Genomic DNA, 57671 nt, shown 5'->3' on the forward strand with positions numbered 1-57671 from the left:
TCACAACCTCCCAAACAAACTTTTTTTGCACAAAAAGATCCGGACTTCCCAAACCTGGGAAATCCGGATCTTTTCAAATCTCTACCACTCAAATTTCTTCTCAAAGTACGCTTTGAGATCTTCAATTTTAATTCTTTCCTGCTGCATTGTATCACGGTCACGAACAGTAACTGCTCCGTCTTCTTCTGAATCGAAGTCATAAGTTACGCAGAACGGTGTTCCGATCTCATCCTGACGACGATATCTCTTACCGATATTTCCTCTATCATCAAATTCGCAGTTGTAGTATTTGCTAAGCATAGCATAAACCTTCTCAGCGCCCTCGTTCAGCTTCTTGGAGAGCGGAAGCACACCGATCTTAACCGGTGCAAGTTCCGGATGGAAATGCATCACAGTACGTGTAGAACCGTCTTCCAGTTCTTCCTCATCATATGCTGCGCAAAGGAACGCAAGTACCACACGGTCAGCACCAAGTGATGGCTCGATAACGTATGGAATGTATTTTTCATTGGTTTCATCATCAAAGTAAGTCAGATCCTGTCCTGATACATTCTGATGCTGTGTCAGGTCATAATCTGTTCTGTCTGCGATTCCCCACAGCTCGCCCCATCCAAATGGGAAGAGGAATTCTACGTCTGTTGTAGCCTTGCTGTAGAAAGAAAGCTCTTCTTTGTCATGATCTCTGTAACGGACTTCCTCATCCTTAAGTCCAAGAGAGAACAGCCAGTCAAGACAGAATTTCTTCCAGTAAGCAAACCATTCAAGGTCTGTATCCGGTTTGCAGAAGAATTCAAGTTCCATCTGTTCAAACTCACGGGTACGGAATGTAAAGTTACCTGGTGTAATCTCGTTACGGAATGATTTACCGATCTGACCAATACCAAATGGAAGCTTCTTTCTTGAAGTTCTCTGTACGTTCTTAAAGTTTACGAAGATTCCCTGCGCAGTCTCAGGACGAAGGTAAACAACGTTCTTTGCATCTTCTGTTACACCCTGGAAAGTCTTGAACATCAGGTTAAATTCACGGATCTCTGTGAAATTGTGCTTTCCACAAGTCGGACACGGAACTTCGTGTTCTTTTACAAATCCTTCCATCTCTTCATGTGACCATCCGTCAATGCTGTCCGGAATATCGATTCCATGCTCATGTGCATAATCTTCAATGATCTTATCTGCACGGAAACGTTCGTGACATTCCTTACAGTCCATCAGCGGATCACTGAATCCTCCCAGATGTCCGGAAGCGATCCATGTCTGCGGATTCATCAGGATCGCACAGTCAACACCTACGTTGTACGGATTCTCCTGAATAAATTTCTTCCACCATGCTCTCTTTACGTTGTTCTTAAGTTCAACACCCAGGTTACCATAATCCCATGTATTTGCAAGCCCACCGTAGATTTCAGACCCCGGATATACAAAGCCTCTTGATTTTGCCAAAGCTACAATTTTGTCCATTGTCTTTTCTACCATAACACTAATCCTCGCATTCTTTTTATTTTTCGTTAGAAGAACAACGCCACTTATCGCGATAACATTTATTCCTCTCTGATTCACCTATTATACCTATTGCATATAGGTTTTGCAAGCTTATCCTGCTAATTTTCGCCAAATTTGTCTTTATTTTCTAATCTAATATACAATTTTCCGGTTATTTCAGCCCTGTGAGCTGCTCCAGAATCTCAAGCGACTTGAATCTGTGAGCCACGTATACATCCAGATAACGCCCCATTAGCTTTCCCAGTTCCTTTAAAACTTCATCGCTTAAGGTAAAGGTATAGAGCTTTTCCACCGGTGTCCCGACAATGAACTGCATGGCATAAAGGGTAGACGTATTCAGCCGCATTCCGTCATAGACATTCTGACCGCATTCACTGCAGACCAAACCACCTTCCTTTACACTGAACACACAGGGACGTTCCCTGTTCCCGCATCTGACACACTGAAATACCTGCGGTCCTTCCCCACTGACACTGAGTGCCTTCAGTTCAAATATGTAGCGTACCAGCTCAAATGGAATGATCTTTTTCGTCAGCACGCGCATCGTCTGATAAAGAAGCTTCAGCATTTCCCGCTCGTCATTGGCTTCCCTTGTATAAAAATCTGCAAATTCGAGAAAATAAAATGCATAGTATGCCGCTTCCACATCCGTGCGGAGCTCTGCAAAATAATTTTCGATCTCTGCCGACTGGAGAGTATTGGAATTTCTTCCTTCATACAGCATGAATTTTCCGAAATTACAAGGTGTACAAGCCCCTGCAAGCGGACTGTTCGGTCGTCTCGCCCCTTTTGCAAACGCTGATATTTTTCCTTTTTCTTTTGTCAGGATCACGACTCTTTTATCATATTCACCAATCGGTGCTACCGACAGAATCATCCCTGTCATTGTTGTTAACTGATTCACTGCATTTGTCCCCGTATTTCTCCGTTTTCGCTTTGCAGACTTCCTTTTCCCGGTAGGAGAGATAATCCTCCACCCGTCCTGTTCTTGCAAACTGATCCCAGTATTCCTGATTCATCCTTCGGTCACCTCATCTTTTTCTTATGCCTTTTAAGATTAGGTTCTCCCATATTTTCAGATGCTATACTGCGTAATATCTGCCAACTGTTTTTCAGAGAAACACCTTGACATTTTTTACTCGTCTTCTCGGTATCCAAAGTTTTTGATTAGGAAATCACTGTCTCTCCAGTCTTTCTTTACTTTTACCCAAAGCTGGAGATTTACCTTACATTCGAGCATCTGCTCGATCTCATATCGCGCCGTACTGCCGATCTTTTTCAGCATGGATCCCTGCTTGCCAATGATGATTCCTTTATGTGAATCACGTTCACAGATGATCGTTGCCTCAATATCCATCACTTTTTTGCGTGCTTTCATCTTCTCGATTGATACCGCAATTCCATGTGGAATCTCCTCATTCAGGCAGTGCAGTGCTTTCTCACGGATCAGCTCTGCCACGATCTGCCTTTCCGGCTGGTCGGTAATGGTATCTTCATCATAAAACTGCGGTCCATACGGAAGATATTTCATGATGACCTTTAAAAGCTCGTCTGTATTTTCACCGGTTCTCGCAGATACCGGAACGATATCTGCAAACTGGTATACTTCATTGTATTTTGCGATACACGGAAGAATGTCTTCCTTCTTCACGGTATCTGCCTTGTTAATGACCAGCACGACAGGTGTTGTCACCTTTCCAAGCTGCTGCACAATGTGCTGCTCTCCGGCTCCGATAAAGGTACTTGGCTCAACCAGCCACAGTACCACATCAACTTCATTTAAGGTGCGCTCTGCCACATTTACCATGTAAGTCCCAAGCTTGTTCTTCGCCTTATGGATTCCCGGTGTATCGACAAATACAATCTGTCCTTCATCGGTCGTAAGTACCGTTTGGATCCGGTTTCTGGTAGTCTGTGGTTTATTCGATGTAATAGCTATCTTCTGACCGATCAGATAGTTCATAAGGGTGGATTTCCCCACATTAGGCCTGCCGATCAACGTTACAAATCCTGATTTAAAATCTGCTCTCATGCATTCTCCTTCTAAAATAAATTCTCAACTGTCATAAATAATTCTTTTTCTTCTTCTATCTTTGCTTCATTTCCGATCACACAGATCTGACTATTTGCAAGCACCGCACGTGCCACACCTGCAAGTGCGCGGATATCCTCCTGGTTTGCTGTAAGGATCTGTTCTCTTTCTTTTCTGATCATCTCTGCACTGACATGATTCATATAAAGGTTCATGGAACGGTCTCCCTTGGTTGCCGGAGTCATCGGCTGATCAATGTTGCTGATCGTTCCGATAATATATTTTGTCATATCGCGTTCGCTGACCGTGAAGTTCTCCAGATATTCCGGAACTCCGTCGTAGATTTCCAGGGTTCTTCCAAGATTCGGGTCACGGTAAGATACAAAATAGCCCTCACCAATGCGGTTGAAGTTACTCATGCAGCCATACGCACCACCTTTTACGCGGATATTGATCCAGAGGTATTCATAACTCATGATCACTTTCAGGATCTGCAGTGCCCCGTTATATTCCTCCCCTGCGTCGATAAAGTTGCCTGCCTTTGCCGCAAACTGTACTTTAGAAGAAGTTTTAAATCCTTCATTCTTCTTTTCACAGTGCAGGATGCATCGGCTCTCTGGCGTTCTCTCCGGATAAAGAGCTTCTTTTAAGCTTCCGATCTCCTCTTCCAAAACGGCAAGTCCCTCTCTTGAGGCTGTGTAACTGATCATCACATTGCCTTTTCTGAAAAGCAATTCCGACAAAGCCTTCAATCCGCTGATGATTTCTTCTTTCTTCTCATCAAAATGTTCTTCCATCTCACGGATGTTCTGGTAATATTCTATTCCATTCGTCGCATCTTTGAATTTTGAAATCGGTGACTTATAAGACATTGCCCGGAGTGCTGCTGCAGAATGTCCTGCAGACAGGAAACGATCCTGTAATCTGGTCTTTGTCATAGAAAGAATCTCTTTCAGACGTTTTTCATCATCCAGTTTCGATGCTGTCAGAATCTCTTTCATCATACGGATGGCAAATGGAATCTGTCCATAAAGTGCTTTCCCTTTGATTTCAAAAGTTGCCTTGAATTCTTTTTCTTTTACTTTCGTCACATCCGGGTAAAGCTCCAGTGAAGTTCCGATTCCTCCGGTGTGTCTGTTGATTTCATTAAAAAGTTCTCCATATTCATAATGCTCAGTGTCAATGATTCCGAGAACTGCCTGCAGAAGCCCCACCATCGGGAGATCCTTTTCCGGCACATCCGAAAGGTCAAACATCAGATCCAGATAACCGATCCCGTTCGTCTCAATCTCATGGAATACCGTCGGGATATCTGCAATCTTCATCTCTTCATTATAAATCGGTGCGATCTCGCGGGAAATATCCGCTCTTGTCAGCATCGGGATCTTCTCCAAATCCTCCTGACTTGACGGTTCTTCCTGATACTCCTGTAAATGCTTCGTATCTGCAACCAGCTTTTCGATTTCTCCCCTGCTAAGGCTTTCTTTATATACCTGCAGTTTTTCTTTTAATTCCGCATCCAGTCTGGCTGTACGTCCCGGTTCCGGCACGATCGTGACCAGTGCTCCATGCTGGTTATCCAAAAGATATGTCTGAATCAGCTTTTCAAAATACCCAGTATTGATCTGTTCTTTTAAGAACGCAAAGGTGTCCAGTGCCTCCACATGGATAAACGGCTTTGTCTCATCATAAAGCCAGCTGTCAAATATCTGCAGACCGTACATCAGTCCCTTTGGATAGCCTCCGAAGTCTGCTTCACGGTAACGGAATTCATGGTAATTGATTCCCGCTTCCAGTGCCTTTTTGTCCATTCCGTTTTCTACGATAGCCTTCAATGTATCTTCGATCACTTTTACAAATTCTGCTTTCTGCTCTTCATTGGCATTCTTTGCCACAATGGAGAAGATCGGCTGATAGGTGCTGCTGTCATACGCCCCGCTGATATCTTTTCCGATTCCTGCTTCCAGAAGTGCTTTTGTAATTGGTGCTCCCGGTGCAGAAAGCAGTGCATAATCCAGGATCTGGAATGCCAGATACAGCTTTTCATCCAGAGAAGTCCCAATGACCTTATTGTAGGAAAGATAGGTGTTATCTTCTGTCGATTCATTACTTGCGATCGAATACGGCTTTGTGATATCATGCATTTGCTCAAACGGCTTCTGCAGATGGATCTCAGAATCTACTTCTTTTCTATCGTAAGCAGACAGATATTCCTGATCCAGCCAATTTAATTTCTCTTCCATATCCATATTTCCATAGAGGTAAATATAGCTGTTGGACGGATGATAATAGGTTCTGTGGAAATTCAGATATTCTTCATAAGTCAGTTCCGGGATCACATCCGGATCTCCGCCGGACTCATTTGCATAGGTCGTATCCGGGAAAAGAGAATTCAGGATCATACGGTCCAGAACACCATCCGGTGAAGAAAAAGCTCCCTTCATCTCATTATAAACAACTCCGTTATAAGAAAGCTCCCCATCTGCTTCCTCCAGGTGATAATTCCAGCCCTCCTGCCGGAAGATCTCTTCGTGTTTATAAATATTCGGATGCAGAACTGCGTCCATATACACGTCCATCAGATTCTGAAAATCCTTTTCATTACAGCTTGCAACCGGATATACCGTCTTGTCCGGATAAGTCATCGCATTCAAAAAGGTGTTCAAAGATCCTTTTACCAGTTCCACAAACGGATCCTTGGTCGGAAACTTTTCCGAGCCACACAGAACAGTATGTTCCATGATATGTGGCACTCCGGTACTGTTCGTTGTCGGTGTGCGGAATCCGATATTAAATACTTTATTTTCATCATCATTGGAGATCAGAAGCACCCTCGCACCGCTCTTTTTATGTCTTAAAAGCGCTCCTTCCGATTTCAGATCCGGAAGAGGTCTGTGCTCAATGATCTCATATGCTGTAAGCTTTGTTAAATCCATATATGATTTCCTCCAAGTTCTGTAGTTAGTCTCATAAATAACATTGTACACATTTCTTTGATTTGATACAAGGTCTTGGTGGGAATTGTTTTTCATAATCCTCTGTACCTCCCCAGTTTTTTATGACTTTTCCACCAACTATGAGAAACACGCTCCGCGAGTTTCTCAAGTTATCGCGGCAGTCGCAAGGTCTCGTGCAAGCACGGACTTTGACTCGTTGCTCGCGTAAATAAAATAAGGAACAGCTACGAAAGCCATTCCTCATTTTCTCTGTTATGCTTCTTTCTTCTGTGAAAAAACAGCTGTCTGCTTTTTCTGTAAAAATTTCATGAATGTCACAAATACAAGCATCATGATGATTCCTGCCGGAAGCGCGATCCATGCACTCTGTACAAATCCGGCAATAATATAATTGATAAAAGAGATCACTGCGCAGCCTGCCGCATATGGGAGCTGTGTATTGACATGATTAATGTGATTGCACTGTGCACCGGCAGATGCCATGATCGTTGTATCCGAAATAGGTGAACAGTGGTCACCACAAACTGCTCCAGCCATACATGCGGAGATGGCAATGATCATCATCGTCTCATTCTTTCCTTCAAATGCATGTACCACGATCGGGATCAGGATTCCGAATGTTCCCCAGCTTGTACCGGTTGCAAATGCAAGGAAGCATCCCACAAGGAAGATGATTGCCGGAAGAAGATTTACCATACCTTCCGCACTTCCGGCTACAATACCTGCTACATATTCCGCCGCTCCAAGACTGTCTGTCATAGATTTCAGTGTCCATGCAAAAACAAGAATCAGGATTGCCGGAACCATCGCCTTAAATCCATCCGGGAGACATGCCATACATTCATCGAATTTCAGCACACGTCTTACCAGATACAGCACGATTGTGATCACAAAAGCAAAGAAACTTCCGTACACCAGTCCCTGGGAAGCATCACTTCCTGAAAATGCTTCTACAAAACCGACTCCGTCAAAGAACCCACCGGTGTAGATCATTCCGATCACACAGCAGATGATCAGTGAAATGATCGGGATCAAAAGATCCATTACTTTTCCTTTACAGTTATCCACTGTCTCTTCCTCCGCATTTGCATACGGTCTGTCCGGTGTGGTGTAAATATCACCTTTTTTCGCATTATCTTCATGAAGCTTCATCGGACCATACTCAACCTTCATCATAACCATTGCAATCATCATCACGATGGTAAGGATTGCATAGAAGTTATATGGAATTGCACGGATAAATATCGAAAATCCATCTTCACCTTCTACAAAACCGGTAACGGCTGCTGCCCAAGATGAAATCGGTGCAATGATACATACTGGAGCTGCTGTCGCATCGATCAGATACGCAAGCTTTGCTCTGGAAACATTCTGCGCATCCGTTACCGGACGCATCACGCTTCCGACTGTCAGACAGTTAAAATAGTCATCGATAAAGATCAGCACACCGAGAACGATTGTTGCAAGCTGTGCACCGACACGACTCTTGATATGGGAACTTGCCCATTCACCGAATGCGGTAGATCCTCCTGCCTTATTCATCAGGCAGACCATGGTTCCTAAGATAACCAGAAAAATCAGGATTCCCACATTATAGCTGTCAGAAAGAACACCTACGATCCCTTCCTGAAAAATATGGGTGATGGTTCCTTCAAAGGAAAATCCGGAATAAAACATTCCACCCACTAAAATCCCTACAAATAACGAGCTGTACACTTCTTTTGTGATCAGTGCCAGTGCGATCGCAACCACCGGTGGAACCAGTGACCAGATGCTGGCATACATCTTCGGTACATACTCTTCCGCGTCTGCTGCAAAAGCGACAAGGGGACTTGCCATTACGCAGATCATTATAGCTGCGAGCAGACTGCTTAACTTTTTCATTTTTTCTCTCAATTAAAAAACCTCCTATTTTAAAACATAAAAATGCCATGAATAACGCTTGCACCGTCAAAACGCATTCATGGCATGTATAGTCTTCCTTAAATGTTCTTCCGATAGCGCTCCACATGTGTGACAGTACGCTGCATCTTCTGCATCGTCCCAGAAACCGGGGTTGGGGTTCCGGCTCCTTCGGCGGTATTTCCTTTCTCTTCTGTCGGCTTCCCTGCCGCATCTTTCAGAAGGTACTGATAAATCCCGCGCCTCTATCAAGCTGAATATTCATCATTTTCTTTATCAACCATACTATAAAATTTTCATTTTTGCAAGAGATAATTGCTATTTATACATAAATTTCCAGTCCCTTTCCACCACATACCACTCCCAGACTTTTGAATGTGCAACGACAAAAGGAGTCAGAGACTTTCGTCCCTGACCCCTATTCAAGTCAATCTTATTCTTCAGAACCGTACAGTGTAACGAGTTTCTGCAGATATGCATATCTAGCTTTTGCTTCTTCTTCGTTCTTAGCAAACAGAACTTTAGCCTTTTCAGGATTGAATCTAGCAAGAGCGTTGTAACGAACTTCTCCGTTAAGGAAGTCTTCGTATCCAGCAAGGTCTGGTGCTTTGCTGTCAAGAGTGAACTTAGATCCTTCAGCTGCCGGATTGAAACGGAAGTTGTTCCAGTATCCACATTCAACTGCAAGCTGTTCTTCTGTCTGAGCTTTGCTCATGCCTTTCTTGATACCATGGTTGATACATGGAGCGTAAGCGATGATCAGGGATGGTCCCGGATATGCTTCAGCTTCTGCGATAGCTTTTACAGTCTGGTTGAAGTCAGCACCCATAGCGATCTGTGCAACGTATACGTAACCATAGCTCATTGCGATAGAAGCAAGGTCTTTCTTCTTAGTTTCTTTTCCGCCTGCTGCGAACTGAGCAATAGCACCAGTCTTAGTAGACTTAGAAGACTGTCCACCTGTATTAGAGTAAACTTCTGTATCGAATACCATTACGTTGATGTCTTTTCCACTTGCAAGTACGTGGTCAACACCACCGAATCCGATATCGTAAGCCCATCCGTCACCACCGAAGATCCACTGAGATTTCTTAGCGAGGAAGTCTTTCTTTTCAACGATATCTTTGCATGTCGGGCAGTCGCATCCTTCTAATGCAGCAACAAGTTTGTCTGTAGCTGTTCCGTTAGTAGCTCCACATCCGTATGTTTCAAGCCATTCGTTGCAAGCAGCTTTTGCTTCTTCGCTGGCTTTATCTGATGCAGCAACTTCTTCAACTTTCGCTTTCAGACCTTCTCTGATTGCTTTCTGAGCAAGTAACATACCGTAACCAAACTCAGCAGCATCTTCGAACAGTGAGTTAGACCAAGCCGGTCCCTGTCCCTTAGCGTTTACTGTGTAAGGTGTAGACGGAGATGAGTTACCCCAGATAGATGAACATCCTGTTGCATTAGCGATGTACATTCTGTCACCGAATAACTGTGTGACAAGTTTAGCGTATGGAGTCTCTCCACATCCGGCACAAGCTCCTGAGAACTCAAGCAGTGGCTGTTTGAACTGAGATCCTTTTACTGTATTTTCTTTAAATTTAGCAACAACTTCCGGTTTTACTTCGATTTCTGTACCAAAGTCAAAGTATACCTGTTCTCCAGCGTTCTCTTCCATGTTACCCATAACAAGAGCTTTTTCACCCTTCTTACCTGGGCAGACATTTGCACAAGAGCCACATCCTGTACAGTCATAAGCTGATACAGTCATTGTGAACTTCATTCCCGGCATACCGATCATGTCGATTGCTTTCAGTCCTTCTGGTGCTTTTGCAAGTTCTTCTTCTGTAAGAGCTACCGGACGGATTGCAGCGTGCGGACATACATATGCACAACGGTTACACTGGATACATGTTTCTGACTGCCAGATCGGGATATCTACTGCGATACCACGTTTTTCGTAAGCAGCTGTTCCTGACGGTGTAGATCCATCTACATAATCTTTGAATGCAGATACAGGCAGTGTGTTACCTTCCTGAGCATTAACCTTAGACTGAATGTTCTTAACGAATGCTACTGCATCTTCTCTTCCACCCTTAACTTCTGGTGTGAACAGACCTTCGTCTTCGCAGTTCTTCCAGCTTTCCGGTACTTCGATTGCGTTAACCTGCTTAGCTCCGGCATCGATAGCATCGTAGTTCATCTGTACGATCTTATCACCTTTCTTACCGTATGTAGCCTTTGCAGCTTTCTTCATAAGGTCGATAGCTTCTTCTTCCGGAATGATGTTAGCCAGTTTGAAGAATGCAGACTGAAGAACTGTATTGATACGTCCGCCAAGTCCGATTTCTTTACCGATCTTGATACCATCGATTGTATAGAATTTGATGTCATGGTTGGCGATGAATGCTTTAACCTGTCCCGGAAGATGTTTGTCAAGTTCTTCTGCTGTCCATGGGCAGTTAAGAAGGAATGTACCACCATCTACAAGTTCCTGAACCATGTTGTATTTGTTGATGTATGACGGGTTGTGGCATGCAACAAAGTTTGCTTTATGAATCAGGTAAGTAGATTTGATCGGTTTCTTACCGAAACGGAGGTGAGACATTGTAACACCACCGGATTTCTTTGAATCATAATCAAAGTAAGCCTGTGCATACATATCTGTGTTATCACCGATGATCTTGATAGAGTTCTTGTTAGCTCCGACTGTTCCGTCAGCTCCAAGTCCCCAGAACTTACAGTTGATTGTTCCTTCTGGTGTTGTAACCAGTGGAGCACCTACTTCAAGAGAAAGTCCTGTTACATCATCAACAATACCGATTGTGAATTTAGCTTTTGCTTCGTTCTCGAATACAGCAACAACCTGAGCCGGTGTTGTATCTTTAGAACCAAGTCCGTAACGTCCTGAGTTGATCTTAACAGCGTCGAATTTAGTTCCTTTAAGAGCTGCAACAACATCAAGGTACAGAGGTTCTCCAAGAGATCCTGGTTCTTTTGTTCTGTCAAGAACATTGATGTACTTAACAGAATCTGGAATTGCATCTACAAGTGCCTGTGCGCAGAATGGTCTGTAAAGACGAACTTTAACAACACCAACCTTCTTGCCCTGAGCAAGTAAGTAATCGATTGTTTCATCGATTGTGTCACAAACAGATCCCATAGCGATGATTACGCTTTCAGCGTCTTCTGCACCATGGTAGTTGAACAGTTTGTAGTTTGTTCCGATCTTAGCGTTAACTTTGTCCATGTATTCCTGTACGATTGCCGGCATAGCATCGTAGTATGGGTTACATGCTTCACGAGCCTGGAAGAATGTATCCGGGTTCTGAGCTGATCCTCTTTCACATGGATGGTTCGGGTTCAGTGCATGTGCACGGAATTCCTTGATTGCATCCTTATCTACGAGATCTTCCAGATCTTCGTAATCCCATGTTTCGATCTTCTGGATTTCGTGTGATGTACGGAAACCATCGAAGAAGTTAATGAAAGGAATTTTACCTTTCAGTGCTGAACAATGTGCAACCGGTGTCAGGTCCATAACTTCCTGTACGCTGGATTCACAGAGCATTGCGCATCCAGTCTGACGACAGGCGTAAACATCTGAATGATCACCAAAAATATTAAGAGCGTGTGAAGCTACTGCACGGGCAGATACGTTGAATACACCCGGAAGCTGTTCACCAGCAATTTTATATAAGTTAGGAATCATAAGAAGTAAGCCCTGGGAAGCTGTGTAAGTAGTAGTAAGCGCACCTGCTGACAGTGAGCCGTGTACAGTACCTGCTGCACCTGCTTCAGACTGCATTTCTGTTACCTGAACAGTCTGACCAAAAATATTCTTTCTTCCTTGTGTTGCCCATTCGTCTGTGGCTTCAGCCATTACAGATGAAGGTGTGATCGGGTAAATAGCAGCAACTTCTGTATAAGCATAAGAAGCATGAGCAGCTGCATGGTTACCATCCATGGTCTTCATTGATCTTGCCATTTTCTTTGTTCCTCCTTAGATTGTGTCAAAACTTTTACTTGTGTTAAAATTTTTTTACACTTTCGTTCGATATTATTATAGCTGTTCATATATGAAAAGTCCAGTCATTTTACTGTTCTGATTGTTCCTTTTGACGTACAAACCCTGTATTTCACAGGGTTGTTTTGTGCAAACCGTAGTAAGTTTTAACTATCTTATATTATAAAAGAGACGGACATCTGTCCGCCTCTCACCATACATTATCAATTACTTTATTAACGACTATTATACGTTGAATCTGAACAGGATAATATCTCCGTCCTGTACAACATAATCCTTACCTTCCAGTCTTACCAGACCTTTTTCTTTTGCAGCGTTATAAGTGCCACATGCCATCAAGTCATCATAGGATACGATTTCAGCGCGGATGAATCCTCTTTCAAAATCAGAATGGATCTTTCCTGCTGCCTGTGGTGCTTTCGTTCCTTTTTTGATCGTCCATGCACGGACTTCCGGTTCTCCTGCTGTCAGGTAACTGATCAGTCCGAGAAGGCTGTAGCTTGCCTTGATCAGCTTTTCAAGGCCAGATTCCTTAAGTCCCAGTTCTTCCAGGAACATGCTCTTTTCATCATCATCAAGTTCCGCGATCTCCTGCTCAATTTCCGCACAGACAACGAATACTTCGCAGTCCTCTCTTTTTGCATACTCACGGACTGCCTGTACTCCCGCATTACTTGCACCATCATCTGCAAGATCATCTTCTGCCACATTTGCAGCAAAAATGACCGGCTTGTAGGTCAGAAGATTGTAGCTTTCCAGCCACTGCTGTTCATCTTCGTCATTGATATCATCAAAGCTCTTTGCCATCTTTCCATCTTCCAGATGTGCTTTAATTCTTTCCATCAGTGCCAGCTCTTTTGCGATCGTCTTGTCATTTCTTGCTGCTCTGACTGCTTTGGAAATTCTTCTTTCCAGGATCTCAAGGTCTGAAAAGATCAGCTCCAGGTTGATCGTCTCAATGTCACGCAGCGGATCGATACTTCCGTCTACATGGACAATATTGCTGTCCTCGAAACAACGTACTACATGAACAATTGCATCAACCTCACGGATATTTGCAAGAAACTGGTTTCCAAGACCTTCTCCTTTGGATGCACCTTTTACAAGACCTGCAATATCTACAAACTCAATCGCTGCCGGGATGATCTTTTTGGTGTGATACATCTCACCAAGCACATTCAGACGTTCATCCGGTACAGTAACAACGCCCACATTTGGATCAATGGTACAGAATGGGTAGTTGGCTGATTCTGCTCCTGCTTTTGTCAGTGAATTGAATAAAGTACTTTTTCCTACATTCGGTAATCCTACGATTCCAAGTTTCATTTTTCTATATTCCTCCTATAAATCCTTTGATTTTCAGTATAATTATCTAAATTCAGTACTCTGTATTATACCATAGCCTTTTCTCTTTGTGAATATTTAAGTTTCTGTTTTCTTTACACTTGTAAGCAACCTTATTTGTAAAACTTAATTTTCTCTAAGAAATTTGTTGCGCCTGCCGCCAATGACAGATCGTTCTTGATGAAAATTTTTTTGGTTATTTGAATACCTGAAAACCCAAAACACTCACCCATTCCGGGTGAATGCCTTATCAAAATTTCCTTATTTTGTTGTCTATGACGCTTATTCAGATATGCCCGCATATCTGCTAAAATGTAATTGTCTGCAATTATATTTTCACGTGGGTATGGAGACGTAATCCCCATCAAGTCTGCTACTCGTAAGTAATACAAAATTGTCAAAATGACAATACTGTAATACACGGGTGGATCTTGCTCTGGTTGTAACATATTAATTCACGCGATAATAGGCCCAAATGGGAACTTTCACCATTCAAGCCTATATATTTATATGTCTTTCAGATAATAGCGTAAAAAACAACTGTAACAGGGTAAAGTTCACAAGAATTTCATTTCAAAGCTTAACATAGATCCTAAATAGTCACCATGTCTCTTCTATCTCTTCTTGCATATAAAATGTGTAACCGCAACATTAATAAGCAATAAAGATAATATTACACCTACAGTAATATGAATTGGCCAATAAAATGTAAAATATGACAATTTATTTTCCATATAAATTTTTACTCCAAACACAACTGCCACTCCTACTGTAAACAACATTCCCACCACACACATAAAATAATAACTACCTTCTCCAAAAAGCATTAATTTCATCTGCTTATCCGTCATTCCGATACTTTTCATAATATCTAATTCTTTTCGCCTGGAGTACATCCCAGTGAATACAACGTTACAATAATTGGTCAATCCCGCAATGAATAATATGATACTTACAGCACCTAAGAGAATTCGATTTCCTCTCATATATGTTTCTTTTTGCTGCATCAGGTCTGATTTACAGATAACAAAAACTCCTGCTTCGCCGGTTCCTTCATCCATTGATACTTCTGTCATTTCGGATCGTTTTTTATTTTCCTCGGAGACCAGCTCGCTAATCTGTGTTTTCACATAAGGTTCTTTTTCCGAGTCGGCAGTTAATTCCATTGTTAATATCTTTTTCTCAGTCGGTATCTTTTGAAAGCCTTTCTCACTGATAAAATAATATAAGCTGCCCTCTCCATGCCAGGATTGATGTATTTCCGGAAAATCATCACTTTGCCTGTCTAAATAACCACATAGAGTAAATGTTTCCGATTCTTTTTGAGGGAATTCGTCTTCCTGTTGTTTCTCTTTATTCTCAGAATTACTTTGTTCTTTTCTACGAATCGCATCTTCCCTTGAAAGCAAAGTTTTAAAGTATACCGGTTCGCCAATTGCTTCATCTGCAAGTTTTTGCTGTTCCGGGGTCAGCATATGATCATGTATGAGCAACACTCCATTTCCTTCTTCCAAAGATTTCAAATCAATATTGAGTTGATTATCCTGAACGTATTTCTCAAGCGACAAGATTTGATTGTCATTTAAAATCTGCACAGTATCCCAACTGAATCCTTCCACCATATTGTCATCTGTAAGATTCGAAAACCCTTCGTCATAAGGACGGATGCCCTTTCTGGACATAACTGTAGTTACATAAGCTCCTTCGATCAAATTAGATTTTTCCCAATCGATACCATCTATCTTGTGTAATTTTTTCTCCAACTCTTGAGAAATTGGTGAAAATTCATCATAATCGTTATCATACAACAGTTCCACACCATCTCCCTGCGTCAGCAAAGGATCCACATCGATTTCTCTTGTTTTATATTCTTCCCCACACCCCTGGCTTTTCCCAAATTCGCTAAACTCTCCTGCCAGCAAAAAATCAGGACGTTTCTCAAGAAGATGCTTATAATCACATCCATTTGTAAGTACATTCATTAGAATAAAGGATAGGACACCTAAAAATATAGAAAGACTTGTAATGATAAATCGTGCTTTCTGTCGTGTTATATTTCCCCATGCAATATAGAACATTTCTTCTGTTTCAGAACGTCTGTGCACTATTTTCCCAGAGTGTTTTGTTTTTCTGGCAACTGTATTTTCGTTATAAGCAGCACTCTCAATACAAGACAGCTTCGTTATTTTTCTAATAACGCCTTCCGATGCTATCCACAAAATTCCATTTACAAATACAACAGAAAGCAAAAGAATCCACGGTCTGAAAAAGGAAAGTATTGTATTCCCTCCCATTTCCTGATAAAAATGGAAACCTAATAGTTCCGGTATTAATAAGACTAAAATCAGTGCAGAGATCAAACTTCCCAAGACAGAACCTTTTAACATGAGTGACCTCATTTGTTTCTGGTATATTTTTGTAATCTGTCTTTCTGTGGCTCCGATTGTGTGGAGCAGTCCGAGATTTTGAACATCTTCGCTCATGGATATCCAAAGGACATTGCGTACAAGGAAATATATTCCGCACAAAATTCCTATTGTTCCCAATATCACCATCTCATATCCACCTGCGAATTTAGAAACAGCAGTATATTGTGCTGTATCAGAAACGTATATCTTCTGATCTGCACTCTTCATCGGCAATGTCTGATATAATTTTTCCTCTGTTTTACTCCTGTTTAAATGATCACTCTGACTGAAAAGTAAAGTATAAGGACCCTTTTCCAGTTTCAACTCTTTAATTTTGTCATGTGAAATATATCCGATTGCTAATTCATTTCCAGAGTCTGTATACCAGCCACACAATTCGAATTTTTCTTTCGAATGTTCGAACACACCTTTGTATACATCTAAGTTTATTTCCATTCCCTGTTCCGGTTCAGAGATACCAAGTTTTTTCAATGCCCGCTCAGATAATAGAATTTCATCCTTTTTCTGTGGGTAGCTTCCAATCACATTGGTATATGCCGGTCTCCAAAAATTGTTCCAGCTTTCTGAGTCAGCCCAGACTATATCACATATCGTTTTTGCATTGTTCTCCGAAACTTCTGTAGCTTCACCTACAAAAATACTTTTTCCAACTTGTTTTATATAATCCAGTTGTTTTAATTTTGCATATTGTTCTTCTGTTCCATCTTCTATTCTCCCCTAAGAAGCAGTTCCATTTTCTCTGATTAATCTTATTTCTTCTGCCTGTATTTTTCCAAAGGAGATTCCGAATACCATGGTAATAGCAACAATGCCAATTACAATCGAGCAAAATAGAATCGTATTTCTCACCTTTTTTGTGCCTGCAAAATTTTTAGCCAGGAATCGGATTATGTCTTTATTGTTATTCGGAATGTTCTTGTGAAGCATAGTAATCCCTCCTAACAATCGTTACAATCTCTTGTATAGATTTTCCCATCAGACATACGTATTACTCTGTCTGCCATCTGTGCGACCTCTTCTTGATGCGTCACGATCAATGTCGTCTGATGAAATCTTGCAGCACAGGATTTTAGTAATCCTACGACTTCCATACTTGTAACAGAATCCAGATTTCCGGTCGGTTCATCCGCCAGGACAATTGCCGGTTTCGTCAACAATGCCCGTGCTATAGAAACTCTCTGTTGCTGTCCACCGGACAGTGTTGATGGAAAACGTTCTAATTTATCTTTTAATCCAAGTATTTCTACAATTTCATTAAAGAAATCTATATCGATTTCCTTACCGTCAAGTCGCATCGGAAGAACTATGTTTTCGCGTATACTAAGCGAAGGAATTAAATTGTATTGTTGGAATACAAATCCGATATTTCTTCTTCTGAATATTGTTCTTTCTTCCTTGTTAAGATCTTTTAAACTTGTATTTCTGATCCAGACACCTCCAAAATCCGGAATGTCAAGACCTCCTAACATGTTCATAAGTGTTGTCTTTCCACATCCGGACGTACCAACAACCGCTATAAATTCACCCTCTTCCACCGTTAATGACACACCATCTAAGGCACGCACTTCATATGTATCGGATGTATAATATTTTTTTAGATTCATGGCTTTGATTATATCCATCTTTTCTGTAAACTCCTTTCGTAAATGCTACCTTTAACTCAGCCATAATCTATTATACATGGTACCTCTTACAAACTTCTTACAAGCTGCATATGAACTGTCTATACCGGAAGATTCACTTCTATAAGCAGCCCTGGCTTCATTTGTTTTGCTTTCATCATCCCTTTTTGTAATAAGACAATCTCTCTGGAAAGGTATAAACCAATTCCGCATCCTTCCTGCCCTCTTGCCTGCTCACTTCGATAAAATCTTTGAAAAATTTTATTTTCTTCTCCATCTCTTATCCCGATTCCATAATCTCTTATCTGAATCTTATAAAACATTTCGGTTTGTTTCATTGTGATATTGATCGTGCTGTTGCTTTTGCTATATTTGACTGCATTATCAAACACATTATAAAGGGCCTCACACATCCAGTTTTTATCATGTTCGCAAATGATTTTCTCTGGCAATTCTACTTGAAAATAGATATCTTTCTCTTCTGCCTTTTTCTGTATTTGCCCCAACGCATTTAGAATCGTTTCAACAAGATTTTCTTTTTGAGTGTGAACTTGTATGATTCCCTGCTCTAATCGGGCAGTTTTTATAAAGCTCTCCACCAAAAAACATAATTGTTCTTCACTTGTTCGCAAGTCTTTTATGTATTCTGTATTCAATGTTTCTTGAGTTTCATTTAATGACTCTTGCAGCAATTCTGTATAATTTTTTATATTCGCCAGCGGTGTCCTTAGTTGATGCGCAATCTCAGAAATTAATTTCTGTATCTCATATTTACTTTTTTCAGCCTCTTTCCTTCTTCCTTCCAATATTTCCTGTAAACGGATTAATTGATTGGTCGTTTTAGAATAGATCGTTTCTTTCCCTATATCAGAACCATCTAATTCATTGCCGTTTATTAAGGATTCCGTCAATTTATATATTTTATTCATTTCATTTGTTCTCAAATGATTTTCAACTAAATATACAGTGCTTCCTCCGAGTATGAAACCTATTAAAAGTACTGTAAAACTTGCTACAGCCATGCTACTCTCCCATTCTATATCCCATTCCAAATACATTACTGATAACATTCGATGAATCATTCAATTTCTTTTTCAATCTGCTGATCATAACGCTAATTGTGTTGGGATCAATGAATTCACTATCGATTCCCCATATATTTTCCATTATCATCTCTTTTGTAAGAACCTGATTCTGGTTCATGATAAAATATTCCAAAAGCTGATACTCTTTGACTGTCAAAAATATTTCCATCTCTCCAACAAAAACCTGTTTTCTATCAGAATACAAGCTAACCTGTCCGCACATAAAAGTATTTTCATTCGATTTTCTCTTTAAAACAACTTCTATACGTTTTAACAATACTTTTATTGAAAATGGTTTGACCACATAATCATCTGCTCCTATATCAAATGCTTTTAACATATCTTTTTCATCATCTTTTGCAGTTAAAAAAATTGCTGGGATTCTTCCATTTTTTTGAAGTTCTTGATATAGACTTATTCCATCTCCATCCGGTAATCCAATATCTACGATCAACAAATCTACAGATCTATCTATATTTTTAATTGCTTCTTTTCTTGAACCAGCAAGAATCGTTGTATAACCTTGATTTTTCAAAGATGTATCCAAAGCTTTTCTCAACAAATTGTCATCTTCTATAATTCCTATTACCATACACACCTCCTGATTTTTCTAGAATATAATACCAAAAAAGCCCATTACAATATACATAACACCTCTGCATATTGTAACGGACTTTTTTCAAACCCAGACTTGGTGCAAGCACCATTTCTGATAAAAACCTCGAAAGTTTTTGTTCTATGTGCATATATTACCCAATTTCATTCACAAAGTCAATATGTTTTCTACTAAATTTTCAAGTACCTTTTATGTTTTGGATTATTATTTTGCTTCTTAATATATTGTATTACTCCACTAATGAATCTATACGCTTCAGCAATAACCTGATTTTTTTCGGTTATTTGAATACCTGAAAACCAAAAACACTCACCCATTCCGGGTGAATGCCTTATCAAAATTTCCTTATTTTGTTGTTTGATTTATGAACCGGCAATTCGTCATACATTGCTTTAAAAAGTCCAGCCAAATATTCCTTACTGTCAACATCTTCTACTAACAGCATCTCCTTTGCCCCTTCATACGGTAATTCATAAATCGCAGTTGCCATATAAGAAACTACAGATTTTGTCGGTTTCACAAGTAACCTGTCATCATATATGCCTCCGACAATCCTGCCACGATAATATATGATATATTCTCCCATCATTGCACGATAATTAATTTCTTCTAAATCAGATAACTGCTCTAATATAAATTGTAAATATTCTTTGCTTGAGGCCATGTTTTTGTCCTTTCAAATACCTGCATTTTCAAATTATACTGTAATCTCAATTTGATTATCTTCAACCGCAACAATGCAGCTTTCGTAATATCCATCACCCGTAGTCCGTGGTCCACTGATAACCTCATAACCATCCGCTTTTAATTCTGCCGTCAATGCATCCACTATTTCTATACTTCCTACGCTAAAAGCTATATGTGAATATCCAGTACGAACTATTTTCTTCGGTAAATCAGCCATTTCCGGTAAATTCATTATTTCAATACGTGCACCATCCTCAAATGTGAGAAAATACGAATAAAAGCCTGTTTTCTGATTATGATATCCAGCATTTGATTTTGCTCCCAAATATTTCATAAAGAATTTTTTTGTATTTTCCAAATCATTTACATAAAGTGCAACATGTTCAATTCTCATGATTATTACTCCAATTCCTGATGCTCTGATTCATCGTTCAAATTGCTTCACCCTTTCAACTTATCTGCATTTCCTGTAAGAAATGATCCATATGCTCTTCCAGTAACTTTATCACTTGACTTTTGTCTTCTGCTCCATCATATATGCTATAAAGCAAAAAAATAGGTCCATAAAAATCAAGTGCTGTCTGTCTGGCTTTTCCTTCATCGCCCAGCATTCCTGAAAACAAAGCTTCCATATAAGTTAATGGTCCGCTTGCAAGATAATTCTGATATAGCTGTGCCATCTGTGGCTCCCTGTACTGTTCCAATGTCAACATCTTACGAAAACAGCTTGAAAATTCTTCCTCCGTCCAATGAAGAAACTGTACCTTTGTGAACTGCTTAATCTTATCAAATGCCGTTTCTTTATACTCGGCTGTAACCTTTTCCAGATCACCCTCCGGCATTTCATACTGCTTTACTCTCTCAATATCCAATTCATTCATTTTTTCAATAATACTGTCCAATATCTCCTGCTTGCTTTTATAATGCTTATACAATGCAGCCTTGGTTACTCCAAGTTTTGAAGCAATATCATTCATGGATGTTCCCATATATCCACTCTGTGCAAATAACTTCAAAGCTTCTTCCAATATTTTTTCCTTTGTGTTCTTTTCTTTGCTTTCCATGTCTATCTCCTAATTTAAATCTGTTATCAAGTTACCTTTTGGTAACTTGTCAAGTAAATTATAAATTAGTGTTTTCTTTCTCCCTGTATCTTGAAAAAATAACATACCGTTTTGCATTATTGTTAGTTCTGCCTCGACATCATTGGCAAACTTATGGATAGTCTCCTGTGATGTCAGATTATCTTTATCTCCATATAATATACAAATCGGAACCGACCAATTGACCAGATGATTACGCACATAACACAAATATTCCCAGGACAATGTTTCTCCAAATCCTGTAGTTATCAACTGTTTTTCACGTAACTTTTCTTCCGTTATATCCGCCCATCTCATCATGTCAAGAATCACCTTTTCCATATCAACGATTGGTGAAATGAAAAAGGCTTTGTCTATCTGCCGAAAATAATATTTTCTATCGTCCGCCTTCACCATCTGGCAGCAATGTAACAAAATAATAAATAATTCCGAATACAGCTATACTTCCCATCATAATACCGATCATCTGATTTACACCTACTACATTCCCATGAAATACCGGATTGCAATCAAGAGTGGCTCTTATCGCTTCAACCATTTCATCCGGATAATGTTTTCTCTCCATCTCCATGAATACTCCGTGAAGCATATGATTCTTAATCAATGAAGTGGCATATGTACTCGGAAGATAAGACAGTGCCTTCTGAAGACCTGATCCAAAATTTGAAATCGGCATATAAGCACCACATATAAAACCATATCCTGCGCTGACAATTGTACCTACAGCCGAAAGCTGTCCCTGTGTTGTCAACGGAAAGCTAATGATACTTGAAAGCGTACTTCCAAACAGGACGAGCAATATCATATCAAATAAAACCCATAATACATCTACTGCATACAGATACCATCCCATTTTAAGCAGATATCCCAGACATAATACAAACGCAAGTGTATTAACCATCAATGAATTAGCTACTGTTGACAGAAAATATCCCAAATATATTTTTACCTTGCTGACAGGCGAAACATTAAAATCCTTCCATGTTCCATTTGCCTTGTCCTGCACCATAGTCAGATTCACACAAAATGTTACAGTGATACAGCTCACTGCCATAAGTGATGCTGTCAGTTGTGCTGCCACGGTTCCATTAATGAGCTTATCCGAAATCGTGATCATATCCGGAATCGCTGCTGTAAAAGAATCTCTGAAAACCTTTGCAAGAAACGTAGCATACAGAACAATCAGAATAACTGGTGTGATCATTGATGTAAACAACATCCCTTTATCTTTAAAAAACAGTTTCCTGTTCCTGTTCATTAATGCCAATACTGTTCTCATCAATGCTCACCTCCTAGCTTTTTCCCTGTGACTGCAAGAAATACATCATCCATTCCGCCTTTTACTACTTCATAATCCCTGAATAGGTCCTGATGTTCTACAATAAGCTCCGTAGCTTCCTTCGTATTTCTTACTTTTATCTGATATCCGTCACGTATTTTTTTATATTCTCTGTTCAATGACTTTATTTCATCTTCGGAAATACCGTAAACAGACACTATATCCTGTACATAATCATTTTTAAGTTCAAACGGTGTACCTTCCGCTGCGATACTTCCTTTGTCGAGAATCACAACATACCCGGCATTAGCAGCCTCTTCCATATAATGGGTGGTTAGAAATACTGTCATATTTTCATTTTTCTGAAGCTTCTCGATAACATTCCAGATTAATTGCCTTGTCTGTGGATCAAGCCCTGTTGTAGGCTCGTCAAGAATCAAAATTTCCGGTCTGTGCAATAATGCACGGGCAATATCAATCCTCCTTCTCTGACCTCCCGACAGCTTACCTACAGGTCTGTTTAAAAACTCGTCAAAATCCAAAATCTCGACCAGCTCCTGTAATCTCTTATCAAAGGCATTCCCTGTAATGCCGTACAAAGCAGCTCTGCTCATTAGGTTCTCTTTCACCGTAAGTGGTTTATCAAGTACGCTATCCTGAAATACAACACCAAGCATCCTTTTTGTCTGTGCGCCGGCTTTGTCAGTTTCTATTCCGTTTACCTGAACCGTTCCACTGTCTTTTTTCAGCAGTCCACAAAGAATAGAAATGGTTGTACTTTTCCCTGCACCGTTTACTCCTAGAAATGCAAACAATTCTCCTTTTTTCACACGAAAGCTCAAATCATTTACCGCTTTTACTTCGCCAAAGCTTTTATTCAGGTGGCTGATTTTAATGATATCTGATTCCATATCTTCTCCTTATATTTTCATTTTTCCTTAAATGCTGCAACATATGTTGGATTTATCTTTTAAAATAAAATCCATATATTAAAAAGTAATATGAATGCAAAAATTGTCCATGCCCCTTAGCAGTTACCAATCGGTTACTTATATTGTAGTAACCAATTGGTAACTTGTCAATCTTTTTATAATCTTCTATCGGATGAACATCCGAAACATAAATCATCGGATCATATGAATAAAAAATATAATTTTTTCGCTTGCCGTTTTCGTTCTTCACTTGTTTTGTTATAAGCCATTATCTTTCATCCGATCTGATTTTTGGTATAGAAATCAAATCGGAGCATGGCGGTGACCGGATATGTGATATCCCACAATTCTCAAAAAATGTCGAAAAAAAAGTGTTGCAACCAGTATGATGATTACAACACTTTGGTCATTCTTATTGTTTAATTCTTTTTGTTGGACCCATTGATGCAAATACCACTTCTCCTATTGCTCATGTCTCCCCTCAAAACATTACATTTAGAAGCATATGACATAATAATTAACCACTACCCCATATTATAAATAGCACCTAGAGATACTTATTTCAGACTGATAATCAGATTTTTATTGAATTTATTAATCTATATGTTATGACAACATATCTTTCAGACATGTACTCCGGTAGTCACTCGGTGATATTTTATATCTTTCTTTAAATACTCGGTTAAATGTTCTCTGACTTTCAAATCCACTATCCAGACAAATGTTTGTAATAGAATCACTCGTATTTTCCAAACGCTGGCATGCATAGTTCAGCCTTACATCGTTAAGATATTGATTAAAATTTCTATGGAATGTTTTGGAAAAGAGTCTGGATAAAACATATTTGCTCACCCCCAGATCTTTTGCCATCTCTTCCAGCGAAAATTTCTTCTTAAAATTTGCTGATATATAGGAAACTGTCTGGTAAATAAGATCGTTGCTCCCCACATTACTCTTTTCTACCAAATTTAATTTTCCTATGCAGCGTGCCAACACAATTTGAAGATATGCCTGTGCAACAGTAATATCCGACTGTTCTGTCTCTAAAATTGCATTTATAACCCTATATACCTCCGGTTCAACCTTTTCCGCTTTGATGATTGGGTATTCAGGGGCCATGGATTGCATGATATCTGCAAATTTGGCTATCGTAAATGGCGATGCAATCAGATAAGTCGCTTTATTTACACCGGGTGTCAGTACCTGATAGTGATGAATAACATCTGGAAATACAAAGCCTATATCTCCTTTTTCCATATGGTATAGTTCCTGTCCGACACCAAGTTCTAATACTCCACTTGTTACACAAACGATCTCCAGTGCATTATGAAGATGAGGTTCAATATGTTTTGACTTCCTATTTATTGCTATGATCTCCTCTTTTGTGTCAACATATTTTAACTGCATGAAATACTCCCCTTTGCAACATTTGTCTATATCTTCTTTCGATTTGGCAAGCAATCCTTTTACACCTATCTTATAATCAACTTGTAAATAAGGAAAGGAGGAATTGCAAATGAGCAACCTAAAAAAATATCTGAATGACCTTTTAGTATTCTACACTGAATATTTTGAGCATCCTTACCATGCATAAATACTAAAAGGACTATTTTGTGAAAACTGAATATTTTCTTAAGGCCATTTCACAAAAATGAAGTGGTTCTTTTTTATTTTCAAAATACAGTTCAATCACTTTATATATAGAAAAAAGCACTGTCTCATCGAGCAACGACCAGACAACGCTTTCTCCTGTCAATTCTAATTTATGTCTGATGCATCTGTTACTTCATCTGTAGCAATTCCTTTTTCTGCTTTCAGTTTTTTATTTGCATCTTCTACATTCATTCTTGAAAGTACAAACATAATCAATACATCAAAGATTAACGGAAGCCAAAGATACATAAACTGCATCATATCAAGTGCAGACTGCGGCTGAGTTGCATTTGTTCCGATATATCCACTGAACTCAAGCAGCCATCCAACAACAGCGGTTCCAATACCTCCACCGATTTTTACGCCAAGAGAAGTACAAGAGTACATCGTTCCGTCAATTCTCTTTCCCTGTGTAAGATAAGTGTACTCAGAGCAGGATGCGATAACTGCATTCATATCTCCCTGCCATGGTCCCTGACCTAAGGCTGCAAGAGCTGTAAATGCCATCATCAGCGGAACACTGCCCATATATCCTGCAACAACAACAAGTGCTCTACCGATGACTGCTAAGACATAACCTCTTAAGTTCAGTTTATACATACCTTTCCACTTACCAACTAATGTCGGTGTGAAAATCAGGGCAATGATCAGTGGAATATTTACTGCCCATGCAAATTGTCCAAACAAATTCTTATTTTTCAGTACCCATGTCATGTAATAAATGCCAGCTCCAATCATGGCACCATATAACTGCTGTAAAATATATGTTCCACAAATCATCATGTAATATTTGTTTTTGACAAGAAGCTTGAATGCCTGTACCATTCCATACTTTTCATTATCATTCTTTACTTCTCCTTCATTAAGTTCTTCCTCCGGAAGTTCCTTAACAGAAAGTGCTGAAATCGTATTTACGACCAGACCAATGATTGCATAGATAATAGCAACCGTTCTCCATGCTGCAGCATCTCCACCACATTTATCTACAAATCCAACTGTAATTGCCTGAATCAGAAGACTTGTTGAAAACGCAAAAATAAAACGGTAAGATCCCATCTGCACACGCTCTTTGCTGTTCTTTGTAATCAGTGACGTAAGTGCTGAATAAGCAATATTGTTTGCTGTATAAAACACACCATTTAACAGTGTGTAAGAGATAAAGAACCATGCATATTTAGCCGTTGTTCCCAAGCTGACTGGTACTGCAAAACAGCAGACCAGCGTAATGGCACAACCAATATATCCATATAGCATCCAGGGTTTCGCTTTTCCCATTTTACTGTGTGTTTTGTCAATCATTGATCCAAAAAATATATCCGTAAAACCATCAAATAGTTTTGATACGGCAATCAGGGTACCTACGACACCTGCAGCAAGTCCTACTGAGTCCGTCAAATAGACCATCATAAAAGATGTCAGGAACGCATAGACTACATTACCTGCAATATCGCCTGATCCATATCCAATTTTGTTATACCATTTCAAATACTTTTTTTCTTCCATCGAATTTCTTTGCTCCTCATCTTCATCGCACTTAGAATTTCAAGATGTCTAACAGAGTATGATGTCTAATTCTAGTTTTTTCTCTGTTTTTGTCTGATTGCTCTGTATATCCGGACTTTACATAACAATCAGACTCTCTTTCCTTGTTTACAGGTTACATGAAACTTTATTATCCCTTTATATACGGTATCAGTGTAAACTGGAACCGGAATAATACATCATCAAATCGGTACTGCTCCAATACAACTGGACCACAACTGTTAGAACCAATGCCATTTAGTGCATAGTCAACACAAAATACTACACTATCTGATTCTGTCAGTTCATAATTATGCGTTTTCTCCTCAAGTTCTTCCTGCGTATAATAAGAAGCATTGAATGAGAAGGCATTTTCCGCAGAGACCACAATTCCATATCGGCTGTTGTTAAGCTCTACATATTCACAATCATAATGGCTTCCATTTTCCTGTGGGCGAATATAATCCTCATGCAAATCATCTACATTTGCCTGATACAAGCCGTGGCTCGCAGCCTGATGTTTGTCACAATAGCTTTCCTGTGGTCCCATTCCAAAGTATCGTGCAGCTGAAAGTTTTTTATCCAGGAACATCCTCACACCAAATCTTGGCAGGTCCGGAAATTCATCATCTTTTGTTACTGCAATATCTGCATCAATCTTTCCAGCAGCTTCTATTTTCCATGTGATCGTCACATCAAGAATCTTCTGTACTGTCTCTGCCACAACGGATGCATGGCTTGTAATTTTCACACCATGCTTTCCCTGCACGACCTCTGTCGTGTAAGCTCTTGTATAAGCTTTATCATAATGGGCTTTCTTCCATTCAGACTTGATGTACATATCATTATCTGTTGGTGCCCTCCAGATATTTAATTCCATCGGGTGGTTCAGATATTCCCGACCTGCAAATTTCATCTCTGTAAAAAGTGCAGTCCGTCGGTCGATTGTATATGCGAATTCACGGCCTTTGATATGAATCTGGGTATCATCTTCACTCACCTGTAATTCAGAATCCGTCACTGTTTTTTCAACCCATTTTTCTGCTAACTGGCATTTGGCATCCTTCTGGCTTACTTCGATCTCATCAAATCCAAGGATATAATCCTCTTCCAGCAGAGGTATTTCTTTTTTCAGGTGGTAAGTGAGTTTTAAATAACATTTTCCATTTTCCGGAACGTTGACCTGCAGGTTTGTTTTTCCTTCACTATGTGGTACCACAGATACTTCAGCAAGTTTTCCTTTCCCAATCAAAAGTCCATCCTGTGTCAATTCATAGCTGATTTTCACATAATCTTTCAGATTATCAAAATCCATGTAGTTATGAAGCACCAGTTCTCCGCTTTCTTTGTCATAGGAAATAACCCTTGCCGGGCGATAAACATTCTTGTATTCCAAAAGTCCTGTATGTACCGTTCTGTCCGGATATACTAATCCATCCATACAGAAGTTGCCATCATGAATTTCTTCGCCATGGTCGCCCCCATAAGCATATATAGTCTTTCCATTCTCAGCAGTTCCATGAGCAATCGCATGGTCACACCATTCCCAGACAAAACCGCCACACATTTTATCATTATCCTGAATCATCTGGAAGTAATCTTCAAAATCTCCAGGTCCGTTTCCCATACTGTGACAGTACTCTACCAAAAGAAAGGGTTTGCTTCCATCTTTATCCAGATATTCCTGAATTTCGGAAAACGCCGGGTACATCCGGCTGTACACATCCAGATTGCTGTAATCATATGTTTCATCATAATTACGATATCTTGCACTCTCATATTGTGTGATACGGTCTGGATCAAAATTCTTTGTCCATTCCAGTGCTTTTTCAAAGTTGCAGCCATAAGCACTCTCATTTCCCATTGACCACATAACAATACAGAAACGGTTTTTGTCACGTTCCACCATGAGTTTTACTCGATCAACGATTGCCTCTTCCCATACCGGATCATCTGCAATCTTCTCATTCCATCGTTTGAACCGATTGTAATCGGTGTCTTCTTTTCTGTAGATCATAAATGGACCATGAGCTTCAATATCTGCTTCATCTATTACCATGAATCCATACTTGTCACACATTTCATAGAAAAATGGTGCGTTCGGATAGTGGCTGGAACGGATCGCATTAAAATTATGCTGCTTCATTAACGTAAGATCGGTTGTAATCTGTTCCGGATTGATTGTAAATCCAGTAACCGGATCAGAATCATGTCGATTGACACCACGGAATTTAATCTTCTGTCCATTTAAATAAATAACCTGGTCTTTAATCTCTATCTTTCTTAATGCAATGTGATCTACAATTACTTCATTCTCTGTTTCAAGAATCAGTTTATATAGATATGGATTTTCTGTATTCCAAAGTTCCGGACTTGCGATTTCTAATACAGCTGTTCCTTCTTCAGCAATACTTCCTAGTGCTACAACTGCTCCGTTTCTATCTTCAATCGAAATTTTTACATTTAACGGAGAGTAGAATTTCATTTCAATTTCTACTTTCGCAAGCATATCCTCAATTCTTGTTTTAATATGATAATCACTGATTGCCTGTTTTGGGCGTTTCAAAATGTACACATCCCGGAAAATACCACTCATACGGAATTTGTCCTGATCTTCCAAATAGGAACCATCACACCACTTCATGACCAGAACCGCTATGCTGTTCTCTCCGTCCCGAAGGAGGTCGGTGATATCAAACTCACTGGTCATATGAGAAACCTGGCTATAGCCTACATAAGAGCCATTGATCCATACATAAAAGCAACTGTCTACTCCTTCAAAATTCAAGAAAGCTTTTGGTGCATTTTCATCTTTGTGATAAACAAAGGTATGTGCATATGTTCCACATGGAATATCCTGTGGTACATACGGTGGATCAAATGGGAACGGATACCTGATGTTTGTATACTGATGTGTGTCATATCCTGCCATCTGCCATACACTCGGAACCTGAATCTCATCAAAATTTTCTGTATCATAATCTTTCTCAAAGAAGGGTTCCTGAACATCATAGATACTGTTAAAATACTGGAACTTCCAAGTTCCGTTCAATAACTGCATTCGGTCTGACTCTTCCCTGTGCTCCACCAGGTTATCCATTCTTTTGGATGCCGGAATAAAATAGGCTCTGGCTGGCATTGTATTTTCATGCAGTACGCTTAAATCCTCATAATAACGTGGTACAATCATAAATAACTCTCCTTTAATACATATACATTTTTTTGCACTTTGTTTTTCCACAGCAAACCTTGTCTTTTACTTTTATGTTTACTCTTCTCTGTTTTGCTATATATATCTTATCCTAATCTGCAAAACATGTCTATGAATTGGATTAGACAAAATATGCACTAAATGATACAATAACAAAAAAAGGAAAAGAGGTGCTACCATATGTATATGAATACCGGTTATTTAAACCACTCCCATATGGATTTCAAAGACAAAAGTCGCCCACTGGTTGTAGGAAGTTGCGGTACTTACCGCCTTTCCAGCCATCCAAAGTTACCAACCTACCGTCCAAGGGGACGCCTGGATTATCAGATTATCTATATCACTGCTGGTTGTGGGCATTTTCATTTTGACAATATGGAAAACGAAACGATTGTCCCCGCCGGTAATATTGTACTGTACAGACCGAAGGAACTTCAGAAATATGAATATTATGGAAAAGATAAGACAGAAGTATACTGGATTCATTTTACAGGCAACAATGTAAAAAATATCCTACGGCAATATGGATTCCCGGATAAAGAGCGTGTATTTCAGGTCGGAACCTCTATGGAATACGAACAGATTTTCAAGCGTATTATCATCGAGCTTCAGCGTTGCCAAGATAATTATGAGGAAATGCTTGTCCTTCTGCTCCGTCATCTTCTTATCATCTTTCATCGGGAACTGACCAGGGAACATATCTCGAAAAATGAATACCTGGATCACGAGATAGATAACGCAGTTACCTTTTTCAGTGAAAATTATAACCAGAATATTAGCATAGATGATTATGCTGCCTCACGTGGAATGAGTGTCAGCTGGTTTATCCGAAACTTCAAAAAATACACAGGTTCTACACCAATGCAGTTTATTGTGGGAATCCGAATTAACAATGCCCAGATGTTACTTGAAACAACAACCTATTCCATCAATGAAATTTCTAAAATCGTCGGGTATGATAATCAGCTTTATTTCAGCCGGCTTTTCCACAAGCTGAAAGGATATTCCCCAAGAGAGTACCGAAAGATAAGAAACAAGTTCTAAAATCCACAATATCATAAATCCAGTTTCCCCTCCAAAAGAGGATGACGCTCCATAAGCGCCTGACTTAGTTCCTTGCCCGACTGCATTTTATGCCACTTTCGGATGCACTCCCTGCAGCATGTTGCCGGATTGTATCCAACCCTTTTTCAGATTCGTGATTTTTTTCAAAATCCGGCTTTATAATCAAAAAAGTACTCATCTCAGACACCTAGTACCTTTTACACAAAAAAACCAGATACCATTTTCGAATGATATCTGGCTTTTCTCTTCTTATACATCTCTTATCAGTCTTTCGTTTCCATAATAACAATCCGACCATTTACAAAACTGATCTTCACTTCATCATCCACAAACTGGTTGCTCACCGTCAGACTGTCGCACGGCATCAGATCATGATGATTGAGCGGCCATTTCGTACCCTCCAAACTGAAATCATAAATCTCACCTTCCAAAGAAAATACAGAAAGATATGGTCCGTATGCTTCTGACTTTTTCAGCACACAGGATTTATTCGTTACCCAGATTTTATTTTTCTCATCCAGAATGCAGGCATTTACTCCGGCATCACATGCCACACTAAGTGTCTGGACATTCGCCCACAAATGATCGATTCTTCCACCGGTTGCCCCAAGAAGGATCATCTCTTTGCTTCCCAATGTAATTCCCAGCCGAAGAGCAATCTCTGTATCCGTCGCATCCTTAACCGGATTATATTCCCGGATCGGAATATTCGTCTCCTTGCGATAGTAATCAATCACCTTTGGATCAATACTGTCAAAATCCCCAACAATATACTGAGGCTCAATCTTATGGTTATACAGATACTCAAGCCCCTTATCTACTGCGATAATATAAGCCTCCGGATTTGCTTCAAGAACCTTCTCTGCAAATCCCTCGTCAAGCATTCCCCCACTGATAATGACTGTCTTACTCATAATTCTTTAAAATCTCCATCAATTCTCTTGTGTTTTCTCCTGCATTCCCTTTGAATACAGCTGATCCCGCAACAATCACATTTGCTCCCGCATCCAGTGCTTCTTTCACATTGAATGCATAAATTCCTCCGTCAACCTGGACATCAGTCTCAAGTCCACGTTCATTCAGCATTGCCCTAAGTGTTCTGACCTTATCCAGCATCTCAGAAATCAGCTTTTGTCCGCCAAATCCCGGATGGACTGTCATCACAAGGAACATATCCACTTCACCAAGGAATTCCTTCAGGACCTCCACCGGTGTATCCGGTGAAATTGCCAGTCCTGTCTTCATGCCACACGCTTTGATCTTGTCCAGAGTCGCACGTATATCCTTGCATGCTTCATAATGTACAGTAAGAATATCCGCTCCTGCCTCTGCAAATGCTTCCACATAACGGATTGGTTCCGTAATCATCAGATGCGTATCTATCACCTGCTTTACCGCCGGTTTGATTGATGCAAGCACAGGCATTCCAAAAGAAATACTCGGTACAAACACGCCATCCATCACATCAAAATGTAAATATACCGCTCCATTTTCCTCTGTCTGGCGGATACCTTCTTCCAGATTACAAAAATCTGCCGATAAAATAGATGGTGATAATTTATATTCCATTTTAGTTTAGTACCTCCTTTTTTCCTTCTGTTCCAGTTCCCGATACATCTCACAATAATCTTCATACCGCACCGGATGCACTTTTCCCTCTTCCAGAGCCTCTTTTACCAGACACCCCGGTTCACTGATGTGATTACACCCCTGAAACCTGCAGCCTCCCTGATACTGATCAAACTCCGGAAAATAATATTTCAATTCTTCCTTGCCAAAATCATTGGTATACAGTGACGAAAATCCCGGTGTATCCATGATATAGGAATCCTCGTCGATCGGGATCAGTTCTGAATGGCGGGTAGTATGTTTTCCCCGCTCGATCTTTCTGCTGATACTTCCGGTCTCCATATTGACATTTTCCTGAAGACAGTTGATCAGAGAGGATTTTCCAACTCCTGAAGGTCCGGCAACAGTTGTTGTCTTTCCTTTTAGTGCCTCTTTAATCTCCAGAATATTTTCTCCTTCTCTGGCACTTGCAAAGATCACACGGTACCCACAAGCCTCATAAGTCTTCTCCAGAGACTCGATTTCCGGCTCATCTGCAATATCCTTCTTGTTGAAACAGATAATAACCGGAATCTCCTGCCGCTCCATCATAACCAGAAACCTATCCAGCAGATTAAAATGCGGATCCGGCTTCTTCACTGCAAATACAACCAGTGCCTGATCAATATTTGCCACTGCCGGTCTGATCAGTTCATTCTTCCTTGGAAGGATCCGGATGATATTACCGGTCTTCTCTTCTGCATCTAAGATCTCATATTCTACCAGATCTCCGACCAGTGGTTTAATCTTCTCCTTACGGAAAATTCCTTTTGCTTTACATTCATAAATGACAGATTCTACTACGTCATAAACGTAGTAGAATCCTGCAATCCCTTTTATAATTCTTCCCTGCATAAAACAGTCCTTTTAATTTCCTGTATTGTTGCCGTTATTTGAGTTGTTACCGGAATTATTGCTACCCGAATTGTTACTGTCGGATCCACTGCTTGCCTGTGAGCCATTGCTTACATACAGTGTGATCGCAGTTCCTACATCTACCGATGTACCTTCTCCCGGATCAACTTTTACAACTTTTCCAGATGGTTCTGCACTGTCAATATCAACTTCTGTATAAGTCAGATTTCTGGCATTCAGTGCTGAAATCGCATCTCCAAGTGTCTTTCCTGTCAGAGTTGGTACCTTCACCTGATCTGCAGGCTTTGGTCCTTTGCTGACAACATAACTCACACTTGTTCCTTCAGCCACCTTCGTTCCGGCATCTGTGCTCTGACGGATAATCATACCTTCTGCATAATCATCTGAATATTCTTCACTGCTCGTTCCGCCATCGGACAGTCTGCTTGCACTCAGTGTAGATACCGCATCATTTACATACATTCCCACAATTGGCGGAACTGACACCTTATCCGGCTGTTTTTCACCTTTACTGATATACAGTGTGATTTTAGAGTCAGCAGATACCTCTGTTCCCTCTGCCGGATCAGTCCTTGTTGCTTTTCCACTTTCAACATCACTGCTGTATTCACTGGTAACAGTAATGTTCTTGCTCGTAAAGCCCTGTTTGATCAGTGCTTTCTTGGCTGCATCTTCATTCATTCCCTCTACACTCTGGATCATGATCTTTTCCGGTCCTGAACTTATTACAACCTTGATCACCGTATTTTTCTTGACTTTCTTTCCTGCTTTTGTCTTCTGCTCAATAATCGTACCTGCTGCCTTATCTGATGCTTTCTCGGATTCTACTTCCAGCTTCAGCTGCTTCTTTTCGCACATCGTCTCTGCAACATTCTGCGGCTGTCCGACCAGATTTGGCACTTCAATCTCATTGGAAACTGAAATCTGACTGTCTGAACGCTTACCGAACACACCTGCTGCTTTGCCGATCAGGAAAATCAGCGCAAATGCAACGATCACTGCAACTGCAACCATGAGGATCTTCATCATCTTGTTCATCTTCGGATCTACGCCATTTTTACTGTTACCGCGTCTGCCCCCGTTATAATTATCCTCTTCGTCATCCTCATCATAGTCATCATTTTCGTCATATTCTTCATCGTCATAGCCATCATCATACTCTTCGTCATCATAACCATCGCCCTGACGCTTTTTCATACGTGCCATCCGCTCCGGCGAGATCATCACCGTATCTCCCATACTCCGGATCGGAACCATATCTACAAATTCGCCACTCGGATCGACCAACGCCCTCTTCAGATCCTGGATCAGTTCTCCGGCACTCTGGTAACGTCTTTCCGCGCTCTTCTGTGTACACTTGAGAATAATCTTCTCCAGCGCCGGATATAAATCCGGTGCATACTCAGAAGGCGGGGTAATATTCTCCTGTAAATGCTTCATTGCAACCGAAACAGTAGAATCGCCATCGAAAGGAACCCTTCCGGTCACCATCTCATACATGGTGATACCTGCAGAATAGATATCACTCTTCTCATCACAATAGCCACCCCGTGCCTGCTCCGGAGATACATAGTGTACCGATCCCATTGCACTGGTGCTGACTGTCTGCGATGTTGTCGCCTTTGCAATACCAAAATCCGTAACCTTTACCTTTCCTTCTTTGGAAATGATAATATTCTGCGGTTTGATATCTCTGTGTATGATGTGATGATTGTGAGCTGCCTCAATACCGGTACACATCTGAATTGCAATACTGATCGCTTCCTTGGAAGAAAGCTTTCCTTTTTTATGCACATATTCTTTCAGAGTGATTCCTTCTACCAGCTCCATGACCATATAATAGAGTCCTCGATCCTCCCCTACATCATATACATTGACAATATTCGGGTTCAGAAGCCCTGCTGCTGCCTGTGCTTCTGACCGGAATTTCTTTACAAAGTTTTCATCTTCCCTGTATTCTTTTTTCAGGACTTTCACTGCGACATATCTGTTCAGCATACAGTCCTTCGCCTTATATACATCCGCCATTCCACCGGCTCCGATCTTGCTCAGAACCTGATAACGGCCACTTAAATAAATCCCGTCTTTTACCATATACTCACCTCATCAGAAAACGGTTCTGCAAGAACAACACTGATATTGTCATTGCCCCCGTTCTCATTCGCCCGGTCAATCAGATTCTGACCGGCTTCTACGATATCTCTTGCCCCTTTAACTATCGCAAAAATTTCTTCATCCTCTATCATATTACTGAGTCCATCGGAACACATCAGGATGATATCTCCCTTTTTGAGGCTGAATTCATAAAAATCCACCTCTACATCCTCTTTTACTCCAATTGCTCTGGTAATGATATTCTTATCTGGATGATGTCTTGCCTCTTCCTCATTGATTCCTCCCAGACGAACCATCTCTTCTACCAGGGAATGGTCTCTGGAAAGCTGCCTGATATCCTTATTCAGAAGATACAGACGGCTGTCACCTACATTTATAAAATAAAGTGTATGATCGATCACAGTTGCCGCAACCAGAGTGGTTCCCATCCCCTCCAGATTAATGTCTTCATCTGCTTTCTCGATCAGCTTGTGGTTCGCTGTCTGAGCCGCATCTTTTAAAATCTCTTCCGGCCCATCCTTTAATGTATGCTTCAGTTCTTCTTTCAGAACTTCCACCGTATATTTTGACGCAAAATCGCCTGCCTTGTGTCCACCCATTCCATCGGCTACTACCAGAAGATTCGGCAGCGTACCTAATGACTCATCTGTGGCAAACACGTAATCCTGGTTCATTTCACGTTTTCTTCCAACATCTGTCATAGAAAATATTTTCATATTTTATACTCCTTGCATCGTCTTGCGCCGTAACTGTCCACAGGCTCCGTCTATATCTGAGCCCATTTCTCTTCTTATAGTAACATTTATCCCGTTTTTTTCAAGTTTATTTTTGAAATTCTCGGCACTTTTTTTGTCCGGTTTTTCGTAGTTTCTCTCCTTGATCGGGTTCACCGGAATCAGGTTTAAATGGCAGTTTCTGTCTTTTAAGATTCCCATCAGCTCTTTTGCATCCTCCGGTGTATCGTTTACGCCGTGAACCAGGCTGTACTCAAAGGTGATCCTCCGTCCGGTTTTTTCAAAGTAATAATCACACGCTTCCAGAACCTCATGAAGCTCGTATTTATTTGCCACCGGCATCAGCGATCTTCTCTTTTCCTGGTTGGAACCGTGCAGGGAAAGTGCCAGCGTGATCTGCAGCTTTTCTTCTGCAAGTCTCCGGATGTTCGGTACAATTCCACAGGTAGACGCCGTGATATTTCTCTGGCTGATATTGAGTCCGTGCTCATCACTGACCATGTGAATGAATTTCAGAAAATTGTCATAATTATCCAGCGGTTCTCCGGTTCCCATGATCACAATATTAGAAACTCTCTCGCCAGTGATCTTCTGGATCTGGTAAACCTGTCTTAACATCTCTGACGGTGTCAGGTTTCGTTCCAGCCCGTCCAGTGTTGATGCACAAAAACGGCATCCCATCCGGCAGCCAACCTGCGAGGATATGCATACCGAATTGCCATGTTTATATTTCATCAGAACACTTTCTACCATATTCCCGTCTTTCAGACAAAACAGGAATTTATTGGTCCCGTCAATCTTTGAAATCTGTCTTTTTTCCATTTCGACTCTTCGTATTTCATATGCTGCTTCCAGTTTCTGGCGTAAAGTTTTTGGAAGATTGGTCATTTCTTCAAAATCATCCACCAGCTTTTCATGGATCCAGGAATAAATCTGTCGACTGCGGAATCCTTTTTCTCCAATCGCCAGCATTTCTTCCTGTAACTCTTCAAATGAATACGAAGCGATATCTTTTTTTTCCATTATCTGCCCCTCCGGATAAATTTAGCAATATAGAAACCATCGGTTATATCAGACGGGAAAATCTGTTTCTCCCATTCCAGGTCAAATTCCGGATGTTTTTCGGAAAACCATCCGGCGTTTTCCTCGTTCTCTGTCCTGCTGATCGTACAGGTGCTGTACATCAGTGTTCCCTCCGGCTTCACATATCGGCAAACCGCATCCAGGATCTCTCTCTGAAGTGCTGCAACTTCAGTCTCCGTCTCCGGGTTCATCTTATACTTCAGATCGGTCTTCTTCGCAAGAACACCAAGGCCGGAACACGGAAGATCCGCGATCAGAACATCTGCTTTTTCCTCAGAGTCCGCATCGAAGCAGGTTGCATCCTGCTGCACTGCACGGATATTTTCAAATCCCATCCGTGAAATATTTTCCCGAATCAGCTCTACCTTCATCTCTGTCAGATCCCTTGCTTCTACCATACCTGTCCCATTCAGGATCTGTGCCGCATGGAGCGCTTTTCCTCCCGGTGCCGCGCACACATCCAGTATGTAATCTCCTTCTTTGATTCCTGCCTGTTCCGCTACCATGATCGAAGCTGCATCCTGTACCTGGAATTTTCCTTCCCGGAACGCCGGGATTGCTGCCAGATAATCATAGCCTGAGATCAGAAGCGCAGACGCAAGAAGCGGATGTTCTTTTACCTGAATGCCTTCTCCTGTCAGCTCTCTGATCAGCTCTTCTTTGGTGGTTGCATTTCCATTGATCCGGATTGTTGTTGCACGTTCTTTATAAAAACCTTCCAGGATGTATTTCGTCTTCTCTTCTCCATAATCTCTCACCCACATACGGATGATCCATTGTGGCATGGAATACTTTATTGAGAGAAATTCTTCTGTATTCTCCGGATACGCAATCTTATCAATGTTTCGCGCGATATTTCTGAGTACCCCATTTACAAATCCCCGCAGGTTCTTAAAGCCTTTCCGGATAGCAAGGTTGACTGCTTCATTGCATGCTGCCGAATCCGGAACCTGATCCATGTATTTGATCTGATAGACCGCACAGCGCAGGATATTGCGGATCACCGGTTTCATTTTTTCTGTCTTTACTTTTGAAAACTGGTTGATAATATAGTCCAGTTCTATCCTCCGCTCTGTTGTCCCTTCTGCAAGCCTGGTCAGAAATGCACGGTCCTGCTTGGACAGATACTGATATTTTTCCAGCACCTGTCTGAGCACGATATGACTTTTCTCTCCACGCTCGATTTCCAGCAGAATCATCAGTGCAAGTTCTCTTGTACCTACTCCCTGGTTATTCGTCGTCATTTCTTCTTCCTCCTGTCAGGATCAGTATTCTTAAAAGCTGCAGAAGTGCAGATGCTGCACTCGCCACATAGGTAAGCGCTGCCGCTGTAAGAACACTTCTTGCCTCACGTACTTCTGATTCATATAGCATGCCTGAATTTTTCAGGATTTTAAGTGCTCTTCCCGATGCATTAAACTCTACCGGAAGCGTGATGATCTGGAACAGCACTGCCAATGAAAACATCAGGATCCCAAGATTGATAAACAATGTAGACATTTCTCCTCTGATAAATAATCCCATTATGATCAGCGGCCATGAAATCCCGGATCCAAAATTCGCCACCGGAACAAGTGCTCCGCGTATTGTCAGCGGTACATAATGCCTTGCATGCTGGATCGCGTGTCCACATTCATGTGCTGCAACTCCAAGTGCCGCAACCGATGTCGAACCGTAGGTGGAATCTGAAAGCCGCAGTACATGGTTCGCCGGATCGTAATGATCGGTCAGTTTTCCACTTACTCTCATCACCTGTACATCATAAATCCCTTCCATCCTGAGGATCTGCTCCGCAGCCATCGCACCGGTGATCCCGGCGTGGTTGCGAACCTGATCGTACCTGGCGTAAGTGGAATTCACTTTGGCGGATGCAAGGGCGCAGATGATGACGCCGATGATGACAAGGAAATAAGTTGGATCAAAATAATATGGGTAGTACATGTTTGCCTCCTTGTTGAATAAGGGTCCGCCCGGAAGCGAAATATATTCGCACGCAGGCCCGCTCGCGCTTAGTCCGGAAACGCAGCGGTACTAAGCGCGACCTTCGCTTACGCTCGGTCTTGCTAAGTGCCGGCGTTTTCGATGACCTGCTTAGCGAATATATTTCGCTTCCGGGCTACATTTTTCAATGAGTGTCGGCTGTTTGTCCTATCGTGCGGTGCACGATGGGACAAATGCGCCAAAGGGCGCGAAAAACGCTTTGCGTTTTTTTTCGCCAGATATGTTAGGTCATAAAATATTTGTTATATTAGCAAAACTCAAATTTTAAAATTAAATTCTAACCTAATTTTTCTCCTGTTTCTATGTGGTATCCGCGTAGGAAGGCATCGGCTTCCATGCGTTTTTTGCCTGGGATCTGGAGGGACTTGATGGCTAGTCTGCCTTCACCGGTCTGAACTTTAAAGCCGTGTTTTGTGACTTCTGTGATCGTTCCGGGCTCATGAGTATCTATGGTTTCTACAACATCCTCTACTTCTGCTTCCCAGATTTTCATCGTTTTGCCTTCCCACTGGGTGTAGGCACTTGGCCATGGATTTAAGCCGCGGATCAGGCGTTCGATTTCTACTGCTGTTTTCGTCCAGTCGATCTCACCGGATTTTTTGTTGAGCATTTTTGCGTATTCGGTGGTGCTTTCGCCCTGTTTTTGTGGAGTAATGGTTCCTTTTTCCAGTTCTGCAAGGGTACGGACGCAGAGTGTGGCTCCTTTTGCGGAAAGTTTATCGAAAAGGCTTCCTCCTGTTTCTTTTTTATCTAATGTGATTTCTACTTTTTCCAGCATATCACCCGTGTCAAGTCCTTCATCCATCTGCATCGTTGTGACACCGGATACTTTTTCTCCATTGATGACCGCCCATTGGATCGGTGCAGCACCGCGGTATTTCGGCAGAAGGGATGCATGGACATTGATACATCCGTACGGTGTCATTTCCAGAATCTCTTTTGGAAGGATCTGTCCAAATGCCACGACTACGCAGACATCTGCCTGATATTTTTTCAGTTCTTCGATACATTCAGGTTCCCGGATCTTCTTTGGCTGATAGACCGGAATATTATGTGCAAGTGCACATTCTTTTACCGGAGTGAACTGCATTTCTTTGCCTCTGCCCTTTGGCTTGTCCGGCTGTGTGACAGCGAGCACTACTTCATGTCCTGCTTCTACCAGTGCTTCCAGTGTTCCGACTGAGAAATCAGGAGTTCCCATAAATATTATCTTCATCTTATCTTAACCTCCCGCTTCCAGCCTAGGCTTCTTCGTATTCTGTGCTGTGAAGTTCGCCTTCTACTTTTTCTACATAAAGATGACCGTCCAGATGCTCCAGTTCGTGACAGATTGCTCTTGCCATCAGTCCTTCGCCTTCGATCTCGTATTCTTTCATATCTTCATCAAGTGCTACTGCTTTTACATAATTCGGACGGGTAACAATACCGGATTTACCTGGTACACTAAGGCATCCTTCTTCCCCGGTCTGTTCTCCGCTGCTCTCTACGATGCGTGGGTTGATCATGACAACCGGACCTTCTCCGATATCGATGACAACGATTCTTTTGAGAATTCCAACCTGTGGTGCAGCAAGACCTACCCCCATTGCCTCGTACATGGTCTCTAACATATCATCGATCAGTTCTGTTGTTCTTGGTGTCATCTTTGTTACTTCCTTACACACCTTTGTCAGTACTTCATCGCCTATTTCTCTGATTTTTCTAATTGCCATTTGTTCTTCCTCCTGCCTTTTCTTTTAAAATCCACTCATCGGATCAAAATCAAACTGAATCCGCATCTTTGCAAATCCCCGGTTCAATTCAATATATTGTTCCATTTTATCTTTCATTTCAATCAGGATCTCATAGGATTCCTGCTTCAGATACAAAACTTTCCGGTACACATCCTTGACCTTTCCGACTGCCGGAGCTGCCGGACCGATCACCTGTACCTTGCGGTTCTTCGTGATCCGCATTGCATATAATTTGAGATAGTGCATTCCTTTTTCCAGAAGTGCTTCATCCTCACAGGCTACCAGTACCGCCATCAGATGCTCTGCCGGCGGATACCCCATCAGTTCCCTGTAATTCATCTCTTCTGTATAAAATGCCTGATAATCCTGACGTGCTGCCGTCTGGATACTATAATGCTCCGGGCTGTAGGTCTGAATCACGACCTCTCCTTTTTTTGCCCCTCTTCCGGCCCTTCCCGCAGCCTGCGTCAGAAGCTCGAATGTCCTCTCTGCTGACCGGAAATCATCCGAGTATAAGGACATATCCGCAGCAAGCACGCCAACCAGGGTCACATTTGGAAAATCATGTCCTTTTACGATCATCTGCGTTCCGACAAGAATATCTGCCTCTTCATTTGCAAATGCAGATAGAATCTTTTCATGTCCTTCTTTGGATCTTGTAGTATCCAGATCCATCCGAAGTACCCTTGCCTGCGGAAATTCCTTTTTTACCAGTTCTTCAATCTGCTGTGTTCCTGCGCGGAACCCCCCGATATGAGGGGAGCCGCAGGACGGGCATTTTTTTGCAACCGTTTCTTCGTAGCCACAGTAGTGGCACACCATTTTCCCATTATTGTGCGCTGCCAGTGAAACATCACAATGAGGACATTTTACTACATATCCGCAGGACCTGCAAGAAAGGAATCCGGCATACCCTCTTCGATTCAGAAACAAAATGATCTGTTCTTTCTTTTTCAGACGTTCTTCCATCAGCTCATGGAGCCTGTCACTTAAAATAGAACGGTTCCCTTTTTGCAGTTCTTCACGCATATCCACCGTGTAGACCTCCGGAAGCTCTGCTTTTGCAGTCCGCCTCTTTAATTCCAGCAACGTATACTCTCCCAGCTCGCACCGGTAAAATGCTTCCATGGAAGGGGTTGCCGATCCCAGTACCACACTTGCCCCTTCCAGGCTTGCACGTTCGATTGCCGTCTCCCGCGCATGATACCGGGGAACCTGTTCACTTTTATAAGCTGCCTCATGTTCCTCATCGATCACGATCAGCCCAAGACTCGGAAACGGGGTAAAAAGCGCAGATCTTGGACCGATCATCACATCAATCTCTCCTTTTTTCGCCCGCATCATCTGGTCATACCGCTCTCCCGCTGAAAGTCTGGAATTCATGATGGAAACGCGTTCCCCAAATGTCCTGTAAAAGCGCATCACCGTCTGGTAAGTCAATGCGATCTCCGGAATCAGTACGATTGCCTGCCGCTTTTCCTTTACCACCTGCCGGATCATTTCCATATAGACCTCTGTCTTGCCGCTTCCGGTCACACCGTATAAAAGATAGGTCTTTCGGATCCCTTTTTTATAATCGTTTTCAAACGTCCGGATTGCACTTTCCTGCTCCTCCGTGTAGGTAATAAAATGCTGCTGCTGCTCTTTTTCTTTCACAGGATTACGGTAAATCTTATGATTTTTGATTTCCAGAACCCCCTGCTCTTCAAGCGCTCTCACCACCGTCAGCGTGATATTCAACTTCTGGCTGATCAGAGAATATTCTACCTCTTCATCATCCAAAAGTGCTGCCATCAATCTTGCCCGCGCTTTCTGGTTCTTGTGAAGATATTCTTCCAGCTTCTTTTCGCCTGCTTCTCTGGAAATACATCTTTTTAAAATCCGCTGTTCCTTCTGCTGCTCGGTACGCTTGATTGGAAGCACCGTTTTCAATGCCTGGATCATCGTACCTCCATAATATTCTTTCATCCACGCTGCAAGTGCAACCAGCCTTGCCTCAATCGCTACACTTGATGTATCTGTGCGCAGAATATCCTTTATTTTTTCCGCATCATAATCACATGTTTCCGAAAAACCGACAATATACCCCTTCGTTTCCCGGTTACCCCGTCCAAACGGCACAATGACGCCTGCACCGGTTCGTAAATCTCCTTCCAGTTCTTCCGGTACACGGTACTGAAATACTTTATCCAGTTTTTCATGTGTAATATCTATAATAATGTCTGCGTACATTCTGTCTGTTCCTTTTTCTGTCTCTTTTGTGCAGCAAGCCTGACGGCTTTTCGCACCAGTTCCCGGTCATCCATCGGATACCTGACTCCCTGGATCTCCTGGTAATTTTCATGTCCCTTTCCCGCAATCAGAAGGATATCCCCTTGTCTTGCCATTTCCACCGCAAAGAGTACTGCCTCTTCCCGATCCTGGATCATCCGATAGGCTCCGGAAGTTTCTTTGATGCCTTCTTCAACGTCTGCCATAATCTTCGCCGGCTCTTCCCATCTCGGATTATCTGAAGTGATGATCGTCAGATTCGCAAGCTCTCCTGCCACTCTTCCCATCCCGCCTCTTCTGCGTCCGGCACGGTTGCCTCCACATCCAAACACCAGTAAAATACGTTCTGGTTCGTAAATTCTCAGCATTTTAAGCACTTTTGCAAGACTCATGGCATTATGCGCGTAATCAATGTAACACAGGATATGTTCTCCTGCATCTACCCGTTCCATCCTGCCTCTTACCACCAGATGCTTTAACACGTCTCCTGCTTCTTCTCTTTCAAATCCAAGACAGCTCACCGTCTGTAAAGCAGCCAGTGCATTGTACACATTAAATTTTCCAGGAAGGGCAAGCTCATATTTTCTATCATCTGCATAAAATACCGTTTTAAGTTCTCCACCTTCCATCAGAAAACTGATTTTTTCTGCCGTCAGTACATGACTGTTTCTAAATCCTCTTTCCTGCCCTTCTTCCCGACAGGTAAATCCGTATTTCGTGCAACATTTTCTCTGGAACATATAGCTGCACTGTGCATCATCCAGATTCCCTATTCCAATCCTGCACTGTTCAAAAAGACATGATTTGTAATATCGGTATTCCCCAAGACTTGCATGCTCGCCTGGTCCGATGTGATCCTCCCCGAAATTAGTGAATACCGCAATTTCAAACCAGATTCCATCGATCCGATGCTGCTTTATTCCCTGTGAAGATACCTCCATCACCGCATAGTGGCAACCTGCTTCTACCATTTTAGCAAAATACGACTGAATGGTAAAGGCATCCGGGGTCGTATTTTGCGAAGTTACCACTTCATTTCCAAGATGGTGGCCGATCGTACCGATCAGTCCGCATTTTTGACCAAGACTTTCCAGCATCTCCCGGATCATCACTGCCACCGTACTTTTCCCCTTTGTGCCGGTCACGCCAATCACTTTCAACTTATCAGCAGGACTTCCAAACCAGATCCTGCTGATCCCGGCAAGAGCTTCCCGTGTATCTTTTACCAGAACGACGGCAACATTTTCCGGGAACTTCAGCATCCTTCCCCCAGATACCAGTTTTTCTATCAGAATGCAGGATGCCCCAAGGTTGCAGGCTTCTTCTATATAATCATGTCCATCTGCCCGGCTTCCCTGAATGCAGACAAACAGACTGTCTTCTTCTGCCTTTTGGGAATTACAGGTAATCCCCCGGATTTCCATCTCTTCTTCTAATTCCGGCATTTGGATCACCGCATGCTGAATCCTTTTAAACAGAACCGAAAGCTTCATAAGGCTCCTCTTTTTGGACTCTTTGTTTTCAGAATATGCTGTTTCCCATCAAACGTCACACCGGATATGAAAATATATAAAATGGGTGGATTTCCTGCTTTCGTTTTAACGCATCCTGTGCGTTTGCAGGAACACCCACCCATCTCTCAGTCTCTATTGATGCTTTTTATCATACTCGGCAAGATATTCTTTAACATACTGTGTATCTGATTTGCAGTCCAGATACTCACAGCCATATTTCTGCCTTGTCTCATTTCCTTTTCCGGTAATCAGGAAAATAGTCTTTCCCTCTGCTTCATCCATCGCTGCTTTGATTGCCTCTCCCCGATCCTCGATCATGGCATACGGACAGTTTTGTGCTTCCACATACTGTGCGATTTCTTTGGAAATCTGCTCTACCGGCTCATATCCCGGATCTTCCGCTGTCAGATAAACCTTTTTCGCATACTGACCAGCTACCGTTCCAAGGTCTCTTCTCCGGATAAATGCTTTCTTTCCTGGGCATCCGAAGATCGATACGATATTATAATCCGGATATTCATCTTTAATTGAAGAGAACAGCTTTTCAAAACTAAGCTTGTTGTGTGCATAATCCACAACAGCGATCAGATTCTTATCTGCACTTCCATAAAGCTCCATACGTCCGCTGGATCTTGCCCTCAAAAGACCGCTGTGCATATACTCCTTCGGGATTTCAAGAAGAATGGATGCCGCAATGACAGCCAGTGCATTTTCCACATTGAAAAGTCCCGGCATCGTCAGACGGAATTCTTCATCAAACAGCTCTGTTTTTACCATAAATACCGTTTCATGTCCGTCTTTCTGGATCTCATAACCATAAACATCCGCTTCCGGATTCTTTGTACTGAACGTCAGCACCTTCTCACAGACCTTTGACTCTTTCAGAATACGGTCTGCAAAATCTGCATCCATGTTCACAACTCCGTAACGTGATTTTCCGAAAATTTTCAGTTTAGACGAAAAATAGTCTTCAAAATCCGGATGCTCGATCGGACTGATATGGTCCTCTGAAATATTCAGAAAAATTCCCACATCAAACTGCATGTTATCGACACGATTGTATTTTAACGCCTGTGAAGATACTTCCATCTCGGCAAATGTAATACCACTTTCTACGGCATGGCGCAGATGCTCCTGCAATTCTACCGACTCCGGCGTAGTAATATGGGATTCTTTCTTGATCACTCCGTCATAAATATCGATTGAAGAAAGGACTGCACTTTCCTTTCCGCCGGTTGCTTCCATATAATCATCCACGATTGCTTTCATATAGTAAGCGGAAGTGGATTTTCCTTTTGTTCCGCCGATTCCGGTGATCGTCAGTTTCTTCCACGGTGCATTATTGAACTTCTCTGCAAGTGGAGGCATCGCCTTACGGATATCGTCTACCAGAAAATATGGAACATCTTCTTTCGTTTCATATTTTACTTCGCTGACATAAGCAATCGCACCTTTTTCGATCGCTGCATCCAGATACTCAGCCTTAAATGCCGCACCTTTGCAAATAAACAATGTTCCTTCCGTCACCTCTCTGGAATCATAGGTCAGATATCCTACGTTTTTTTCTTCTTCCCCATTTGAATAAAATTCTTTCATCATACGCAGGTTCTGTAACAGATTTGCGTACTCCTGTAATGTGTATTTTTCCATCTGGTATTTTTCTCCCTTATATTCTTTCCGGTATTATTCCCGGTACTCTGCGCCGGATCTGATGATGGATTCTCTTACCAGAACATCCATTGCATCCATGCAGTCTGCCGGTACCTGATAATATTCTTTGAATACCGAAATCTCTGTGCATGCAAGAATGACTGCATCACAGCCTTTTGCCTTCAGATCATTATAAGCACGGTCAAATTTGTTCTTGTCTCCCGGCTTTCCTTTTTTGATATCATCATAGATCAGCGACATCACATCTTTCTGGCAGGCTTCTCCAGGAACTACCGGTGTGATTCCAAATTTTTCGCAGGCTCGGTGGTAAGTCTTTGCCTGCATCGTTCCATCTGTTCCCATGATCCCGATCTTCTTCACTTTTGGATGAGCCTCTACTACATATCTGACACTCTCCTCTACCATATTGATGATCGGAACACTTGTAGATTTCTGGATATCTTCCAGGAAATAGTGCGAGGTATTGCACGGAATCGCAATATTTTCCACTCCCAGCATCTCCAGATCTCTTGCGTCCTGTGTGATCGCTTTCAGAAACGGAAGCTTATTTCCTGTAAGGATTGCCTGTGTCCTGTCCGGCATTGTCGCATGACTTAAAATGATCATGTTGATATGCTCCTGATCACTCTCCGCCTTTGTCCTCGCGATCACTCTTGCATAATAAAAACTTGTCGCCTCCGGTCCCATTCCGCCGATAACACCTAATTTTTTCAGCATATCATTCTCCCTGTTTCAGCTTCTCTTAGCTGTAATATTTCTTAAAGTTACCAAACTGTCTGAGATGATTCTTCACCATAGCAAGATAACGTCTTGGTTTAAAATCACCTCTCTTAAATACCGGATTGACCATCTTCTTTTCCTTAAGAAGGCGTCTCATCTTCTCACGGTTTGCTTCTTCTTTAATATATTTGAAAGCAACTGCCTTCGGTACTGTCATCCAGAGATGTTCTTCTTTTGCAAATTCAAGCGGCAGTTCTTTTCCGTAAACATATTCTTCTACTACATATTTTGCAACATTGAATCCAGATCCTGTCACATAATAATTACTTCGTCCCTGGCGGGTGTTGATCTCGAAGAAACGGTATTTGCCATCACGCCTGTCATACTTGATATCAAAGTTGGAGAATCCTACATAGTGCAAATCTTCCAGCAGATTCTTCACCTTCATCATCAGCTCTTCGTTTGGCTCTGTGATGATAACTGCATGATTTCCAAGTCCGTGTGGTGTGTGTTCTTCCAGGAGTACATGTCCCAGACACATCATTTTAACTTTTCCATTCCGGTCAGAATAAGAAGTCAGAACACGCATATATTCATCATTTCCCGGAATCATATCCTGGATAATCAGTTTATCTGTATAACCTGCCCCATAGATATCCCGAATTACTTTTTCCAGTTCTTTTCTGTCCTTGATCGTGTAGATCTTATTCTGGGTTGCAAACGGATGCTCCCAGTAAGAAATACTGTCAGACGGCTTTAAAATTACCGGGTACGGGAAATTCATCTCAAAATCCAGTCCCATGGACTGATCGTAAATAATCGTTCCCGGATAATCTACCCCATGCTTTTCGCACAACTTGTAGAAAGTCTCTTTCTGCTGCAGACTGTTCATCAGATCAAAATCGATATATGGTGCGATAATATTTTTCTCAAGCTCTGCCTTATGCTTACTGATCAGCGCCACATAACTGTCACCACATCCGATGAGCATAATCTTTTTGTCTTTATGCTTTTTTGCAAATCCATTGACTGTCTGAAGAAAATAATCGTCCGTATCAATCTTCGGATTCGGATGATATTCGATGATCTTACTTCCGTAACTCGGTCCTGTTGCAAACTTTCCAAATATATATGTCTTCACCTGATACTGCTCATAAAATGCGCGGGCAACACTGTAAGTATTGATATCTCCACCAAGCAGTACCGGAATAAATTCTCTGTCTTTAAATTCCATTGTTTAAAGAAGCTCCTTTCTATCCCCTTATATTTCTACATATCATCTCATTATACTCCAGGGATTCTTTAGGTGTCAAGGCATGGAAACAGCTCTGAAAGTTTCCCGGGAAATTTTCAGAACTGTTTCTTTTCATATTTCTTCTCTTTTTCTCTCTGCTCCAGAACACTGCCCCGTATCACCGCATCCGCCCCATACTTTCCGCGGATCTCTCCCATTGCCGCACTGAGCTTTTTCAGCTTTTCCATGCTCTTCTTCGGCTTCTCAGATTTCACCTCGAATTGCAGGTCAAACAGGCTTAACTGCTCCGGTTCATCTTCATCCACAAGCTTCGCTGTGCGAACACCAAGCAATCTGATCGGCTCACCGTTCCACAGCTCATCGAACAGACTGCAGGCCGCCTCGTAGATCACCTGATCTGCACCGGATGCTCTGCCAAGCTGCTTCTGGTGAGATACATTCTGAAAATCACTGTAGCGGATTTCCACACTAACCATATTGGCTTTCTGCCCTGCTTTCCTTAGTCTCTTTCCCACACTTTCTGCCAGAGAAAATAGAACCTTTTTTGCATCCTCTGCCTTTTCCACATCTTTTGGAAGTGTGGTGGAATTACCGACACCCTTTGCAGCGGTCTCCTCGGATTGCACCTTTGCATCACCGATTCCATTCGCAAATTCCCACAGCGTTCTCCCATGACTTTTCAAATGGAATTCCAGAAGCTTCGGATCTGTCTGCGCAAGCTCACCAATTGTCCGGATTTCCAGCTTTTCCAGAATCGCCACACTGGACTTTCCTGCCATAAAAAGCTCACTCACCGGGAGCGGCCACATTTTTCCCTTGACCTCTTCCGGGAAAAGAGTGTGGACACGGTTTGGCTTTTCAAAGTCTGATGCCATTTTTGCCAGAAGCTTGTTTGTCGAAATTCCCACATTCACGGTAAACCCAAACTTTTCATAAACCCGGGCTTTGATTTCATACGCAGCCTCCACCGGCGAAGAAAAACGCTGTGCGATTCCGGTAAAATCCATATAGCACTCGTCCACACTGACCTGCTCGATTTCCGGTGTATAGGTTTTCAGGAAATCCATCAGTCTCCGGCTATACTCCCTGTACATCCTGTGATTTGGCGGATCCATGTGAAGATTCGGACACTTACGGAACGCATTTACCACCGGCTCTCCCGTCCGGATGCCGAATTTCTTTGCCGAAGGAGATTTCGCCAATACGATCCCATGGCGTGATTCTCTGTCACCGCCGATGATCGCGGGGATCGTGCGGATGTCCACATCGGCACCATTTTTCAGTTGTTCTACTGCCGTCCAACTAAGGTAGGCTGAATTGACATCTATGTGGAAAATGATGTGTGACATTCCTGCTGTCTCCTCTCTGTAAATAATCGAGCAGGCTGACTCCTGGTCGGTTTGTATACTTTGTACACCATCTTGCTTAACAGCCAGGTGATGGACATTCGGCAAATGCAGATCCTTGTGCAAGCACAAATCTGCACTTGGCTCATCGTATACACAAAAAATACGGAATATGATATTCATTTTATCATATCCCGCATCCATTTTCATTATTTTATCTTTTATTTATCAAGCTTACTGCCGATTTCACTCCATCCACAGTTAAATACATATTGTGCAAATTCTTCCAGCTGCTTCTCATTATATAAACTTAAATCCATCGTTTTCAGCTTGGATTCTACTATTTTTTTGTTGTATCTCAGATCGGATACATATGAACATTCCACTCTCTTTATCATATCATCAAATATATCTCTTTCCATATGTTCCCTCTTTTCTACATAATGTTAATTATGTTGTAATATAAATCGTCCAAACTCAGTCCAACTATATTCTAGTCTGTATTACAAAGACTGTCAACATTAAAAATCGTTGCAAAAATGCAAAATAGTCCTTTCACTTTAATTATGTAAAACATTTATTTTTTCTTTTTTATTTTCATATTTTCGAATCAAAATACCTATATCGAAAACTACAACATAATTAACATTATGTCGTCATTCTACAAGCATTTCTAACATTTCCATGCTCTTTTTCCATTCCATAATTCCATCCGAAGCATAAATCCTTGTCACCTCGATACTGCTGTGTCCCAGAATATCCGCAAGCTGCAACAGATTTCCTGTAACCCTGTAAAAAATTCTTGCAAACATATGTCTGAAATTATGCGGAAATACTTTTTCGGTTTCCACCCCCGCACTTACTGCAAGCTGTTTTAATTCTCTCCATATATTCGACCGGTCTTTTTCATGACCTGATCTCGTTATAAACACATTTCCCTTTTGAATTCTGTTTTTTCTTATATAATACAACAGTCTTTTTCTCAACTGATCCGTTAAAATAACCGGTCTGTATTTTCCTTTATTCCACACCTTCACGATCCCTCTTTGAACACTATCAACTGAAAAATATCTTAGCTCACTGATCCGGATTCCTGTCCCTGCAAGCGTCTCCATAATCATTACAAGCTGTTCCTTTCCCTGCTCTTTTGCTTTCCGCACCAGTTTGATATAATCGGATTTCTGCAGTTCTCTTTCCATCATCTTTGAATTACAGCCCTGTACACGGACTCTGCGGAGCTTCCATTTTCCAAGCCCAACGGCAAGTAAATACTGATTCAGTGCCACAAGCATCGAATTTACACTGCTTACTGCATAATGCTGCACCAGCCACTCCCGGTAAGCAAGCAGAAGTTCCTTATCTATTTCTTCCGCTTCTGCTGCATAGGAATAAAAAGTCGTTACATCTGTCATATATTTCTTCTTTGTTGCCTCCGATGCTTCCCGCTCGATCAAATACTTCATAAAGATTTCTTTTTCAAATTTCATTCCGCTCATAATGTGTCCTCCTAGTTTTTTTTTACTCACATTATTTCACAGATCTGAAATTTTATTAACCAAAAAAGCAGTAGGACAAAAACTTTTTTCATTGTCCTGCTGCTCATATCCGCCTATTTTTCTTAATTGATTTTAATTTGCATGAATCCTATCATAGTAGTACTGGAAATCTGGAAGTGGAATATCCTTCTTTTTAATATTTTTCTGAGGATAAAAAAGTAATTCCACCTCTTTTGGTGGCATCATCTGGAGTTCTTCAATCGGAATTTCTCCCGCATGATAACGTTCCATAATCAAAGATAATGTTCCGGATCCAATCTTATACCGATCCATGCTGGAGCTTCTTAATTTTTATATTATATTGGCTTGAATCCTTTTCCACGCACTTCATTCGATTCCATTGTAACAAGAAACGCTGATGAATCTACTTTCTTTACAGCTTCTTGAATCGTATGCATTTCTTTATTGTTACATGCACACATTAATACTTCTTTTTCACGTCCTGTATAACTTCCTTCTGCCTTAATCAAAGTTGCCCCTCGTTGTGATAGCTCATCAATTTTTGCCGCAATTTGTGGTCCCTTTTCTGTTACAATCAAAGCAAGTTTTCCAGCATCAACGCCATACATTAGCTTATCTACGACAAATGATAGAATATACGTTCCAATTAATCCATAAATAATCTTATCAATGTTTCCATGCATCAGAATTCCACCAATAATTACAATAATAAAATCCATAACAATGATAATTTTTCCTACAGAAATATGTGGCTTTGCCTTGTGTATTGCCATCAAAACAAAATCTGCTCCACCTGTAGAGGTATCTCTCATGTAAATTAATGCATATCCGATTCCTGAGAATACACTCATACAAATACAAGATAACATCATATCACCTTGGTAAATTGGAAACAATGGAACAACCCAGTCCATCAGTATATTAGAAATTAACATTGTCTTTATTGATCTTAAAAAAAATTGTTTTCCCAACAACTTGTAACAAATTAAAATAATTGGAATATTCAAAATTGTCGTCATTGTACCAATTGGAATTTTCCAAAAATAATAAAACACGATTGCAATACCTGATATACCTGCTACCGGAAATCCAGATGCCACTGCAAAATTATAGACTCCAATCGCAATGAAACAACCACCTACAATATCAAGTAAAATATCAATTAAAAATGTCTTTGCCTTTGATTTCAATGTGAATTCCTCCCTATTACGGAATCTTATTTCTTTTGCATCACAATACATTGATATGTTTGCAGTTTTATTGAACCTGTAAGGATTTCATCAGTAATCAAATTTGTATAACATTCATTCAAAACCATCTTCACAGGATGTCTGTTAAAATTCTGAAGAAAATATACATCATCTTTCTGTTCTTTTCCACTTCTTTTTGAAACAGTAACTCCATAAGGCAATGTTTCCGTCAAATTTGCTTCCACATTTGCTTCCTCAATTACATCGCCCAAAAATTCTTTCAAAAATTCCAGATCTGGTTGAACAGCAACATAGTAAGCTTTTCCTTTGCCATACGCATTTTCTGTAATTGCTGGAGTATTTACATTGTAATCTTGCAAGTATGTTCCCAACGGCTTTGCAGTTTGAAGTGTCACAACTTCTCTTAACACACCGGCTTTATATACACCGTCTTTATAGGAGAAAGTATTTGGAAAATATTCATTCCCCACATCAATCTCATCAACTGATAATCCTAGCAATCTCTCATGTGGTCTCTCTCCAATAAAACATAAATCTGTTTCATTTACTACCCCACTCCAATAAGTTGTTACATATATTCCACCTGCTTCCACGTATGCTTCTACTTTATGAATATACTCTTTTTTATGCAAGTACAAGGTCGGAGCAACCACAAGCTGATAATCTAACAACTCTCGATCCATGGAAATTATATCAACTTCAATTCCTTTTTCCCAAAAAACCCGATAATATTTTAAAAGTTCTTCCGTATAATCAAATTTTCTCGATATTGCTTGTGCGTCAGAAAGAGCCCACCAATTTTCCCAATCCATAATAATAGCTACCTTCGCCCTATTACATGTACTTAGTATTTGACTGCTTAGCTTTTCTAGATCTTTGCCAATCCAAGCAACTTCTTGAAAAACTCTATTCTTTTCTGACGCATCATGATCAACAACCGCTCCATGAAACTTTTCACTCGATCCTCTGCTTTTTCTCCATTGAAAATAAAGAACACTATTCGAACCTAACGCAATTGCCTGCATTGAAGATAAGTAATTCATCCCCGGTCTTTTTACATTATTTTCCTCATCCCAATTCACAAGTGATGGTGTTGATTCCATCATCAAAAATGGCTTCTTCTGAAATCCTCTCATCTGGTTATGCATAAAGGCTGCCCACACAGCAATCGGTACTTCATCTTCTTTTGTATGCCAACTCGGATAAGAGTCCCAAGAAATCACATCCAACTCCTTTGCCCATTTATCATAATCCAATGGTGAAAAATACATCATCATGTTTGTTGTAACTGGAAGATCCGAATATGTTTTAACAGCTCGAATCTCTTCTCTACAAAAGTCCTGTAACTGTTCGCTCACAAATCTTTTCCAGTCCAATTTCAAACCGTGTAATTCATCCTCTCCCCTCGGAGAAGGTGAATGAATCTGTTCCCAATCGGTATAAGTATGACTCCAAAACGCACTCCACCATGCATGATTCAATGCATCCAATGTTTTGTATTTTTTTTTCAACCATTTCCGAAATGCTTTTTGACATTCTTCGCAATGACAAGAAGCATCCCTAAAATTTCCTCCGTATTCGTTTGATATATGCCAAAGAATTACTCCTGGATGTTTTCCAAAGCGTTCTGATAATTTCAAATCCAACTTTCTAGTTTTTTCTCTCATAACAGCAGACGTGTAACAAAAATTATGCCTTTTTCCTGGTAAATTCTGTATCCCGTTTTCATCTGTCTGCATTACTTCAGGATATTTTTGAGTCATCCAATTTGGCATTGCACCTGTTGGTGTAGCTAGATTTGTATAGATGCCATTGTCATATAAACGGTTAATAATTTCTTCTAAATAGTCAAACTGATATTTTCCTTCTTCTGGCTCTAAAAATGCCCACGAAAATATTCCTAGTGAAACATTATTTACATGCGCTAATTTCATTAACCGGATATCCTCTTCAAGAATATCCGGTCTATCTAACCATTGTTCAGGATTATAATCTCCACCATGCAGAAGACCTGGCATATTTATTTTTTTATATTCCATTTCTAATCCCTTTCTTTATAGATATCATTTATTATTTTACAGCTCCAGTAATACCTTCTGCAAAACTCTTCTGTAAAATAAAGAATACTAAGGCGGTAGGCAATGTACATATTAAGACTGCCAACATAAGCATTCCATAGTCTGTTACATATCCCTCTGTCAGATTTGCTACAACCATTGGCATTGTCATGCTCTCGGATTGTGTCATGATTACTTTCGGCCACATATAACTATTCCAAGCATTCATAAATGTAATAGTCATAGCCGCTGCATATGTTGATTTCATTGTAGGAATAAACATCTGAAAGAAGATTCTAATTTCCGAAAGTCCATCTAATCTGGCAGCTTCAATAATATCACGAGGAAATGATCTTGCACTCTGCCGAAACATCATGATTAAAAATGGGGTTGATATCGTTGGTAAAATGAATCCCAACGTACTATTTAACATTTTCATTTTTGCAACCATCTGAAACAATGGGACCAATATCGTAATAAATGGAACCATCATCGCAAGAAGAATCACACCCATCACGGCATCTTTTGCTTTATCATGATAAATTTCAAATCCATATCCTGCCAAGGAACATATCACCATCGAAACTATTGTAAGTAATATTGCATATTTAAATGAATTGACCAATGCAGCCCATACATCTTGATTTGCCAGCAGATTTTTCAAGTTTTCTCCCAAATGAGAGCCAAACGATAATACACCTTTTGATACATCCACACTTTTGTTTGTGGATGCACTTACCATCCAGTACAAAGGAAATACTGAAATAAAAGTAACCAAAATCAAGAATGCATACATTCCTATATTTTTCATTTTTTTAATCACGTTTATCACCCACCCTCATTTGTATAAGTGCTAATACTGCAACCAACAGTAATATAAAGAAGGACATCGCTGCTGCATATCCAAAATTCGGCACATACTTAAAACATAAATTATATATGTAATGTGACATAGAGATCGAAGCATTCGCAGGACCTCCATCGGTCAAGTTAATTGATTCATCAAATAACTGTAATGTTCCATTTGTTGACATTATTGCTGTCAACAAGATAGTTGGTTTTAATAATGGAACAGTAATCTTAAAAAATGTCTGTATTGCTGATGCTCCATCAATTTTTGCAGCTTCGTATACTGAATATTCAATGTTTTGCAATCCAGAAAGGAAAAATACCATATTATATCCTGTCCATCTCCACAAAAGAGCCAATATGATAACTATTTTTGCCGCAAATGGTTGTGTCAAAAAATTATATGGTTTATCCAAAATTCCCAAATTCACTAGAACATAATTTACTAATCCATCATTTGCAAACAAAGACCGAAAAATAATTGAGTACGCAACCAATGAAGTTGTACACGGCAAAAAAATCATTGTTCGGAAAAATCCTTTAAACCGTAAGTCTTTTTTATTTAGAATACAAGCTAACACCATCGCTACTACAAGCATAATGGGCACTTGAAGAATGAAATAAAAAAATGTGTTTTTTATTGACTGAATAAATACATCATCTTGAAACATTCTGATGTAATTTGTAAATCCAGCCATCTGCATATTTCTACCTTTCCCCGTCTGAAAAGATAAAACTAACGCTTTAATCATTGGCCAAAAACTAAACACCGCAATCAAAAATGTTGCTGGTGTCAAAAAAGCCCATCCTGTTAAATTATGCTTTTTTTCCAACGTCATTTTTCTTGGTTTGTTAGACACAAAAACTCCTCCTCTCTATCCATAAGGGGGATGGTTCTACATTCCATCCCCTTGTATGATAGGAACCTTTCTTACTGTCCCATATTAAAATTAACAGTATCGTCCGCTTTTTTAAGCTCTTTCTCTAAATCTGCACCATTTGTAATATTTGTTGTCGCAACAGAGATTGCGTCTCTTGCTTCATGGAAATATGGTCCCGTAATAATAGAAGGAACTTTTGTTGAATAGTCAACTATTTTTTCAAACACTGCATCACCAGAGAAAAATTCATTCGGTACTGCATATGCATCAGAATCTCCTGCTGGTGTCCATGTAGCAATTGCTCCACAAGAGAGAATATTATTATATAACTCTGTACTTCCAGCAAATGTAGATGCAAGAAAATCTTCTGCTAACTCTACGTTTCCACAATTCCCTGAGATTGCCCAGGAAGAACCTCCAATATTTGAATAGTTTGTGGCACCCTTTACATTTGTAAGTTTTGGAATATTTGTAATAGCCCATTTTCCTGACTGATCCTCAGCTGTCTGAATTGTTCCCATAATCCAACACCCATTAATCACACCTGCAACTTCACTGTTCAACATTGAGCCAGTGTATTCATCCCAGTTATTTACTTCCTGTAACACACCTGAATCTTTCATTTTACAATATGTATCAATTACCTTCTTCAAAGTGTCATTTTTTGCAATATTCGTTGTTCCATCTTCATTAAACAAAGATGCTCCTGCAGACTGCAACATCATCGTAAGCAAATCACATTCGCCTGCTGTCGTTGTCAATAATGGTTTTCCTGTTTTTTCCAGTACTACTTTGCCTTTTTCAACCCACTCATCCCAAGTAATATCTGTAAAATCTTCTAAAGTCATTCCAGCTTCTTGCAAAATATCTGTACGATAACAAGCAATTGCTGCTCCGTTGTCAAAAGGCACTCCATAGTGTTTTCCATCTACAACAGAAAAATCTGTTTTACCAGGAGCAAATTCTGAAAAATCAATTTTCTTTTCAGAAATTTCTGTAAATACATCTGGATAAGATAATACATTTTTTTGGAATGCCTGGTCTTGCATCAAAAAAATATCTGGCAATGTGCTTAGATCTCCTGATATACCAGCCGTAGTAAGTCTAGACTGTACATCTACATCTCCAACTTCGACAATATCAATTTTCACATCTTGATGATCTTCTTGATAAATTTTTGCAGCTTCTTCCATTGCAAAAATATTAAATGTTTTGTCCCAACACCATACTGTAATTGTATTATCGTCTTTTTTGTCCCCTGAACCTCCGCATGCTGCAA

The 57671-nt window shown here is 40.8% G+C and carries 47 protein-coding genes, 1 pseudogene and 1 riboswitch (1 of these 49 cut by a window edge); of the genes and pseudogenes, 1 reads left to right on the forward strand and 47 read right to left on the reverse strand.

The genetic code is table 11. The features are described 5' to 3' along the window. Positions 1-81: 81 nt before the first annotated feature. From PGR14_RS02700 to PGR14_RS02805, 22 genes are all read right to left on the reverse strand, one after another. Entirely contained in the window at positions 82-1473 is a 1392-nt protein-coding gene (locus PGR14_RS02700; RefSeq protein WP_055157464.1) for a glycine--tRNA ligase, read from the reverse strand. A 178-nt stretch (positions 1474-1651) separates the two neighbouring features. Continuing rightward, complete coding sequence (gene recO / locus PGR14_RS02705) at positions 1652-2404, reverse strand: DNA repair protein RecO (protein ID WP_227084684.1); 753 nt, start codon at positions 2402-2404, stop codon at positions 1652-1654. Then, positions 2349-2519 (reverse strand): hypothetical protein, encoded by a 171-nt coding sequence (locus PGR14_RS02710; protein ID WP_022220670.1) that lies wholly within the window; start codon positions 2517-2519, stop codon positions 2349-2351. The genes recO and PGR14_RS02710 overlap by 56 nt, the downstream gene beginning before the upstream one ends. Positions 2520-2635: 116 nt before the next feature. Continuing rightward, complete coding sequence (gene era / locus PGR14_RS02715) at positions 2636-3532, reverse strand: GTPase Era (protein ID WP_008372068.1); 897 nt, start codon at positions 3530-3532, stop codon at positions 2636-2638. 11 nt (positions 3533-3543) lie between these two features. Beyond that, positions 3544-6468 carry an insulinase family protein gene (locus tag PGR14_RS02720; RefSeq protein WP_270222925.1) on the reverse strand — a complete coding sequence of 975 codons (2925 nt, stop codon included), beginning with the start codon at positions 6466-6468 and terminating at the stop codon, positions 3544-3546. Between the two features lie 273 nt (positions 6469-6741). Continuing rightward, positions 6742-8340, reverse strand: a complete 1599-nt coding sequence (locus PGR14_RS02725) for a Na+/H+ antiporter NhaC family protein (protein ID WP_270222956.1) — start codon at positions 8338-8340, stop codon at positions 6742-6744. 139 nt (positions 8341-8479) lie between these two features. Further along, positions 8480-8647: riboswitch (Lysine riboswitch) on the reverse strand. A gap of 177 nt (positions 8648-8824) precedes the next feature. After that, on the reverse strand, positions 8825-12364 hold the full coding sequence (nifJ, locus tag PGR14_RS02730; protein ID WP_270222926.1) for a pyruvate:ferredoxin (flavodoxin) oxidoreductase: 3540 nt from the start codon (positions 12362-12364) through the stop codon (positions 8825-8827). Positions 12365-12628: 264 nt separating this feature from the next. Next, positions 12629-13729: a redox-regulated ATPase YchF gene (gene ychF, locus PGR14_RS02735; protein ID WP_022220674.1), complete on the reverse strand. Its 1101-nt coding sequence runs from the start codon at positions 13727-13729 to the stop codon at positions 12629-12631. A gap of 632 nt (positions 13730-14361) precedes the next feature. Beyond that, on the reverse strand, positions 14362-16701 hold the full coding sequence (locus PGR14_RS02740; protein ID WP_270222927.1) for an ABC transporter permease: 2340 nt from the start codon (positions 16699-16701) through the stop codon (positions 14362-14364). A gap of 192 nt (positions 16702-16893) precedes the next feature. Further along, positions 16894-17103 (reverse strand): hypothetical protein, encoded by a 210-nt coding sequence (locus PGR14_RS02745; protein WP_270222928.1) that lies wholly within the window; start codon positions 17101-17103, stop codon positions 16894-16896. A gap of 11 nt (positions 17104-17114) precedes the next feature. Then, positions 17115-17798, reverse strand: a complete 684-nt coding sequence (locus tag PGR14_RS02750; protein WP_008372111.1) for an ABC transporter ATP-binding protein — start codon at positions 17796-17798, stop codon at positions 17115-17117. Between the two features lie 101 nt (positions 17799-17899). After that, positions 17900-18820, reverse strand: coding sequence for a sensor histidine kinase (locus tag PGR14_RS02755; protein WP_243273504.1), 921 nt, complete (start codon positions 18818-18820; stop codon positions 17900-17902). 1 nt (position 18821) lies between these two features. Continuing rightward, positions 18822-19475 (reverse strand): response regulator transcription factor, encoded by a 654-nt coding sequence (locus tag PGR14_RS02760; RefSeq protein WP_270222929.1) that lies wholly within the window; start codon positions 19473-19475, stop codon positions 18822-18824. 358 nt (positions 19476-19833) lie between these two features. Then, positions 19834-20163, reverse strand: coding sequence for a TfoX/Sxy family protein (locus PGR14_RS02765; protein WP_270222930.1), 330 nt, complete (start codon positions 20161-20163; stop codon positions 19834-19836). 33 nt (positions 20164-20196) lie between these two features. Continuing rightward, on the reverse strand, positions 20197-20580 hold the full coding sequence (locus PGR14_RS02770; protein WP_008372125.1) for a VOC family protein: 384 nt from the start codon (positions 20578-20580) through the stop codon (positions 20197-20199). Between the two features lie 55 nt (positions 20581-20635). Continuing rightward, positions 20636-21250 (reverse strand): TetR/AcrR family transcriptional regulator, encoded by a 615-nt coding sequence (locus PGR14_RS02775; protein WP_173685410.1) that lies wholly within the window; start codon positions 21248-21250, stop codon positions 20636-20638. A 9-nt stretch (positions 21251-21259) separates the two neighbouring features. Then, a complete protein-coding gene (locus PGR14_RS02780) occupies positions 21260-21589 on the reverse strand; it encodes a hypothetical protein (protein WP_270222931.1) in 330 nt (109 codons plus the stop codon). A 76-nt stretch (positions 21590-21665) separates the two neighbouring features. Further along, a complete protein-coding gene (locus PGR14_RS02785) occupies positions 21666-22568 on the reverse strand; it encodes an ABC transporter permease (RefSeq protein ID WP_270222932.1) in 903 nt (300 codons plus the stop codon). Beyond that, positions 22568-23479 (reverse strand): ABC transporter ATP-binding protein, encoded by a 912-nt coding sequence (locus PGR14_RS02790; protein ID WP_195368418.1) that lies wholly within the window; start codon positions 23477-23479, stop codon positions 22568-22570. Before PGR14_RS02790 ends, PGR14_RS02785 begins: the two co-directional genes overlap by 1 nt. Before the next feature lie 627 nt (positions 23480-24106). After that, on the reverse strand, positions 24107-24907 hold the full coding sequence (locus PGR14_RS02795; RefSeq protein WP_055246364.1) for a helix-turn-helix transcriptional regulator: 801 nt from the start codon (positions 24905-24907) through the stop codon (positions 24107-24109). Positions 24908-25258: 351 nt separating this feature from the next. Next, complete coding sequence (locus tag PGR14_RS02800) at positions 25259-26656, reverse strand: MFS transporter (RefSeq protein ID WP_055157439.1); 1398 nt, start codon at positions 26654-26656, stop codon at positions 25259-25261. 169 nt (positions 26657-26825) lie between these two features. Continuing rightward, positions 26826-29864: a glycoside hydrolase family 2 TIM barrel-domain containing protein gene (locus PGR14_RS02805; RefSeq protein ID WP_270222933.1), complete on the reverse strand. Its 3039-nt coding sequence runs from the start codon at positions 29862-29864 to the stop codon at positions 26826-26828. A 201-nt stretch (positions 29865-30065) separates the two neighbouring features. On the opposite strand from PGR14_RS02805, the gene PGR14_RS02810 reads away from it, so the two are divergent. Continuing rightward, on the forward strand, positions 30066-30929 hold the full coding sequence (locus tag PGR14_RS02810; protein ID WP_270222934.1) for an AraC family transcriptional regulator: 864 nt from the start codon (positions 30066-30068) through the stop codon (positions 30927-30929). Positions 30930-30940: 11 nt separating this feature from the next. On the opposite strand, the pseudogene PGR14_RS16200 reads toward PGR14_RS02810, so the two are convergent. The 25 genes and pseudogenes from PGR14_RS16200 to PGR14_RS02935 form a co-directional block, all read right to left on the reverse strand. Further along, a pseudogene (locus PGR14_RS16200) lies at positions 30941-31054 on the reverse strand (DUF4186 family protein); the annotation flags it as partial. A gap of 159 nt (positions 31055-31213) precedes the next feature. Further along, on the reverse strand, positions 31214-31864 hold the full coding sequence (locus PGR14_RS02820) for a thiamine diphosphokinase (RefSeq protein ID WP_008372144.1): 651 nt from the start codon (positions 31862-31864) through the stop codon (positions 31214-31216). Next, on the reverse strand, positions 31857-32519 hold the full coding sequence (rpe, locus tag PGR14_RS02825; protein ID WP_118198806.1) for a ribulose-phosphate 3-epimerase: 663 nt from the start codon (positions 32517-32519) through the stop codon (positions 31857-31859). Before rpe ends, PGR14_RS02820 begins: the two co-directional genes overlap by 8 nt. Before the next feature lie 6 nt (positions 32520-32525). Beyond that, the gene (rsgA, locus tag PGR14_RS02830; RefSeq protein ID WP_008372146.1) at positions 32526-33413 is read right to left on the reverse strand and encodes a ribosome small subunit-dependent GTPase A; all 888 of its coding nucleotides are present in this window, start codon (positions 33411-33413) and stop codon (positions 32526-32528) included. 12 nt (positions 33414-33425) lie between these two features. Further along, entirely contained in the window at positions 33426-35528 is a 2103-nt protein-coding gene (gene pknB / locus PGR14_RS02835) for a Stk1 family PASTA domain-containing Ser/Thr kinase (protein ID WP_195488512.1), read from the reverse strand. Next, positions 35522-36265, reverse strand: coding sequence for a Stp1/IreP family PP2C-type Ser/Thr phosphatase (locus tag PGR14_RS02840; RefSeq protein ID WP_022220921.1), 744 nt, complete (start codon positions 36263-36265; stop codon positions 35522-35524). The genes pknB and PGR14_RS02840 overlap by 7 nt, the downstream gene beginning before the upstream one ends. 3 nt (positions 36266-36268) lie before the next feature. After that, a complete protein-coding gene (gene rlmN / locus PGR14_RS02845; RefSeq protein WP_055157425.1) occupies positions 36269-37306 on the reverse strand; it encodes a 23S rRNA (adenine(2503)-C(2))-methyltransferase RlmN in 1038 nt (345 codons plus the stop codon). Continuing rightward, the gene (gene rsmB / locus PGR14_RS02850) at positions 37306-38610 is read right to left on the reverse strand and encodes a 16S rRNA (cytosine(967)-C(5))-methyltransferase RsmB (RefSeq protein WP_270222935.1); all 1305 of its coding nucleotides are present in this window, start codon (positions 38608-38610) and stop codon (positions 37306-37308) included. The genes rlmN and rsmB overlap by 1 nt, the downstream gene beginning before the upstream one ends. Further along, a complete protein-coding gene (locus PGR14_RS02855) occupies positions 38597-39307 on the reverse strand; it encodes a zinc metallopeptidase (RefSeq protein WP_008372155.1) in 711 nt (236 codons plus the stop codon). The genes rsmB and PGR14_RS02855 overlap by 14 nt, the downstream gene beginning before the upstream one ends. 337 nt (positions 39308-39644) lie before the next feature. Further along, complete coding sequence (fmt, locus tag PGR14_RS02860; RefSeq protein WP_270222936.1) at positions 39645-40583, reverse strand: methionyl-tRNA formyltransferase; 939 nt, start codon at positions 40581-40583, stop codon at positions 39645-39647. Between the two features lie 25 nt (positions 40584-40608). Then, on the reverse strand, positions 40609-41079 hold the full coding sequence (gene def / locus PGR14_RS02865) for a peptide deformylase (RefSeq protein WP_008370813.1): 471 nt from the start codon (positions 41077-41079) through the stop codon (positions 40609-40611). Positions 41080-41103: 24 nt separating this feature from the next. Further along, positions 41104-43332, reverse strand: coding sequence for a replication restart helicase PriA (gene priA, locus PGR14_RS02870; RefSeq protein WP_270222937.1), 2229 nt, complete (start codon positions 43330-43332; stop codon positions 41104-41106). After that, positions 43311-44864: a UDP-N-acetylmuramoyl-L-alanyl-D-glutamate--2,6-diaminopimelate ligase gene (locus tag PGR14_RS02875; protein ID WP_270222938.1), complete on the reverse strand. Its 1554-nt coding sequence runs from the start codon at positions 44862-44864 to the stop codon at positions 43311-43313. The genes priA and PGR14_RS02875 overlap by 22 nt, the downstream gene beginning before the upstream one ends. Before the next feature lie 153 nt (positions 44865-45017). Next, positions 45018-46535 (reverse strand): Mur ligase family protein, encoded by a 1518-nt coding sequence (locus PGR14_RS02880; protein WP_008370817.1) that lies wholly within the window; start codon positions 46533-46535, stop codon positions 45018-45020. 33 nt (positions 46536-46568) lie between these two features. After that, positions 46569-47273 (reverse strand): aspartate/glutamate racemase family protein, encoded by a 705-nt coding sequence (locus PGR14_RS02885; protein ID WP_008370818.1) that lies wholly within the window; start codon positions 47271-47273, stop codon positions 46569-46571. A gap of 25 nt (positions 47274-47298) precedes the next feature. Beyond that, positions 47299-48510, reverse strand: a complete 1212-nt coding sequence (locus tag PGR14_RS02890) for a carboxylate--amine ligase (protein ID WP_055297612.1) — start codon at positions 48508-48510, stop codon at positions 47299-47301. Positions 48511-48626: 116 nt separating this feature from the next. Next, on the reverse strand, positions 48627-49880 hold the full coding sequence (locus tag PGR14_RS02895) for a Y-family DNA polymerase (RefSeq protein ID WP_270222957.1): 1254 nt from the start codon (positions 49878-49880) through the stop codon (positions 48627-48629). A gap of 218 nt (positions 49881-50098) precedes the next feature. Further along, positions 50099-50299 (reverse strand): hypothetical protein, encoded by a 201-nt coding sequence (locus tag PGR14_RS02900; RefSeq protein WP_270222939.1) that lies wholly within the window; start codon positions 50297-50299, stop codon positions 50099-50101. 234 nt (positions 50300-50533) lie between these two features. Then, positions 50534-51373 carry a tyrosine-type recombinase/integrase gene (locus PGR14_RS02905; protein WP_022220095.1) on the reverse strand — a complete coding sequence of 280 codons (840 nt, stop codon included), beginning with the start codon at positions 51371-51373 and terminating at the stop codon, positions 50534-50536. A 132-nt stretch (positions 51374-51505) separates the two neighbouring features. Next, entirely contained in the window at positions 51506-51706 is a 201-nt protein-coding gene (locus tag PGR14_RS02910; protein WP_008370830.1) for a hypothetical protein, read from the reverse strand. Between the two features lie 23 nt (positions 51707-51729). Then, positions 51730-52635 (reverse strand): YitT family protein, encoded by a 906-nt coding sequence (locus PGR14_RS02915; RefSeq protein ID WP_270222940.1) that lies wholly within the window; start codon positions 52633-52635, stop codon positions 51730-51732. Further along, the gene (locus PGR14_RS02920) at positions 52611-54644 is read right to left on the reverse strand and encodes a beta-galactosidase (RefSeq protein ID WP_118198800.1); all 2034 of its coding nucleotides are present in this window, start codon (positions 54642-54644) and stop codon (positions 52611-52613) included. The genes PGR14_RS02915 and PGR14_RS02920 overlap by 25 nt, the downstream gene beginning before the upstream one ends. Before the next feature lie 31 nt (positions 54645-54675). Continuing rightward, a complete protein-coding gene (locus PGR14_RS02925) occupies positions 54676-55485 on the reverse strand; it encodes a carbohydrate ABC transporter permease (protein WP_008370839.1) in 810 nt (269 codons plus the stop codon). Beyond that, a complete protein-coding gene (locus tag PGR14_RS02930) occupies positions 55478-56371 on the reverse strand; it encodes a carbohydrate ABC transporter permease (RefSeq protein WP_270222941.1) in 894 nt (297 codons plus the stop codon). The genes PGR14_RS02925 and PGR14_RS02930 overlap by 8 nt, the downstream gene beginning before the upstream one ends. Positions 56372-56442: 71 nt before the next feature. Next, a protein-coding gene (locus tag PGR14_RS02935) for an ABC transporter substrate-binding protein (protein WP_270222942.1) crosses the window boundary here: on the reverse strand, positions 56443-57671 show its 3' portion. It continues 52 nt past the right edge of the window; the window shows 1229 of its 1281 coding nt (coding positions 53-1281); its start codon lies off the right edge, out of view; the stop codon is at positions 56443-56445.

The sequence above is a fragment of the Coprococcus sp. AF99-45 genome, from assembly GCF_027663865.1.
GTDB lineage: Bacteria > Bacillota > Clostridia > Lachnospirales > Lachnospiraceae > Allocoprococcus > Allocoprococcus comes.

Coding starts and splice junctions, on each gene's coding strand:
- PGR14_RS02810 (WP_270222934.1), top strand. CDS start 30,066: ATGTATATGAATACCGGTTATTTAAACCACTCCCATATGGATTTCAAA.
- PGR14_RS02820 (WP_008372144.1), bottom strand. CDS start 31,864: ATGAGTAAGACAGTCATTATCAGTGGGGGAATGCTTGACGAGGGATTT.
- PGR14_RS02840 (WP_022220921.1), bottom strand. CDS start 36,265: ATGAAAATATTTTCTATGACAGATGTTGGAAGAAAACGTGAAATGAAC.
- rsgA (WP_008372146.1), bottom strand. CDS start 33,413: ATGCAGGGAAGAATTATAAAAGGGATTGCAGGATTCTACTACGTTTAT.
- PGR14_RS02890 (WP_055297612.1), bottom strand. CDS start 48,510: ATGGAATTTAAAGACAGAGAATTTATTCCGGTACTGCTTGGTGGAGAT.
- rsmB (WP_270222935.1), bottom strand. CDS start 38,610: ATGACGACGAATAACCAGGGAGTAGGTACAAGAGAACTTGCACTGATG.
- era (WP_008372068.1), bottom strand. CDS start 3,532: ATGAGAGCAGATTTTAAATCAGGATTTGTAACGTTGATCGGCAGGCCT.
- PGR14_RS02760 (WP_270222929.1), bottom strand. CDS start 19,475: ATGGTAATAGGAATTATAGAAGATGACAATTTGTTGAGAAAAGCTTTG.
- PGR14_RS02775 (WP_173685410.1), bottom strand. CDS start 21,250: ATGGAAAGCAAAGAAAAGAACACAAAGGAAAAAATATTGGAAGAAGCT.
- PGR14_RS02905 (WP_022220095.1), bottom strand. CDS start 51,373: ATGAGCGGAATGAAATTTGAAAAAGAAATCTTTATGAAGTATTTGATC.
- PGR14_RS02720 (WP_270222925.1), bottom strand. CDS start 6,468: ATGGATTTAACAAAGCTTACAGCATATGAGATCATTGAGCACAGACCT.
- PGR14_RS02770 (WP_008372125.1), bottom strand. CDS start 20,580: ATGAGAATTGAACATGTTGCACTTTATGTAAATGATTTGGAAAATACA.
- PGR14_RS02745 (WP_270222928.1), bottom strand. CDS start 17,103: ATGCTTCACAAGAACATTCCGAATAACAATAAAGACATAATCCGATTC.
- PGR14_RS02875 (WP_270222938.1), bottom strand. CDS start 44,864: ATGAAGCTTTCGGTTCTGTTTAAAAGGATTCAGCATGCGGTGATCCAA.
- PGR14_RS02700 (WP_055157464.1), bottom strand. CDS start 1,473: ATGGTAGAAAAGACAATGGACAAAATTGTAGCTTTGGCAAAATCAAGA.
- def (WP_008370813.1), bottom strand. CDS start 41,079: ATGGCAATTAGAAAAATCAGAGAAATAGGCGATGAAGTACTGACAAAG.
- priA (WP_270222937.1), bottom strand. CDS start 43,332: ATGTACGCAGACATTATTATAGATATTACACATGAAAAACTGGATAAA.
- ychF (WP_022220674.1), bottom strand. CDS start 13,729: ATGAAACTTGGAATCGTAGGATTACCGAATGTAGGAAAAAGTACTTTA.
- PGR14_RS02800 (WP_055157439.1), bottom strand. CDS start 26,656: ATGGAAGAAAAAAAGTATTTGAAATGGTATAACAAAATTGGATATGGA.
- PGR14_RS02885 (WP_008370818.1), bottom strand. CDS start 47,273: ATGCTGAAAAAATTAGGTGTTATCGGCGGAATGGGACCGGAGGCGACA.
- PGR14_RS02805 (WP_270222933.1), bottom strand. CDS start 29,864: ATGATTGTACCACGTTATTATGAGGATTTAAGCGTACTGCATGAAAAT.
- PGR14_RS02765 (WP_270222930.1), bottom strand. CDS start 20,163: ATGGCCTCAAGCAAAGAATATTTACAATTTATATTAGAGCAGTTATCT.
- PGR14_RS02785 (WP_270222932.1), bottom strand. CDS start 22,568: ATGAGAACAGTATTGGCATTAATGAACAGGAACAGGAAACTGTTTTTT.
- rlmN (WP_055157425.1), bottom strand. CDS start 37,306: ATGGAAAAAAAAGATATCGCTTCGTATTCATTTGAAGAGTTACAGGAA.
- nifJ (WP_270222926.1), bottom strand. CDS start 12,364: ATGGCAAGATCAATGAAGACCATGGATGGTAACCATGCAGCTGCTCAT.
- PGR14_RS02855 (WP_008372155.1), bottom strand. CDS start 39,307: ATGTACTACCCATATTATTTTGATCCAACTTATTTCCTTGTCATCATC.
- rpe (WP_118198806.1), bottom strand. CDS start 32,519: ATGGAATATAAATTATCACCATCTATTTTATCGGCAGATTTTTGTAAT.
- PGR14_RS02900 (WP_270222939.1), bottom strand. CDS start 50,299: ATGGAAAGAGATATATTTGATGATATGATAAAGAGAGTGGAATGTTCA.
- pknB (WP_195488512.1), bottom strand. CDS start 35,528: ATGGTAAAAGACGGGATTTATTTAAGTGGCCGTTATCAGGTTCTGAGC.
- PGR14_RS02910 (WP_008370830.1), bottom strand. CDS start 51,706: ATGGATCGGTATAAGATTGGATCCGGAACATTATCTTTGATTATGGAA.
- PGR14_RS02790 (WP_195368418.1), bottom strand. CDS start 23,479: ATGGAATCAGATATCATTAAAATCAGCCACCTGAATAAAAGCTTTGGC.
- PGR14_RS02750 (WP_008372111.1), bottom strand. CDS start 17,798: ATGGATATAATCAAAGCCATGAATCTAAAAAAATATTATACATCCGAT.
- PGR14_RS02710 (WP_022220670.1), bottom strand. CDS start 2,519: ATGAATCAGGAATACTGGGATCAGTTTGCAAGAACAGGACGGGTGGAG.
- PGR14_RS02725 (WP_270222956.1), bottom strand. CDS start 8,340: ATGATCTGCGTAATGGCAAGTCCCCTTGTCGCTTTTGCAGCAGACGCG.
- PGR14_RS02780 (WP_270222931.1), bottom strand. CDS start 21,589: ATGATGAGATGGGCGGATATAACGGAAGAAAAGTTACGTGAAAAACAG.
- PGR14_RS02880 (WP_008370817.1), bottom strand. CDS start 46,535: ATGGAAAAATACACATTACAGGAGTACGCAAATCTGTTACAGAACCTG.
- PGR14_RS02920 (WP_118198800.1), bottom strand. CDS start 54,644: ATGGAATATAAAAAAATAAATATGCCAGGTCTTCTGCATGGTGGAGAT.
- PGR14_RS02755 (WP_243273504.1), bottom strand. CDS start 18,820: ATGGCTGTAGCAAGTTTTACAGTACTTTTAATAGGTTTCATACTCGGA.
- fmt (WP_270222936.1), bottom strand. CDS start 40,583: ATGAAGATAATATTTATGGGAACTCCTGATTTCTCAGTCGGAACACTG.
- PGR14_RS02895 (WP_270222957.1), bottom strand. CDS start 49,880: ATGTCACACATCATTTTCCACATAGATGTCAATTCAGCCTACCTTAGT.
- PGR14_RS02915 (WP_270222940.1), bottom strand. CDS start 52,635: ATGTATTGTGATGCAAAAGAAATAAGATTCCGTAATAGGGAGGAATTC.
- PGR14_RS02795 (WP_055246364.1), bottom strand. CDS start 24,907: ATGCAGTTAAAATATGTTGACACAAAAGAGGAGATCATAGCAATAAAT.